The sequence below is a fragment of the Faecalibacterium sp. An192 genome, assembly GCF_002160175.1.
Taxonomy (GTDB): domain Bacteria; phylum Bacillota; class Clostridia; order Oscillospirales; family Ruminococcaceae; genus Faecalibacterium.
This window is the reverse complement of the sequence record NZ_NFKB01000017.1, coordinates 1-56441: the sequence shown is the minus strand read 5'-3', so window position 1 is coordinate 56441 and position 56441 is coordinate 1. Positions and strand designations below refer to the sequence as shown.

Annotated in this window: 44 protein-coding genes and 1 tRNA gene; 15 read left to right on the top strand and 30 right to left on the bottom strand. The window is 63.2% G+C overall.

Annotated elements, in window-relative coordinates; translation table 11 throughout:
- Window positions 1-90: 90 nt before the first annotated feature.
- The 23 genes from B5F27_RS07290 to ybaK form a co-directional block, all read right to left on the bottom strand.
- Window positions 91-579 carry an RNA polymerase sigma factor gene (locus B5F27_RS07290; protein WP_087247514.1) on the bottom strand — a complete coding sequence of 163 codons (489 nt, stop codon included), beginning with the start codon at window positions 577-579 and terminating at the stop codon, window positions 91-93.
- Between the two features lie 592 nt (window positions 580-1171).
- Entirely contained in the window at window positions 1172-2320 is a 1149-nt protein-coding gene (locus B5F27_RS07285) for a Gfo/Idh/MocA family oxidoreductase (RefSeq protein ID WP_087365885.1), read from the bottom strand.
- Window positions 2321-2338: 18 nt separating this feature from the next.
- On the bottom strand, window positions 2339-3442 hold the full coding sequence (locus tag B5F27_RS07280; protein WP_087365882.1) for a Gfo/Idh/MocA family oxidoreductase: 1104 nt from the start codon (window positions 3440-3442) through the stop codon (window positions 2339-2341).
- Between the two features lie 72 nt (window positions 3443-3514).
- Window positions 3515-3589, bottom strand: a tRNA-Thr gene (locus tag B5F27_RS07275).
- 54 nt (window positions 3590-3643) lie between these two features.
- Window positions 3644-4507, bottom strand: a complete 864-nt coding sequence (gene rsmA / locus B5F27_RS07270; RefSeq protein WP_087247520.1) for a 16S rRNA (adenine(1518)-N(6)/adenine(1519)-N(6))-dimethyltransferase RsmA — start codon at window positions 4505-4507, stop codon at window positions 3644-3646.
- Window positions 4508-4584: 77 nt separating this feature from the next.
- Window positions 4585-5970: a S41 family peptidase gene (locus B5F27_RS07265; protein ID WP_087365880.1), complete on the bottom strand. Its 1386-nt coding sequence runs from the start codon at window positions 5968-5970 to the stop codon at window positions 4585-4587.
- 155 nt (window positions 5971-6125) lie between these two features.
- Complete coding sequence (locus tag B5F27_RS07260; protein WP_242962119.1) at window positions 6126-7391, bottom strand: M23 family metallopeptidase; 1266 nt, start codon at window positions 7389-7391, stop codon at window positions 6126-6128.
- A gap of 44 nt (window positions 7392-7435) precedes the next feature.
- Entirely contained in the window at window positions 7436-8341 is a 906-nt protein-coding gene (locus B5F27_RS07255; protein WP_242962118.1) for a permease-like cell division protein FtsX, read from the bottom strand.
- Window positions 8338-9027: a cell division ATP-binding protein FtsE gene (gene ftsE, locus B5F27_RS07250; protein WP_087365874.1), complete on the bottom strand. Its 690-nt coding sequence runs from the start codon at window positions 9025-9027 to the stop codon at window positions 8338-8340. The genes B5F27_RS07255 and ftsE overlap by 4 nt, the downstream gene beginning before the upstream one ends.
- Before the next feature lie 250 nt (window positions 9028-9277).
- Window positions 9278-10363, bottom strand: a complete 1086-nt coding sequence (locus tag B5F27_RS07245; protein ID WP_087247528.1) for a helix-turn-helix domain-containing protein — start codon at window positions 10361-10363, stop codon at window positions 9278-9280.
- A 262-nt stretch (window positions 10364-10625) separates the two neighbouring features.
- The gene (locus B5F27_RS07240) at window positions 10626-11330 is read right to left on the bottom strand and encodes a pseudouridine synthase (RefSeq protein WP_087365870.1); all 705 of its coding nucleotides are present in this window, start codon (window positions 11328-11330) and stop codon (window positions 10626-10628) included.
- Window positions 11331-11516: 186 nt separating this feature from the next.
- A complete protein-coding gene (locus tag B5F27_RS07235) occupies window positions 11517-13058 on the bottom strand; it encodes a GLUG motif-containing protein (RefSeq protein ID WP_087365867.1) in 1542 nt (513 codons plus the stop codon).
- Between the two features lie 750 nt (window positions 13059-13808).
- Window positions 13809-15254: an adenylosuccinate lyase gene (gene purB, locus B5F27_RS07230; protein ID WP_087365865.1), complete on the bottom strand. Its 1446-nt coding sequence runs from the start codon at window positions 15252-15254 to the stop codon at window positions 13809-13811.
- A 56-nt stretch (window positions 15255-15310) separates the two neighbouring features.
- Window positions 15311-19003 (bottom strand): phosphoribosylformylglycinamidine synthase, encoded by a 3693-nt coding sequence (locus tag B5F27_RS07225; RefSeq protein WP_087365862.1) that lies wholly within the window; start codon window positions 19001-19003, stop codon window positions 15311-15313.
- Between the two features lie 125 nt (window positions 19004-19128).
- Window positions 19129-20424 carry a phosphoribosylamine--glycine ligase gene (gene purD, locus B5F27_RS07220; protein WP_087365859.1) on the bottom strand — a complete coding sequence of 432 codons (1296 nt, stop codon included), beginning with the start codon at window positions 20422-20424 and terminating at the stop codon, window positions 19129-19131.
- 24 nt (window positions 20425-20448) lie between these two features.
- Complete coding sequence (locus B5F27_RS07215) at window positions 20449-21630, bottom strand: phosphoribosylaminoimidazolecarboxamide formyltransferase (protein WP_087365856.1); 1182 nt, start codon at window positions 21628-21630, stop codon at window positions 20449-20451.
- A gap of 46 nt (window positions 21631-21676) precedes the next feature.
- Window positions 21677-22447 (bottom strand): IMP cyclohydrolase, encoded by a 771-nt coding sequence (locus tag B5F27_RS07210; protein ID WP_087365852.1) that lies wholly within the window; start codon window positions 22445-22447, stop codon window positions 21677-21679.
- Between the two features lie 19 nt (window positions 22448-22466).
- A complete protein-coding gene (purN, locus tag B5F27_RS07205; protein WP_087247545.1) occupies window positions 22467-23063 on the bottom strand; it encodes a phosphoribosylglycinamide formyltransferase in 597 nt (198 codons plus the stop codon).
- Complete coding sequence (gene purM, locus B5F27_RS07200) at window positions 23057-24103, bottom strand: phosphoribosylformylglycinamidine cyclo-ligase (RefSeq protein ID WP_087247547.1); 1047 nt, start codon at window positions 24101-24103, stop codon at window positions 23057-23059. Before purM ends, purN begins: the two co-directional genes overlap by 7 nt.
- Before the next feature lie 3 nt (window positions 24104-24106).
- Window positions 24107-25579 (bottom strand): amidophosphoribosyltransferase, encoded by a 1473-nt coding sequence (gene purF / locus B5F27_RS07195; protein WP_087365849.1) that lies wholly within the window; start codon window positions 25577-25579, stop codon window positions 24107-24109.
- Between the two features lie 45 nt (window positions 25580-25624).
- On the bottom strand, window positions 25625-26125 hold the full coding sequence (gene purE / locus B5F27_RS07190) for a 5-(carboxyamino)imidazole ribonucleotide mutase (RefSeq protein WP_087247551.1): 501 nt from the start codon (window positions 26123-26125) through the stop codon (window positions 25625-25627).
- Window positions 26126-26211: 86 nt separating this feature from the next.
- Window positions 26212-26355: a hypothetical protein gene (locus B5F27_RS16980; RefSeq protein WP_158098879.1), complete on the bottom strand. Its 144-nt coding sequence runs from the start codon at window positions 26353-26355 to the stop codon at window positions 26212-26214.
- 267 nt (window positions 26356-26622) lie between these two features.
- Window positions 26623-27117: a Cys-tRNA(Pro) deacylase gene (gene ybaK / locus B5F27_RS07185; protein WP_087247555.1), complete on the bottom strand. Its 495-nt coding sequence runs from the start codon at window positions 27115-27117 to the stop codon at window positions 26623-26625.
- Window positions 27118-27340: 223 nt separating this feature from the next.
- Between ybaK and aroF the strand changes: the two genes are divergently transcribed.
- The 3 genes from aroF (at window position 27341) to B5F27_RS07170 (ending at window position 30573) form a co-directional block, all read left to right on the top strand.
- Window positions 27341-28354 (top strand): 3-deoxy-7-phosphoheptulonate synthase, encoded by a 1014-nt coding sequence (gene aroF, locus B5F27_RS07180; protein ID WP_087365846.1) that lies wholly within the window; start codon window positions 27341-27343, stop codon window positions 28352-28354.
- 714 nt (window positions 28355-29068) lie between these two features.
- A complete protein-coding gene (locus B5F27_RS07175; protein WP_087365843.1) occupies window positions 29069-29473 on the top strand; it encodes a DUF3783 domain-containing protein in 405 nt (134 codons plus the stop codon).
- Window positions 29470-30573, top strand: a complete 1104-nt coding sequence (locus B5F27_RS07170; protein WP_087365839.1) for an FAD:protein FMN transferase — start codon at window positions 29470-29472, stop codon at window positions 30571-30573. The genes B5F27_RS07175 and B5F27_RS07170 overlap by 4 nt, the downstream gene beginning before the upstream one ends.
- A 106-nt stretch (window positions 30574-30679) precedes the next feature.
- Here B5F27_RS07170 and B5F27_RS07165 read toward each other — a convergent pair whose 3' ends face one another.
- Entirely contained in the window at window positions 30680-31555 is an 876-nt protein-coding gene (locus B5F27_RS07165) for an AraC family transcriptional regulator (RefSeq protein ID WP_343214632.1), read from the bottom strand.
- Between the two features lie 299 nt (window positions 31556-31854).
- On the opposite strand from B5F27_RS07165, the gene B5F27_RS07160 reads away from it, so the two are divergent.
- From B5F27_RS07160 to B5F27_RS07125, 8 genes are all read left to right on the top strand, one after another.
- Window positions 31855-33129 carry a sugar ABC transporter substrate-binding protein gene (locus B5F27_RS07160; protein ID WP_087365833.1) on the top strand — a complete coding sequence of 425 codons (1275 nt, stop codon included), beginning with the start codon at window positions 31855-31857 and terminating at the stop codon, window positions 33127-33129.
- 12 nt (window positions 33130-33141) lie between these two features.
- On the top strand, window positions 33142-34026 hold the full coding sequence (locus B5F27_RS07155) for a sugar ABC transporter permease (RefSeq protein WP_087247565.1): 885 nt from the start codon (window positions 33142-33144) through the stop codon (window positions 34024-34026).
- Between the two features lie 3 nt (window positions 34027-34029).
- Window positions 34030-34878 carry a carbohydrate ABC transporter permease gene (locus B5F27_RS07150; protein ID WP_087365830.1) on the top strand — a complete coding sequence of 283 codons (849 nt, stop codon included), beginning with the start codon at window positions 34030-34032 and terminating at the stop codon, window positions 34876-34878.
- Window positions 34879-35051: 173 nt separating this feature from the next.
- Entirely contained in the window at window positions 35052-37253 is a 2202-nt protein-coding gene (locus B5F27_RS07145) for an alpha-galactosidase (protein ID WP_087365828.1), read from the top strand.
- A complete protein-coding gene (locus B5F27_RS07140) occupies window positions 37250-39085 on the top strand; it encodes an amylosucrase (RefSeq protein WP_087247571.1) in 1836 nt (611 codons plus the stop codon). The genes B5F27_RS07145 and B5F27_RS07140 overlap by 4 nt, the downstream gene beginning before the upstream one ends.
- A 172-nt stretch (window positions 39086-39257) precedes the next feature.
- Complete coding sequence (locus tag B5F27_RS07135; RefSeq protein WP_087365824.1) at window positions 39258-40016, top strand: MerR family transcriptional regulator; 759 nt, start codon at window positions 39258-39260, stop codon at window positions 40014-40016.
- 547 nt (window positions 40017-40563) lie between these two features.
- A complete protein-coding gene (locus tag B5F27_RS07130) occupies window positions 40564-41382 on the top strand; it encodes an alpha/beta hydrolase (RefSeq protein WP_087365821.1) in 819 nt (272 codons plus the stop codon).
- A gap of 62 nt (window positions 41383-41444) precedes the next feature.
- Window positions 41445-42302: a DMT family transporter gene (locus tag B5F27_RS07125; protein ID WP_087365818.1), complete on the top strand. Its 858-nt coding sequence runs from the start codon at window positions 41445-41447 to the stop codon at window positions 42300-42302.
- A gap of 117 nt (window positions 42303-42419) precedes the next feature.
- Here B5F27_RS07125 and ilvD read toward each other — a convergent pair whose 3' ends face one another.
- The 4 genes from ilvD to ilvB all read right to left on the bottom strand — a co-directional run bounded on the left by ilvD (window position 42420) and on the right by ilvB (window position 47509).
- Window positions 42420-44078 (bottom strand): dihydroxy-acid dehydratase, encoded by a 1659-nt coding sequence (ilvD, locus tag B5F27_RS07120; protein WP_087247579.1) that lies wholly within the window; start codon window positions 44076-44078, stop codon window positions 42420-42422.
- Window positions 44079-44152: 74 nt separating this feature from the next.
- Window positions 44153-45172 (bottom strand): ketol-acid reductoisomerase, encoded by a 1020-nt coding sequence (ilvC, locus tag B5F27_RS07115; RefSeq protein ID WP_087365815.1) that lies wholly within the window; start codon window positions 45170-45172, stop codon window positions 44153-44155.
- Between the two features lie 89 nt (window positions 45173-45261).
- A complete protein-coding gene (gene ilvN, locus B5F27_RS07110; protein ID WP_087247583.1) occupies window positions 45262-45831 on the bottom strand; it encodes an acetolactate synthase small subunit in 570 nt (189 codons plus the stop codon).
- A gap of 13 nt (window positions 45832-45844) precedes the next feature.
- Window positions 45845-47509 (bottom strand): biosynthetic-type acetolactate synthase large subunit, encoded by a 1665-nt coding sequence (gene ilvB / locus B5F27_RS07105; RefSeq protein WP_087247586.1) that lies wholly within the window; start codon window positions 47507-47509, stop codon window positions 45845-45847.
- Window positions 47510-48137: 628 nt separating this feature from the next.
- Here ilvB and B5F27_RS07100 point away from each other — a divergent pair.
- Complete coding sequence (locus B5F27_RS07100; protein WP_087365812.1) at window positions 48138-49355, top strand: ATP-binding protein; 1218 nt, start codon at window positions 48138-48140, stop codon at window positions 49353-49355.
- A gap of 82 nt (window positions 49356-49437) precedes the next feature.
- Here B5F27_RS07100 and B5F27_RS07095 read toward each other — a convergent pair whose 3' ends face one another.
- Complete coding sequence (locus B5F27_RS07095; RefSeq protein WP_087365809.1) at window positions 49438-50967, bottom strand: GGDEF domain-containing protein; 1530 nt, start codon at window positions 50965-50967, stop codon at window positions 49438-49440.
- A gap of 472 nt (window positions 50968-51439) precedes the next feature.
- On the opposite strand from B5F27_RS07095, the gene B5F27_RS07090 reads away from it, so the two are divergent.
- The 3 genes from B5F27_RS07090 (at window position 51440) to B5F27_RS07080 (ending at window position 55682) form a co-directional block, all read left to right on the top strand.
- On the top strand, window positions 51440-51892 hold the full coding sequence (locus tag B5F27_RS07090) for a MarR family winged helix-turn-helix transcriptional regulator (protein ID WP_158098207.1): 453 nt from the start codon (window positions 51440-51442) through the stop codon (window positions 51890-51892).
- 120 nt (window positions 51893-52012) lie between these two features.
- On the top strand, window positions 52013-53776 hold the full coding sequence (locus B5F27_RS07085) for an ABC transporter ATP-binding protein (RefSeq protein ID WP_087248595.1): 1764 nt from the start codon (window positions 52013-52015) through the stop codon (window positions 53774-53776).
- The gene (locus tag B5F27_RS07080; protein ID WP_087365803.1) at window positions 53766-55682 is read left to right on the top strand and encodes an ABC transporter ATP-binding protein; all 1917 of its coding nucleotides are present in this window, start codon (window positions 53766-53768) and stop codon (window positions 55680-55682) included. The genes B5F27_RS07085 and B5F27_RS07080 overlap by 11 nt, the downstream gene beginning before the upstream one ends.
- Window positions 55683-55811: 129 nt before the next feature.
- On the opposite strand, the gene B5F27_RS07075 is transcribed toward B5F27_RS07080, so the two are convergent.
- Window positions 55812-56045, bottom strand: coding sequence for a hypothetical protein (locus tag B5F27_RS07075; RefSeq protein WP_087365800.1), 234 nt, complete (start codon window positions 56043-56045; stop codon window positions 55812-55814).
- Between the last annotated feature and the right edge of the window lie 396 nt (window positions 56046-56441).

Below are 56441 nucleotides of genomic sequence, written 5' to 3'. Positions count from 1 at the left end.
GTACTGGGGCGCTGGGGTTGGGTCTGCATGGCCAGCAGCCGGGCTTTCAGCTCATCGGGGGCCTTCAGCTCGTCCACCTCCATTTGATATTCAAACCATTTCATCCTCGATTTCCTCCTCCAGCATGGTATGTAGAAGGGCCCGCGCCCGGTGCAGCCAGCTGAGCACCGTATTGGTGGGTGCGCCCACCAGCCGCCCGATCTCCGCCGCCGTATACCCCTCGTAGTAGTGCAGATAAACGGCATTTCGGTAATGTTCGGGCAGGGCGCGCACCGCGTCCAGCACGCTGCCGTCGGCAGCCGCCGGCGCCGGCATGGTCTCATCCAGAGGGACATCCTTCTGGCTGGCCGCGCGGGTCAGATCATGGCAGCGGTTGATGGTTACCCGCAGAAGCCATGCTTTCAGGTGTTCTTCGCTGGAAAAGCCGCCGCGGTACCTCAACAGCTTCTCAAACACATCCTGAACCACGTCTTCTGCATCGGCGGTACTGCTGCAGTGATGCACTGCTGCACGGTACACCGTGTCACTGTATTTCTCCACCGCAAGGCGGAACAATTCTTCCTGACTGATACGCCACATAGTCGCTCCTTTACCGGCTTTGCAGGCCCTTTCACCTGAGATACGTTTTGCCCCTGGCAAATATTGCATCCAACCGCCGGTGTTTTTTATGGTGACCGCCCGGGCGGGTCCGGGCAGGCTGTTCGCTTGAATCCGGCTCTATTGTACCATCTCCTGTGGTACAGAGCAGGCGCTTTGCGCCGATTTTGCATCCATATCCTTTGGATATTATACCGTGTCCGCCAAAGCGGACAAAAACCAGTCCGCGCGGCGCGCGCACTACTGGGTCAAATAGCTGCTTTTGCAGCTATTATACCGTGTCCGCCAGAGCGGACAAAAACCAATCCGCGCAACGCGCGTACTTCTGGGTCAAATAGCTGCTTTTGCAGCTATTATACCGTGTCCGCCAGAGCGGACAAAAACCAATCCGCGCAGCGCGCGCACTTCTGGGTCAAATAGCTGCTTCTGCAGCTATCTTTTGCAGCTATTATACCATGGCCCGGCCCAAAACAAAAGGCCCCCGCTCCCTGAAAAGAACTGCCAGCCCAGCCAGCCCCTGCCTGCAAAAAAGCCAGGCCCGGGGGCCGGGTCTGGCTGTGCCGATGCAAAAGTATCAGAACTGGGACCGCCAGCCCGCCTCAAAGGCCTCCTCGAAGGCCCGTTCGGCGGGGGTGCCGGGGGCCGGAATCTCCACCGTCTCCCCCGTCCAGGAGGACAGGTAGATGGCATTGGAGAGGGTCAGGCTCTTGCGGCCCTCCTCCCAGGGGGCCAGCAGGTCCCCGCTGCGGCCGGTGCGGACGCAGTCTGCAAAGTTCCGCAGCACATCCGCGTAGGCGTCGGGGTCCTTCTCCATGGGATGGGTCTCCCAGTGGGCGGACGGCTTCTCAAAGCCGGTGCCGGGGGCGTTGCGGTACTCCAGCTCGGGGCGGTCCAGGCGGGCAATCTTGACCCCGTCGGGCTCGCAGACGATGAGGCCGTCGTCCAGGGCGATTTCCAGCCGGTTGACCCCCGGGGCCTCGCCGGTGGAGGCAGTGAACACGCCGGTGGCGCCGCCGGGCCATTCCAGATAGGCGGTGACCTCGTCCTCCACCGGGATGGGATGGTATTTGCCGTTGTGGCAGAAGGCCCGGGTCCGGGCCGGCATGCCGCAGATCCACTGAAGCATATCCAGGTTGTGGGGGCACTGGTTCAGCAGGGTGCCGCCGCCGTCCTTCTCCCAGCTGCCCCGCCAGCCGCTGCCGGCATAGTAAGCGTTGGACCGGTACCAGTCGGTCACCGTCCAGCTCACCCGCTTCACCTTGCCCAGCTGGCCGCTGTGCACCAGCTGATGAATCATACGGTAGGACGGGAAGGTCCGCTGCTGGAAAATATACCCGCACACCAGCCCCTCGGGGCGGGCCTGTTCCATCTGGCGGGCCTGGCTGCTGCGGATGCCGGCGGGCTTATCGCTCAGCACGCACAGTCCCCGCTGCATGGCGGCCTCCGCCTGCTCCTGATGGAGCCGGTGAGGGGTGGCGATGATGACCGCATCCAGCGCCAGCTGTCCGGCATCCACCGCCGCAAACAGGGCGTCCGCCGTGGGGTACACCGGCAGATCCTCCGGCAACGTCAGGCCCCGGGCCGCCAGCATCTCGGGCTTCACCCGGGTGACCGCCGCCAGGGCCATCCCCGGCACCTTCCCCGCCAGCAGCAGGCCCGCATACTGGCTGCCCATATTTCCCATGCCGATGACGGCGGCGCGAAGGATTTCTTGTTCTCTCATGGTGCAAACGCCTCCCTTTTACTTCCAGATGCGGGGGCCGCTCTGGCGCTGATACCAGCCGCCGGACAGCCCCTGCCCTGTGGTTTCCTGTTCCAGTCCCGTCCCGGGGGTCACCGCCGGGGACGTCATCAGCAAAGCCGTATAGGCGTCCTCCAGCGCGTCGGCCAGGGGGTAGATCTCCTCCCCTGTCTCCATGTACCGCTTCATCCCCACCAGCATCCGGGCGATGGCGGTTTCGTCCTCCGGCAGGCCGCACCGGCCGAAGGGCGGCGCATACAGTTCCCGGCCCCGGAAGGTGATGCCCAGCACCTCCCCGCCGGGGTCCTGGCGGATGTCCAGGGTATCCCATTCGGGCAGGTTGGCCTGGTTGAGCCAGAAGACCTCCCGGCCGTCCAGCTCGCCCCGGGTGCCCCGCAGGCGGAGGGTCCGGGGCCGGATGGGGCTGCGGTACTGGTCGGACATGAAGTCATAAGACCCGGTGCGGCCGCTCTCATACTCAAACAGGGCCTGGCGCTGTTCCTTCATCACCACCCGGCCCTCGGTGAGGACCTCGGTGCGGGTGCGGGTGTCGGTGACCGGCACCAGGAAGGTATTGCCGGTGACGCGGAACTCCTCCCGGCCCAGGCCCAGCAGGCCCCGCAGCATGCCGGCGGCGTGGTAGTCATGCATGGCCGACAGATACGCCGACACCGGCTCCCCCAGCAGGCCGCTGTCCATCAGCCGCAGCACTGCGGTATAGTAGGGGTAGAAGCGGTACTGCTCCGCCACCTGGACCCTGGCCCCCGCCTGCTGCATCCGCCACAGGGTGTCCAGCTCCTCCCGGGTGAGGGCGGCGGGGGTCTCGGACAGCACCCCGAACCCACGGTCCAGCCACTGGCGGACCACCGGGGCCATATTCTGCTTGCTCACCGCCGACACCACAAAGTCGGGGCGGCTGTCGGCCACGTCCGCCTCCCGGGAGGTGGCGGGCAGGCCGTATTCCTGCCGGAGACGGGCCGCCTTTTCCTCGGTGCGGCAATAAAGGGCGGTGAGCTCAAACTGCTGGGGCAGGGCCTGGGCGATCCGCCCGTAAAACAGGGACCGCCAGCCCGAGCCGATGACGGCATACCGGATTTTCTGCATGGTGCGCTACCTCCTGCTTGTTCTCTAAAACGCGAAAAGGCCCCACAACGTGCTCGTTGTGAGGCCTCCTCTTGGAGCTGGTGACAGGAGTTGAACCTGCAACCCACTGATTACAAATCAGTTGCGCTGCCATTGCGCCACACCAGCAGAAGTGAATACACAGATAGTATACCACTTTGCCGGCGTTTTGGCAAGGCAAACTTATTTCCCGGCTCCGGCCCGGAGGGCGGCGTCCACCGCCGCAAAGTCCTCCAGCGTCAGCTGTTCGGGGCGGACCCGGGGGTCCAGGCCGGCGGCTTCCAGGGCCGCGGTCACCTGGGGCCGGGGAATGCCCAGGCCGGCGGCGATGGAGTTGGCGGCGGTCTTGCGGCGCTGGCCAAAGGCCGCCCGCACCAGGGCAAAATAGGCTTTTTCGTCCGGCACCGACACGGCGGGGGTGGGGCGGATATCCATCCGCACCACCGCACTGGTGACCTTGGGGGCGGGATAGAAGCTGCCGGCCTGGACGCTGAACATCATCCGGGGCTGGGCAAAATACCGGACGGCGCAGCTGACCGCGCCGCTCTCCCGGGTTCCGGGCAGGGCCGCCAGCCGCTCGGCGGCCTCCTTCTGGACCATGACGGTGATGTTGTCGATGGGGAGCTTGTCCTCCAGCAGCTTCATGATGATGGGGCTGGTGATATAGTAGGGCAGGTTGGCGCAGACCACCACCTTCATCCCGGGGAATTCCTGGGCGGCCAGGGCCTTCAGGTCGGTCTTGAGGACGTCCTGCAGGACCACCTTCACGTTGTCAAAGCCGGCCAGGGTTTCCTCCAGCACCGGGGGCAGCCGCTTGTCCACCTCCACCGCCACCACCTTGCCGGCGCGGCGGGCCATCTCCTTGGTCAAAACGCCGATGCCGGGGCCGATCTCAATGACGCCGCAGCTGCGGTCGATGCCGGCGGCGTCCACAATCTTGGGCGGGACCCCCGGGTTGACGATGAAGTTCTGCCCAAAGCCCTTGGACAGGGCGAAGTCGTATTTCTCACACAGGGCGCGGATGGTGGCAAGGTCGGTCAGCTCCATAGGGGGTTCTCCTCTCTCTCAAACCCACAAAAGACCTCCGGCGCGGGCCGGGGGTCTTTTGCAAAAACAAATTCTTCTCAGGCGGCTTCATCGCCGGAGGCAGCTTCGCTGGAAGCAGCCTCACTGGATGCGGCCCCGGTGGAGGCGGCCGAATCGGCGCCGGCGTCCTCCGCAGGGGTCTCGGCCGCTGCGTCCTCGGGGACGGCCTCACTGGAGGCGGCCTCGCTGGCAGCGATCATGCCGCTGACGGTGGCGCTGCCGGTCATGGTCTGGGCGGTGCTGACCGCGCGCTGGACCTGGGGATCGGTGTCCAGGGTGAAGTCGTAGAAGGCGCCCTGTTCATCGCTGTTCAGAGCCCGCTCCACGTCCACCGTCAGGCCGGTGCCGTCAAAGCTCTCGCCGTTGGAGGCCACCAGCTTGGCCACCGTGACCACCACGGCGCTGCCGTCGCTCAGGCGCTGGGGGCTGCTCTGGATGGTGCCCTTGCCGTAGGTGGTGGTGCCCACCAGGCGGGCGCCGCTCATATCCCGCAGGCAGCTGGCGAACAGTTCCGCTGCGCTGGCGGTGTTGCCGTTCACCAGGCAGACCATGGGCAGCTCCACCACGCTGTCCCCGCTGCTGCTGCCCAGGGCCTCACGGGTGCCGTCCTTGGCCTCGGCCCAGGCCATGACCCCCTCGGGGCAGACCAGGTCGATGCAGTTGAGGGCAGCGTCCAGCAGACCGCCGGCATTGTCCCGCAGGTCAAAGATCAGGCTGGACGCGCCGGCGCTGCGCAGGCTGCGGATGGCGTAATCCAGCTCGCTGAGGGTGGTGGCGTCAAACTGGCGGATCTTGATATAGCCCACGTTGCCCGCCGTCATCTGATAGTCCACCGTGGTGGCGATATAGCCCGAACGGGTCAGGTCCACCGCCTGTTCGGTGGAGGTGGAGTCCAGCCAGGCGATATGCACCGTGGTGCCCGCCTCGCCCCGGAGCCGGGCCTGGATGGCGTCGGCGCTGCTGAAGGTCTTTACATCCTCGCCGTCAATGGAGATGATGTAGTTGCCGGCGGTGATACCGGCCTCCTGGGCCGGGGAACCGTCGTAGACCTTCAGGACCTTGGCGTAGCCGGTCTGGTCCTGGGCCAGCTCCACACCAATACCCATCAGGACGCCGTTCTGGATGTCCAGCAGCTCGGTGTAGGCCTCGGCGGTGTAGTACCGGGCGTAACGGTCGCCGGTGCCCACCAGGTAGCCCGCCGCGATGGTGTCATACAGCAGGGTCTCATCGATGGTGTAGTAGTCATTGCTGCGGACGTAGCGGTCCAGCTCAGCAATCTTGCTGTACATGTTCTCTTTTTCCTTCACGTTGCTGACGGTGCTGTCAAACAGCCGCATGGCCAGCAGCATGGTGACCGAGAAGGTCACGGTCATGGCCAGGATGACGATGGTCAGCATCATCCCCACCGAGATTTTCTTATTCATCGGCGCCTCCTATCAGCCCAGCAGCATCGCAACGGTGCTGCCCAGCAGCGACAGTGCCAGCAGCCCTGCCAGGATGATGCACGCGACGCGCTGAAAGCGCTTGTGTTTATCGGTTTTCATACTTTCATACCGCCTCTCTGCGTTTTGGGATCAACTTAAATGGGAATGTAACTGCGGGGGTTCACCCGTCCGGCGTTGGTCTTGCCCTGCCAGACCTCCAGGTGGAGGTGGTTGCCGGTGGAGTTGCCGGTGGAGCCCACATAGCCAATGACTTCGCCCTGGCTGACGTAGGTTCCCTGCTTGGCGGCAATCCGGCTCATATGGCCGTACAGGGTGGAATAGGCCTTGCCGTCGCTCATGGTGCCGTGGTAGATGACCACGTAGTTGCCGTAGCCGCCGGTGCTCCAGCCTGCCACCGACACATAGCCGCCGGCGGCCGCATAGATGGGCGTACCGCCCGGGGCGGCAAAGTCGATGCCGCCGTGGAGCTTATACACGCCGGTGACGGGGTTGGTGCGGTAGCCGTACTCACTGGAAATGCGGCTGTAGGTCTTGAGGGGGCAGATGAACCCGGTGAAGCTCAGCTGGCTCTGGCTGGCGGCCGCCGACGAAATGATGGACTGAATCTGCTGCTGCACAGCCTCATAGTCCATTTCATCCGACTCGATGGCCTCCTGGGCCTCCTTCTGGGCGGCCGCGGCCTCGTCCTGGGTCAGCTGGGCCTGGGAGATGCTGGCGTTCAGCTCGCTCTGCTTGGCCTGCATCTGGTAGTTTTTGGCGTCCAGGTTGGCCTTCTGGGTTTCCAGGGCGGCCTTTTCGGTCTCCAGCTGCTTATGGTCGTTCTCCAGATCCAGCTTGGCGGCCTCCAGGTCGTCCAGCATCTGGGTCTCCTTGACCGAGATATCCTGCATCATCTCGCTGAAGGTCAGCAGCTGATACAGGTCGGTGACCGCCGACAGCATGGCCACGCTGCCGCCTTCCCGCAGCTCCTGCATGGCACCCATAAAGGTCTTGAAGTCGGCCCACTGGTTGTCAATGTCGATTTCCTTCTGGTCGATCTCGGCCTGTTTGGCGATGATCTCCTGTTCCTTCTGGCCGATGGCGTTCTGGACCTGGGCAATCTCACCCTTCAGCACCGAAATCTGGCTCTGGATCACGGTGACCTGCTGGCGCAGCTCCTCCTCCAGAGCGGCAGCGGCACTCTCCCGCTTTTTGGCGTCGGCCAGCTCCTGACGGTGCTGGGCCATGCTGGACTGGATCTGTTCCAGCTGTTTCTGCAGGTCGGACACGCTGGTGGCCGAGGATGCCTGCGGCACGGCGCTGAGGGCCGTCATCAGGCAGAAGGCCGCCGTCAGCAGACTGACCGTCCGCAGCAGCCGCTCCTTCAGCCGGATTCTCTTTCCATGCTTCGCCGTCTTCACCAATGCCCCTCCTTTTGTTGTCAACACGTTGTCGCACCCGGTCATCAGACGTTCAGGTGCTTGCGGATCGAGAACAGGCTGCCCAGGCCGCCCACCAGGGCGCCGCCGGCCACGCTGCTGGTGAGCACGGTGGACCAGACATCGTCCACCGGCACCAGCGAGGTGCCCAGCAGGATCTCCCACACGCCGCTCAGGCCGCTGGCGGCGCTGATGAGGTAGTAGTACAGACCCAGCACGCTGCTGGCCGACACCACGCCGGCGATCAGGCCGATGGCCAGGCCCTCCATCAAAAAGGGCAGGGTCACCAGCCAGTTGGTGGCGCCCACGTACTTCATAATCTCGATCTCACGGCGGCGGGCAAAGACGCTCAGGCGGATGGTGCTGCCCACCGTGATGACGCTGACCACCATCAGCACCAGCACGAAGGCCCGGCCCATCCGGGTGACGCCCTCCTGGATCTGGACAAAGATGCTGCCCATCTCCACCGGGGCGGTGACTTTCACCACGCCGGGTATCGTCTCCATCTGGCTGCTGATCCGGTTCAGCTGGCTCAGGTCCGCCACCGTCACGCGGTAGTTGGCCTTGAAGGGGTTGTCGTTTTCAAACTCGTCCCAGAGGGCTGCATATTCCTCCATGTAGCTCTCGTAGGTGTTGAGGACGTCCTGTTTGGACATATAGCTGACGTTGGTCACGCCGCTGATGGCGGAAATCTGCTCCCCCACCGCCGCGGCGGTGGCGTCGTCGCAGGCGGGGTCCAGAAAGACCACCGTCTCGTTTTGGCGGCCCAGGTAGCCGATCATGCTGTCCACATTGACCTCCACCAGGCTGGCCATGGTGTTCAGGCTCATACAGACCGCCAGGGACGCCACACAGGCGATGGTCATGGCCCAGTGGGTCCCCAGGTTGCGCAGGCCGCGCCCGGTCAGAAATCCAAAAGTTGAAAGTTTCACAGGACTGCCTCCTCACGCGCAGCAGGCACATCCGAGACGATCCTGCCATGATTCAATGTAACAACACGCTGATGGAACCGGTGGACCAGCTCGTGCTCATGGGTGACCACCAGGACGGTGATGCCGGTTTTGCTCACCTGCTCCAGCAGCTCCATCATCTCGAGGCTCAGCTCGGGGTCGATGTTGCCGGTGGGCTCGTCCGCGATGACCAGCTTGGGCGCATGAACCAGGGCCCGGGCCACCGCCACGCGCTGCTGCTCGCCGCCCGACAGGTAGTCGGGGTAGCAGTTGGCCTTGTCCTCCAGGTGCACCAGCTCCAGCATATAGGGCACCCGCTCCTCGATCTCCTTTTGGGCGATGTTGGTGACGTGCATGGCGAAGGCCACGTTCTCATAGACCGTCATGCTGGGAATGAGGCGGAAGTCCTGGAAGATAATCCCCATCTGACGGCGTATGTAGGGGATCTTGTGGCGGCGCAGGGCGGCGATGTCGTTGCCGTTCACATACACCTTACCCTCGGTGGGGACAATCTCCCGCAGGATCAGCTTGAGCAGGGTGGATTTGCCCGCGCCCGAGTGACCCAGCAGAAAGACGAACTCACCCGGGTCGGCGCGGAAGTTGATGTCCTCCAGCGCCAGGCGGCCGCCCTTTTTGTATTCCATGGATACGTGTTCAAAATTCACCATTGGTATATCTGGCATGGGTATACGTCTCCGTTTTTCAGATTTTTTGCCCTGAGGCAGTCAAAAACAAGACCGGCCCCACGGTGGCCGCCGGCCGGTCCGCACCGGCGCGCCGGGCGCCGGGGTACGTCTTTGGTTGAGCTGGGTCCCCGCCGGCCTGCGGGCCGGGCAGGGGCCAGGCCGCAAAAGGCGGAAACCCCCTGCCCCGCACTCAGGGCATGAGGTCCCGCCCCCACGGGCGCCGCCGGGCGCCTTAATATTTGGCCGGGTTGTTGGACAGGTACTTCTTGACCATCAGCGCCACCTTGAAGACGATGGCGTCGTCAAATTCCCGCAGGTCCAGGCCGGTCAGCTTTTTGATTTTTTCCAGGCGGTAGACCAGGGTGTTGCGGTGGACAAACAGGCCGCGGCTGGTCTCGGACACGTTCAGGTTGTTCTCAAAGAAGCGCTGGATGGTGAACAGGGTCTCCTGGTCCAGGCTCTCGATGCTGCCCTGCTTGAAGACTTCCTTCAGGAACATCTCACACACGGTGGTGGGCAGCTGATAAATCAGGCGGGCAATGCCCAGGTTGTCGTAGCGGATGATCTGCTTCTCGGTATCAAAGACCTTGCTGACCTCCATGGCGATCTGGGCCTCCTTGAAGCTGGTGGCCAGATCCTTGACGTTGGAGATGGGGGTGCCGATGCCCACCACCGCCTTGATGTAGTGCTCACCCGACAGGGTGTCCACAATGCTGGCGGCCAGCTTCTCCATGTCGGAGCGGTCGATGCCCTTGCGGATCTCCTTGACCAGGACGGTGTCGGTCTCGCTGATGTTAAAGACGAAGTCCTTCTGCTTGTCCGGGAACAGGCTGCTCACCACGTCGTAGGCTGAGATGTCGCCGCCCGACACCACGCGCACGATGAACACCACCCGGGACACATCGGTGGCAAAGTGAAGCTCCCGCGCCTTGGCGTAGATATCGCCGGGCAGGATGTTGTCCAGGACTACATTCTTGATGAAATTGGCTTTGTCGAACTTTTCGTCGTGATACTGCTTGATGCTCTGCAGGCTGATGGCAAGCACCGCCGCAAACTGAGCCGCCACTTCATCGGCGCCCTCCACAAAGACCGCATAGTCATTGTGCTTGGCGCTGGAGAACTGCTGATAGCTGTAACCGCCCCGGGCAAAGCAGTCCTTACCGGACACACGCTCGGCCACAAAGTCCTCCTGCACCTCGCCGATCAAATTCAGCTCAGAGCAGGCGATCACGGCACCGGTCTCATCCACCACACCGACCACACGGTCGATCGCGTCCTTCATCTGGTAGATCACGCTCTGAAATACTCTGTTGGCCATAAACGCATACCCCTTTTCCTCGATTGTGCGGGCCCGGGAAGCTCCGATTGGCATATTTCCACAATTTCGCCGCACTACAATCTATATTTTACACAAAAGAATTTACTTTTGCAACATATTTCACCAAAAAAGATTGGTTTCTCTTGGTGAAATTATCTCCCAGGGCATTTTTCGGGCCAAAAACCCCTTGAAAGCGTGATTCTGACCTCTATTTTATCTTGAAAATGTGATGCTTGTTTGAAAGTCTGGTGAAAGCCGGCCCTCACCGGACGGCAATTTCCGCCACTTCGGCGGCGGTCAGCTCCCGCCACTGGCCGGGGGCCAGGGCGTCATCCAGCCAGACGCTGCCGATGGCCTCGCGGTGAAGGGCGTTCACGCCGGCCCCATAGACCCCGAACATCCGCTTGATCTGGTGGTACACCCCCTGGCGCAGCACCACCCGCACCGTCAGGCCGTCCGCCGACAGGGGCGTCACCTGGGCCGGGGACAGTTCCAGCCCGTCGGCCAGGGTGACCCCGGCGGCAAAGCCCTCGGCCATCTCCCGGGTAAGGGGGGTGTCCAGGGTGACCCGATAGGTCTTGGGCACATGGCGCCTGGGGGCCAGGATGTCGTGGGCAAAGGCCCCGTCGTCGGTAAGCAGGACAAAGCCTGTGCTGGTTTTGTCCAGGCGGCCGGCGGGGAACAGCTCCCGCCGGGGGTAGGCGCTGCGCACCAGGTCCACCACGGTGGTGTCCCGCCGGTCGCTGGAGGCGCTGACCACCCCCTCGGGCTTGTTCAGCATGATGTAGACAAAGTCCTGATGGGTGCGGCTCTGGCCGTCCAGGCCGATCTCGTCCACCTCGCTGACCTGCTGGTCGGGCCGCTTGCAGACGGCCCCGTTGACGCTGACCCGTCCGGCGCGAATCATCTCCCGGCTCTCGCTGCGGGTGCACTGGGCGGCCTCGGCAATGTACTTATCCAAACGCATGGGATCTGTTCCCCTCCTCTCCCGGGCGGCAGGCCCGGACCCGCCGGCGGTGCGGCGGGGTGTATTGTGCCTCTTATTGTATCATATTTTGGGGCGTTTGGGAATGAATACATTTTTCTTTCGGGCCAAAACCCCGCCGCCAGCCAAAACCCCCGCCTTCCCGGGTCGGGAGGGCGGGGGTGAGGGTTACGGGGTCTCCCAATTCAGTTTGGGCGGGGTTTTTTCATTTACAGGAGAAGTATACCAGCCGCCGGCGGCCTGGCTCAGACCAGTCAAGCTTTCATTGCCATCAAAGGCGGTCTTCCAGGTAACGGTGTTGCCGTCCACCTTGGTGGCATTGATATCGCTTTCAGAGTCTCCTATACCATGTGTCGGGCCTGTGCCGCTCCAGTAGCAGGCGGTGACGGTGCCGCCAAAGACGATGCCGCCAACGGAGTAGGTTAAGTTATACCCCACCACGCCGCCAGCTCTGTTGCCGGAGACGGAGCCGTTTGCATGGTAGCAGGCGGTGACGGTGCCGAAGTTGAAACCCACCACGCCGCCGGCTTCGTAGCCGCTCACAGAGCTGGTGGAGCAGCAGGCGGTGACGCTGCCGCCGTTGTTCTGGCCCACCACGCCGCCAGCGAAGGTATCACCAGAGCCAGTGGCTGTTACATTGCCGGTGGAGGAACAGCCGGTGACGCTGCCACCGTTCTCGCCCACCACGCCGCCGACGCAACTGGCGTCGGCGATGGCGCTGATGGTGCCGCCAGTGATATGGCAATTCTCAATGATGCCGCCGTTGTTGGTGCCCGCCACTGCACCAACGTAACCGATGCTGGTGGTGTCGCCGAAGTCCTCGCCGGTGGTAACGCTGGTGTAGGTGCTCTTGACATTGGGGTTGTCCAGGGTCAGGTTCTGCACTGTGCCGCCCTGGATGTAGCCGAACAGGCCGACGTAATCATCGCTGCTGCTGACGCTCAGCCCGGAGATGGTGTGTTTGCCGCCGTCAAAGGCGCCGGTGTAGGGGTTTTGTTCGGTACCGATAGGAATCCAAGTGTCATCGAGGGTGACATCACAGTTCAGGGTGATATTGACGGAAAGAATGGTATTTGCCTCGGGCCAGTTCAAATCTTCGACCAGCTTTTGCAGACCTTCCGAGGTATTGATGGTGTAGTTTCGATCGTCTACCTTGGTATAAGGATCTTTTGACGGAGCAGGCTCATCATCTTCGTCCTCGTCGTTGTCGTCGGGCTCATCCTTGTCGTGGCTGCCGGCCCGGAGCACCTCCACGTCCACCGCGATGTAATAGCCGCCCTCGGCCTCGATCATGGCCACCCGGGCGGTGTAGCTGCCGTCATCGGGCAGGGCGCCAAAGGCGCTGGCCCAGCCGTTGACGGCGCTGCGGGCTGCGGCGTCGGGGTCGGCGCCGGACTGGAACACCAGCTCCACCCCGCGGTCCCCCTGCCGGCCCTCCTGCAGCTGGCGCAGGGTCAGCCGGACGCCCGAGAGGTTCAGCTCCTCCACCAGGGCCGCCAATACCTCCTCCTGGGTGGAGCCGGCCGCGGCGGCTTTTTTCAGGGCGGCGGTGAGGCCGCTGTCCGTCTCCACGGTCACGTTGTCATACAGATTGCTGAGCAGGTCGGCGATCACCTGGGACAGGGCTTTGCTGCCGCCGCAGCCTGCCAGCAGGCTCAGCGCCAGCGCCGCCGACACCAGCAGCGCCGTCAGCTTTTTCATACAGGTCATGGGTTCCTCCTTTGGTTTGCGTCCGAAAAGGTGTACCTTTCCGAACAGGCCAAAGGGGGCCGGTTTATTGCTTTAAATGGATTGATATCAGGATCTTTTTCTGGTATAATTTTACATGACAGATGTCCAAACATCCCGTCCGGAAAAGTACACTTTTTTGAACGGACAGCCGGGCTGTGCAAAAACTGCTGAAACCAAAAAAAGTCCCAGCCGGACGACATGTGCGTACGGCTGGGACACCTACAGGGAAATTTGCCGCAGAACCGCGCACTCGGCCTTGCGGCCTCGCACACTCTCTGCGGCAAATTTTGTCCCCAGGGGCAAACACAGCGACCGCGTCCTGTGGACGAAACAGGGAGCTGTGTTTGGCTGCGCAGCCGAGGCGCTGCCTGCGGCAGAAACAGCCGAGGCGGAACAGGGGCCGCCGTCCAAATTTTCAAGCGGACTGCGTCCGGCGCAGAAAATTTGGGTAACGGCAACCCGGGGCAGCGCTCCAATTTTCGCAAGGGCGCACCTGCGGCCCGCCGGGAAAATTGGCCAAGCGCAAGAGGACAGCGGTCTGTCTTTTGCAAGGGCGCCGCGACGCCCGCCGCAAAAGCAGGGAACCGCAACCAAGGAATTTCTGCCACGCACATGCGTGCAGAAATGGGTTCCCCCTAAAGCGTGTCGTTTTTCGACACGCTCAAACACCCCCCGCCCCAATCCAGGGCAGAGGGTGTTTTTTATTTATACGGTTTCAGGCGGGCGGGCTCAGACGCTCAGGTCGGCGTTCTGGTCCAGGGCCTCGGGGTACCGGGCAAAGATGGGCTGCAGGATATTGGCCAGGAACTCCTCCACCTGCTGGGGAGCGCGGCCCACAAAGTTCTCGGGGATGAAGCCGGCCTCGATCTCCTCGCGGGTCAGGCCAAAGGCCGGATCTCCCGCAATCCGCTCCACCATGTCGTTGGGCAGGCCCTCTTCCTTGACCTGCTTGCCGGCGGCGATGGCGTGCTGGCGCAGGCGCTCGTGGAGCTCCTGACGGTTGCCGCCCTTCTCCACCGCCTGCATCATGATGTTCTCGCTGGCCATGAAGGGCAGCTCGGCCATCAGACGGCTGCGGACCACCTTGGGGTAGACCACCAGGCCGTCGGTGACGTTCAGCATGATGTTCAGGATGGCGTCGGTGGCCAGGAAGCCTTCCGCCATGGCGACGCGCTTGTTGGCGCTGTCGTCCAGGGTCCGCTCAAACCACTGGGTGCCGGCGGTGAAGCTGGGGTTCAGCACATCCGCCATCAGGTAGCGGGACAGGGCGCAGATGCGCTCGCAGCGCATGGGGTTGCGCTTATAGGGCATGGCCGAGGAACCGATCTGGTTCTTCTCGAAGGGCTCCTCCATCTCCTTGAAGTTGGCCAGCAGGCGCAGGTCGGTGGCAAACTTCATGCAGCTCTGGCCGATGCCGGCCAGGGCGTTGAGGATGAAGGCGTCCACCTTGCGGCTGTAGGTCTGGCCCGACACCGGGATGACGGCGCTGGGATCAAAGCCCATCTCTTTGGCGATCTCGGCGTCCACGGCGCGGATCTTGTCGGCGTCGCCCTTGAACAGCTCCATGAAGCTGGCCTGGGTGCCGGTGGTGCCCTTGACGCCCCGCAGCTGCAGGGTCTCCAGGCGATGCTCGATCTCGCCCAGGTCCATCACCAGCTCATTGGCCCACAGGGTGGCGCGCTTGCCCACGGTGGTGGGCTGGGCGGGCTGGCCGTGGGTGTAGGCCAGGCAGGGCATATCCTTGTATTCCCTGGCGAAGCGGGCCAGCTTGGCCAGCACGCCCACCAGCTTGGTGCGCACCAGTTCCAGGCCCTGGCGCATCACGATGATATCGGTGTTGTCGCCCACATAGCAGCTGGTGGCGCCCAGATGGATGATGCCGGCGGCCTGGGGGCACTGCTGGCCATAGGCGTAGACGTGGCTCATGACGTCGTGGCGGACCAGCTTCTCCCGGGCGGAGGCCACATCGTAGTTGATGTCGTCCAGGTGGGACTCCAGCTCGGCGATCATGGCGGGGGTGATGTTGTCCAGGCCCTGGTTCATCTCGGCCCGGGCCAGGGCCACCCACAGGCGGCGCCAGGTGCGGAACTTATTGTCGTCCGAGAAGATATACTGCATCTCGTCCGAGGCATAGCGGGTGGAAAAAGGACTGATATAGCGGTCATGCTGAGACATTGGTTTCTCTCCTATCTGGCCCGGCCGGCTGGGGCCGGGCCCTGCAACGTCGAACCTTACAGGCGGAAGTAATCCACGCCGCCCTCAAAGATGGGCTGGAACTTGTCGCCGGCGACGTTCTCACACAGACGGTCGCCGCGGCGCTCCGAATGACCCATCTTGCCCAGGATACGGCCGTCGGGGCTGGTGATGCCCTCGATGGCCAGCAGCGAGCCGTTGGGGTTGTAGCGCTGGTCCATGGTGGGCTGGCCGTCCAGGTCAATGTACTGGGTGGCCACCTGGCCGTTGGCCACCAGCTGATCCAGAACCGCCTGGGGCGCCACAAAGCGGCCCTCGCCGTGGCTGATGGGCACCAGGAACTCCTCGCCCAGCTGGCACCGGCTCAGCCAGGGGCTGCCGGTGGAGGCGATGCGGGTGCGCACCAGCATGCTCTGGTGGCGGCCGATGGTGTTGAAGGTCAGGGTGGGGTCCTCCGCCGTGATGGGCCGGATATCGCCGTAGGGCACCAGACCCAGCTTGATGAGGGCCTGGAAGCCGTTGCAGATGCCCAGCATCAGGCCGTCCCGCTGGAACAGCAGGCGGCGGACCGCCTCGGTGACGGCCGGAGACCGGAAGAAGGAGGCGATGAACTTGGCGCTGCCGTCCGGCTCGTCGCCGCCCGAGAAGCCGCCGGGCAGCATGACGATCTGGGAGGCGTCGATGGCCTTGACCAGGGCCTCGCAGCTGGCGGTGACGTCGGCGGGGGTCAGGTTGCGGATGACCAGGATCTCGGGGTCTGCGCCGGCGGCACGGAAGGCCTTGGCGGTGTCATACTCGCAGTTGGTGCCGGGGAACACCGGGATGATGACCTTGGGCTTGGCCACGCCGATCTTGGGCGCGGCGGGCGGGGTGATCCTGCCCGAGATGGGCTCCACGGCGGGGCCGGCCTTCCGGTAGGGGTAGACGGGCTCCAGCTTGGACTCCCAGACCTCCTGCAGGGCGGCCATATCCAGGGTCTCGCCGCAGGCGGTGAAGGTGTAGTCGTGGACGGTGACGCCCAGCAGCTTGCCGGCGGGGGCGCCGGTGGCAATCTCCAGCACCAGAGAACCATAGGCGGGCTCGAACAGCTCCTCCATGGACATGTCGGCGATCATCTCAAAGCCTACATGGTTGCCCAGGCCCATCTTGAACAGGGCCTCGGCGATGCCGCCGTAGCCCACGGCGGAGGCGGACAGGACAATGCCCTTCTCCATCATCTGGGCGGCGATGAAGTAGTTGGCCTTGAGGGATTCAAAGTTGGGGGTGATGCCGTCCTCCTTGTAGAAGGGGCGCAGCAGCACCACCGAGCTGTGGCTCTTCTTGAACTCGGTGGAGACCACATGGTTGGTCTTGCCGATGGCGGTGGCGAAGGACACCAGCGTGGGAGGCACATCCAGGTCCTCGAAGGAGCCGGACATGCTGTCCTTGCCGCCGATGGCGCCGATGCCCAGGCCGATCTGGGCGTCCAGAGCGCCCAGCAGGGCGGCCAGCGGCTTGCCCCAGCGCTCGGGCTTGTCGCCCAGGCGCTCAAAGTACTCCTGGAAGGTCAGGTAGGCGTCCTCATACCGGAAGCCGGCGGCCACCAGCTTGGTGACGCTGTCCACCACCGACAGCATGGCGCCCTTGTACTGGTCGGCGCTCATGAGGTAGGGGTTATAGCCCCAGGCCATGCCCGAGCAGGTGGTGGTCTCGCCATCCACCGGCAGCTTGGCCACCATGGCCATCTGGGGGGTCAGCTGGTACATGCCGCCGAAGGGCATCAGGACGGTAGCGGCGCCGATGGTGGAGTCAAACCGCTCGCTGAGGCCCTTCTTGCTGCAGACGTTCAGGTCGCCCACCATGGACTTCATCTTCTCGCCGAAGGTCTCGCCGGCCCACTGGGGCTGCCAGACGGTGCCGCGCTCCACATGGACCTTCTGGTGCTTTTCGGCGCCGTTGGAGTTCAGGAACTCGCGGCTGATGTCCACGATGGACACGCCGTTCCACACCATCTTGAGGCGCTTTTCCTCGGTGACGGTGGCCACCACGGTGGCCTCCAGGTTCTCCTCCGAGGCCAGGGCGATGAACTTATCCACGTCCTCGGGGGCCAGGGCCACGGCCATCCGCTCCTGGCTCTCGCTGATGGCCAGCTCGGTGCCGTCCAGGCCCTCATACTTCTTGGTGACCTTGTTCAGGTCGATGAACAGGCCGTCAGCCAGCTCGCCGATGGCCACCGACACGCCGCCGGCGCCGAAGTCGTTGCAGCGCTTGATCATCCGGCAGGCGTCCTCACGGCGGAACAGACGCTGGAGCTTGCGCTCGATGGGAGCGTTGCCCTTCTGGACCTCTGCACCGCAGCTCTCCAGGCTCTCATGGTTGTGGGCCTTGGAGGAACCGGTGGCGCCGCCGATGCCGTCGCGGCCGGTGCGGCCGCCCAGCAGGACGATCTTGTCGCCGGGGGCGGGGCACTCGCGGCGGACATGGCTGGCGGGGGTGGCGCCCACCACCGCGCCGATCTCCATCCTCTTGGCCACATAGCCGGGATGATAGATCTCATCCACCTGGCCGGTGGCCAGGCCGATCTGGTTGCCATAGGAGGAATAGCCGGCGGCTGCGGTGGTCACCAGCTTGCGCTGGGGCAGCTTGCCGGGCAGGGTCTCGCTGACCGGAACCAGGGGGTCCCCTGCGCCGGTGACGCGCATGGCCTGATAGACATAGCTGCGGCCGGACAGGGGGTCACGGATGGCGCCGCCGATGCAGGTGGCTGCGCCGCCGAAGGGCTCGATCTCGGTGGGGTGGTTATGGGTCTCGTTCTTGAACAGGAACAGCCAGTCCTGCTCCTCGCCGTCCACGTCGCACTTGATCTTGACGGTGCAGGCGTTGATCTCTTCGCTCTCGTCCAGGTTCTTCAGGATGCCGCGCTGTTTCAGGGTCTTGGCGCCGATGGTGGCCATATCCATCAGGCAGCGGGGCTTTTTGTCCCGGCCGGTCTCCTGGCGCAGGGCCATGTAGCGGTCAAAGGCGGCCTGGACCACTTCGTCGTCGATCTGGACGTCGTCCAGGATGGTGCCGAAGGTGGTGTGGCGGCAGTGATCCGACCAATAGGTGTCGATCATCTTGATCTCGGTGATGGTGGGGTCACGGTGCTCGCTGCGGAAATACTCCTGGCAGAACTTGATGTCGCCATAGTCCATGGCCAGGCCCTTTTCGGCGATGAAAGCCTTGAGGCCGGCCTCATCCAGCTCACCAAAGCCGGTGAGGGTGGCCACGGCCTGGGGCACGGCATAGGTCATCTTGAGGGTTTCCCGCACATCCAGAGAGGCCTCCCGGGCCTCCACCGGGTTGATGACGTACTTCTTGATCTCGGCCAGCTCGGCCTCGGTCAGGCTGCCTTCCAGCAGGTAGACCCGGGCCGACCGCACCAGCGGGCGCTCGCCCTGGCTGATGAGCTGGATGCACTCAGCGGCCGAATCGGCCCGCTGGTCAAACTGACCGGGCAGGTACTCCACCGCAAAGGCTGCGCCCTCGTGGGCGGGCAGGGTATCATAGGTATTGTCCACCGGGGGCTCGCTGAACACGGTGTTGGCGCACTGGCGGAACAGCTCCTCCGAAATATCCTCGACGTCGTAGCGGTTGAGCAGCCGCAGGCCGGTCAGGCTGCGGATGCCCAGCAGGGTGGTCAGCTCATTCTGGAGCTGACGGACCTCGCCGTCGAAGCCCGGCTTTTTTTCCACATAAATTCTGTAAACCATAGGCTCATCTCCTCTGTACTGGATACAGCTTTTTATCCGTCCGGCCCCCGACGGGGCAGCCCGGTTTCCAGGCCGGGCGGCCCGCAAGGGGTCCTTTTTGCTTTTTGTCTTCCCTGCCGCCGGGGTTACTTCTGGGCCTCCAGGGCCTGGAGGGCCCGCCGGCCGATGTCGCTGCGGCGGTGGAGCTTGTCAAAGTGAATCTGGTCGGCAGCCTGATAGGCCTTGGCCAGGGCGGCGGGCAGGTCCCCGCCGGTGGCGGTGACGCCCAGCACGCGGCCGCCGGAGGTGACCAGCTTGCCGTCCTTGACGGCGGTGCCGGCGTGGTAGACGGTGACGTCCTCTGCGCCGGGCAGCTGGCCTTCGGTCAGGCCGGTGATCTCCTTGCCCTTCTCATAGCTGACGGGGTAGCCGCCCGACGCCAGAATGACGCAGGCCGCCGCGCCGTCCCGGAACTTCACCTCGGTGTCGGCCAGAGTGCCGTTGGTGCAGGCGTTCATGACGGTCAGCAGGTCGCTGTCCAGCAGGGGCAGCACCACCTGGGCTTCGGGGTCGCCAAAGCGGCAGTTGTACTCGATGACCTTGGGGCCGTCGGGGGTCAGCATCAGGCCGAAGTACAGGCATCCCTTGAAGGGGCAGCCCTCGGCCTCCATGGCCCGGATGGTGGGCAGGAAGATCTCCTCCATGCACCGCTGGGCCACCGCCGGGGTGTAGTAGGGGTTGGGGGCGATGGTGCCCATGCCGCCGGTGTTCAGACCGGTGTCGTTGTCGCAGGCCCGCTTGTGGTCCATGGAGGACACCATGGGCTTGACCACCTTGCCGTCGGTGAAGCTGAGGACGCTGACCTCCGGGCCGGTGAGGAACTCCTCCACCACCACCCGGCTGCCCGATGCGCCGAACTTCTTGTCCAGCATGATCTCCTGGATGCCGGCCTCGGCGGCGGGCTCATCCTCGCAGATCAGCACGCCCTTGCCCAGGGCCAGGCCGTCGGCCTTGATGACCACCGGCCAGCGGTTCTGGGCCCGGATATACTCCATGGCCTTGGCGGGGTCGTCGAAGGTCTCATAGGCGGCGGTGGGGATGCCGTATTTCTTCATCAGGTTCTTGGAAAAGACCTTGGAGGCCTCGATCCGTGCGGCGGCCTTGTCGGGGCCAAAGGCGGGGATGCCCACCGCGGCCAGGGCATCCACCATGCCCAGGGCCAGGGGGTCGTCCTGAGCCACCACCACGTAGTCGAACTTTTCCTCCTGGGCGAAGGCCACCATGGCCTCCACGTCGGTGGCCTTGATGTCCCTGCACCTGGCGTCATAGCCGATGCCGCCGTTGCCGGGGGCGCACCAGATCTCACCGCAGTCCGGGCTCTTTTTCAGGGCGCGGATGATGGCATGTTCGCGGCCGCCGCCGCCCACTACCAGAATTTTCATCGCAGTATCCCTCCCCTTTCCGGCTCAGTGATGGAACAGCCGCAGGCCGCAGAAGGCCATGGCGATGCCGTACTTGTTGCAGGTGTCAATGACCTGCTGGTCGCGGATGGAGCCGCCGGGCTGGACAATGGCGGTGACGCCGCTGCGGCGGGCCCGCTCGATGTTGTCGCCGAAGGGGAAGAAGGCGTCCGAGCCCAGGCAGACGCCGGTGACGTGGCTGAGGTACTCTTTCTTTTCCTCGGCGGTCAGGGGCTCGGGCTGGCGGGTGAAGGTCTCGGCCCACACGTCATCGCCGATGACGTCCTCGGGGGTGTCGCCGATGTAGACGTCGATGGCGTTGTCACGGTTGGGCTTGGAGACGTCGTCCCGGAACGGCAGGTTCAGCACTTTGTCCATGTGGCGCAGCTGCCAGTTGTCGGCCTTCTGGCCGGCCAGGCGGGTGCAGTGGATGCGGCTCTGCTGGCCGGCGCCCACGCCGATGGTCTGGCCGCCCGAGACGTAGCAGACGCTGTTGGACTGGGTGTACTTCAGGGTGATGAGGCTGATGATCAGATCCCGCTTCTGCTCCTCGGTCACCTCTTTATTCTCGGTGACAAAGTTGTTCAGCATGGTGTCGGCGTTGATCTCCAGCTCGTTGCGGCCCTGCTCAAAGGTGATGCCGTAGACCTGCTTGCGCTCGATGGGGGCGGGACGGTAGGCCGGATCAATGGCCACCACGTTGTAGTTGCCCTTCTTCTTGCCGGCCAGGATGGCCAGGGCCTCGGGCTCATAGCCCGGGGCGATGATGCCGTCCGACACCTCATGCTGAATCAGCTTGGCGGTGGGCACGTCGCAGACGTCGCTCAGGGCGATCCAGTCGCCGAAGGAGGACATGCGGTCGGCGCCGCGGGCCCGGGCGTAGGCGCAGGCCAGGGGGGACAGCTCCATGGCGGGGTCAATGTGGTACATCTTCCGCTCCACCTCGGTCAGGGGCAGGCCCAGGGCCGCGCCCGCCGGGGAGACGTGCTTGAAGGAGGCAGCCGCCGGCATCCCCAGAGCCTTTTTCAGCTCAAACACCAGCTGGATCGAGTTGAGGGCGTCCAGGAAGTTGATGTAGCCCGGGCGGCCGTTCAGGACGGTGACGGGCAGGTCCCCGCCGTTCTCCATATAGATGCGGCTGGGCTTCTGGTTGGGGTTGCAGCCGTATTTCAGAGCAAGTTCGTTCATTGCAATACCTCCGCGTTCAAATAAGTCATCCGGTTGAAAGGACGGGTTATTCCATTTCCTCGGGCAGGAGGGCGGGCTCCTCGGGGTCGTCCATCGAGCTGTCCACGGCTTCGTACTTGTTGTAGATCAGATCGCCGCTCTCGCCGCTCTCCAGGTCGATGACCCGGGCGAACAGGCTGACCTTGTTGTCCGGGTTCAGGTTCTCCCACAGGCCCTTGGCAAAGTCGCCCACCGTGCGGGGGCAGGCAAACCGCAAAGGCTCGCCCTCAAAGCTGGGGATGGGGTTGCCGTTGCACTTGTAGGTGCTGATGAAGTGGCCCTCCCCTGCCACCGGCTGGGGATAATCGAAGAAATAGCGCTGGACGCTGTCCCCGTTGCCGTCGGCGGACTTGAGAATGCTCATCTGGTAGCTGCCGTCGGCGTAGACCACCGCCGAGATGCGGGGGGTCCAGTTGGGGCCGTCCGGCTCAAAGGTGCGGGTGCGCAAAGCATCCGCAAAGCTCTGGCCGCGGCACATGCCGTCGTAGATGGTGTCGGTCTGGTCGCCGTTGGTGACGATATGGGTGGAGCCCAGGGTCAGCACCGGGTTATAGATGATGAGGCTGGGGTCCTCCAGCTTGGCGGGGTCGGCGGCCATGGTGCAGATGCCGCCCCGCTCGGGCAGCGGATCAAAGACGCGGTTGCGGCTGTTGGCGCTGCGGCCCATGATGAAGTAGCCGATGAACATCTGGCGTCCGTCGGGGGCCATGGCCACGGCAATGCCCCGGCCGGGATATTCGTTGTTCGCCAGGTAGACGTTCAGGTCGATCTTTTCCATTTGCAGATTCCTCCTGTCATCACACGATCTCGCCGCTGCAGACCATGGCCACGGCCTGGGGCAGCAGCTTCCATTCGGCCTGCTCCATCACACGCTTCTGGAGCACCTCGGGGGTGTCCCCGGGCAGGATGTCCACCGCCTTCTGCAGCAGGATGGGCCCGCCGTCGCACTCCTCGTTGACAAAGTGGACGGTGGCGCCGGTGACCTTGCAGCCCCGGGCCAGGGCGGCCTCATGGGGCCGCAGGCCGTACATGCCCGGCCCGCAGAACGAGGGGATCAGGGCCGGGTGAACGTTGAGGATGCGGCGGGGATAGGCCTGGACCACGCTGGGGCCCAGCACCGACAGGAACCCTGCCAGCACCACCAGGCCGATGTCATGGCTCTTGAGCACATCCAGCAGCGCCGCGTCAAAATCGGCGGCGGTGGCGTAGTCCTTGCGGCGGACCACGCAGTGCTCCACCCCGGCCTTTTCGGCCCGCTCCAGGGCGTAGACCCCGGGCTTGGAGGCCACCACCAGGGTGATTTTGCCGTTGGGGTTTTCACCCCGGGCCTCGCTGTCCAGCAGCGCCTGCAGGTTGGTGCCGCCGCCCGAGACCAGAACCGCGATCTTTACCACAGTTCAACCCCCTCGCCCTCTGCGATGACGCCCAGGCGGTAGGCCTCCGGCTCACCGTTGGCGTGGAGGATCTCCAGGGCCTTGTCCGCCTGATCGGCGGGAACGGTGAGGATCATGCCCACGCCCATGTTGAAGGTGTTGAACATATCACGCTCGGGGATGTTGCCGGCCTTCTGCAGCAGGGCGAACAGGCCGGGGGTGCGCACGTCGGATTTCTTGATCTTGGCGCAGCAGCCCTTCTTCAGGCTGCGGGGGATATTCTCGTAGAAGCCGCCGCCGGTGATGTGGGAGATGCCGCGGACGGCCACCTGCTCCAGAACAGCCAGAACCGGCTTGACATAAATCTTGGTGGGGGCCAGCAGGGCCTCGCCCAGGGTGCGGCCCTCCAGCTCGGCGGGGGTCTCCTTCAGGACTTCGGGGTGGTTCTCCAGGTCAAAGACCTTGCGCACCAGGGAGAAGCCGTTGGAGTGGACGCCCGAGGAGGGCAGAGCCAGAATCACATCCCCCGGAACCATGGTGTTGTTGTCCAGGATCTTGCTCTTGTCCACCACGCCCACCGTGAAGCCGGCCAGGTCGTACTCGTCCTCGGGGTAGAAGCCGGGCATCTCGGCGGTCTCGCCGCCCACCAGGGCAGCGCCTGCCTGGACGCAGCCCTCGGCCACGCCCTTGACCAGGTCGGCGATCTTCTCGGGGACATTCTTGCCGCAGGCGATGTAGTCCAGGAACACCAGGGGTTTGGCGCCGGCGCAGATGACGTCGTTGACGCACATGGCCACGCAGTCAATGCCCACCGTGTCGTGCTTGTCCATCAGCATGGCGATGCGCAGCTTGGTGCCCACGCCGTCGGTGCCCGAGATCAGCACCGGGTGCTGGATGCCGGTGCAGTCCAGCTCGAACAGGCCGCCGAAGCCGCCCAGACCGCCGATGCAGTGTTCATTCATGGTGCGGCTGACGTACTGCTTCATCAGCTCGACCGAGCGATAGCCTGCGGTGATGTCAACGCCGGCTGCCTTATAGCTTTCCGAATAGCTCTTTTCCATGATTTACTCTCCTAACTTTTTCTCCCCCTTGGGCCGCTGGCGCAGGGGACGGTCGTGGATGTCGGTCGAGAGCACCACCTCGGGCTTGACGGCGTACTCGCCGGTGAAGCAGGCGGTGCAGAAGCCGCAGCCGGCCCCTTTGGCCAGCTGGACAACGTGTTCGGTGGACAGGTATCCCAGGGTGTCGGCGCCGATGATCTCATTGATCTCGTCGACGCTGCGGCCGGTGGCTACCAGCATCTTCTGGTCGGGGATATCGGTGCCGAAGTAGCAGGGGTACTTGAAGGGCGGGGCCGAAACCCGGAAGTGCACTTCCCTGGCGCCGGCATCCCGCAGCAGCTTGATGATGCGGGCGGAGGTGGTGCCGCGGACGATGGAGTCGTCGATCAGGACCACCCGCTTGTCCCGGACGGTGCTGGCGATGACGTTCAGCTTGATGCGGACGCTGTTCTCCCGCTGTTTCTGGTTGCCCTGGATGAAGGTACGGCCGATGTACTTGTTCTTGATGAAGCCGATGCCGTAGGGGATGCCGCTGGCCTCGGCGTAGCCCAGAGCGGCGTCCAGGCCCGAGTCGGGCACGCCGATGACCACGTCGGCCTCCACCGGGTGTTCCTGGGCCAGGAACCGGCCGGCCTGCATCCGGGCCTCGTGGACCGAGCAGCCCTCGATGACGCTGTCGGGCCGGGCAAAGTAAATATACTCAAAGACGCACATCTGGCGGGGCTGTTTGCCGCAGTGTTCCCGGTTGCTGCGCAGGCCGTCAGGGCCTGCCACCACGATCTCGCCCGGCTCGATGTCCCGCAGGTAGGCCGCGCCCACGGCGTCCAGGGCGCAGCTCTCGCTGGCAAAGACGTAGCCGCCCCCCGGCAGGGTGCCGATGCACAGGGGCCGGTAGCCCCGGGGGTCACGGACGGCGATCAGCTTGGTGGCCGACATGATCACCAGGCTGTAGGCGCCGTCCAGCTGGTCCATGGTGGCGGCCACGGCCTGCTCGATGCTCTGGTGCTTGAGGCGGTTGCGGGTGAGCAGGTAGCAGATGACCTCGGTGTCGGAGGAACCATGGAAGATGGCGCCGTCGTTCTCCAGGGCGTTGCGCAGCTGGACCGCATTGGTCAGGTTGCCGTTGTGGCACAGGGCCATGGTGCCGCGGCCATGGCGGACAATCATGGGCTGGGCGTTGGCCCGCACACGGCTGCCGGCGGTGGCGTAGCGGACATGGCCGGTGGCCATGTGGGCTTCGGGCTTGTGGAGGGAGGCCATCACCTGGGGGGTGAACACTTCGTTCACCAGGCCCAGGTCCCGGTGGCCGGTGATGACGCCGTCCTCGTTGACGGCCATGCCGCAGCTCTCCTGGCCGCGGTGCTGCAGAGCATACAGGGCGGAGTACACCGCCACCGACACGTCCTCGGTGCCGGCCTTATCGTAAATACCAAAAACACCGCACTCCTCGTGGAGGGGGTATGCAAAATCAGACATTCTGGCTCCTTTGCTGTTCCGTAATATTCCGGTCGGGGGCGGCGCTTACAGGGCGGCCAGCTCCTGCTGAAGCTTCTCTTCCTTGGCGGCGATCTCGCGGCCCATCTTGGCCCGCTCCTCCTCCAGCCGTGCGGCCAGGCCCTCGTCCGACAGAGCCAGGATCTGGGCTGCCAGCCAGGCGGCATTCTTGGCGCCGTTCAGGGCCACCGTGGCCACAGGGATGCCGCTGGGCATCTGGACGGTGGCCAGCAGGGCGTCCAGGCCGTCCATGGCGCCGCCCTTCATGGGGATGCCGATGACCGGCAGGGTGGTGTTGGCGGCAAAGGCGCCGGCCAGGTGGGCAGCCATGCCGGCTGCGCAGAGGATCACACCAAAGCCCGCCTCCCGCGCCTGCCGGGCAAAGGCTGCGGCCTCGGCCGGAGTGCGGTGGGCCGACAGGATGTGGGCCTCAAAGGGAATGCCCAGCGCCTTCAGCTGGCTGCAGGCACCCTTGACCACCGGCCAGTCACTGTCCGAACCCATGATAACGGCTACTTTACGAATCATACTCTTTATCCTCCATCCTTTTCCTGAAAAACGGGCCGAAGCCCCCAGCAAAACAAAAAAGGCTGTGATGCGGCTACACCACGGCCTTATTCTGCAACCAGGACGGTACGGCAAAGCACGGCGGGAGCATTCGGCGTCCGCCGGCTGAATCCCTTGAGCCAGAACAGCAGCGCCTGCGCGCCCTGCGGCTCAACCAAGCTCTTTGTCTGCAAGCCCATTGCACCGTCCATCCCCGGCGCCCCGCGGGACGCCTGTTTTTTGCTGTAGGGAGCGCCGGGCGGCGCCCCTTCTCATCTACAGTGTACGGCAAACCGACGCCTTTGCAAAGGGATTTTACACAAATTCTCCCTTGTGTTTTACCTGTTCGGAGCACATTCGGAAAGTTTTGTGCAATTTCCCCACGTAAACTTACAATAGTACGACTTCTTTTTTACAAAGGGTCAGGCGGGGTGCGGGCTTTCTTTTTTTAAACAAACTGCCGTCAAATAAAACCGCATTTATTCCGCCGCACGGTGGGTGATGGCAGCGGTTTTGGCCTGGGCCGCCCGGATCAGATCGGCCGGGGCGCAGCAAATCTGCAGGCCGATCCGTCCCGCCGACACATACACTTTCTCCTGGGTCAGGACGCTGTCGTCAAACACCGTGACGTATTGTTTTTTCATCCCCACCGGGCTGCATCCGCCCCGGATGTAGCCGGTGACCTTGTTGATGTCGGCCACGTGGATCATGGCCACGCTCTTCTCCCCTACGCTGCGGGCCGCAGCCTTCAGGTCCAGCTCGGCCTCCACCGGGATGACGAACACGAAATAATTCCGGCTGGCGCCCTGGGTCACCAGGGTCTTGAACACACAGGCCGGGTCTTGCCCCATGCTGCGGGCTACCGTTGCCCCGTCCACAGCTACCCCTTCTTCGTGGGGGTACTCATGGGCGGTATAGGCCACCTTGGCCTTTTCCAGCATCCGCATGGCGTTGGTTTTGGCTTCCTTTGCCATTGTTTGATACTTCCCTCTATCTGGTTTTTGCGCCGGACTTCGCCGGTTGATTTTATTTTACCACACTTTTCTTATAAAGAACACCCGGCGCGGGCCAACCGGGGGAAAATTTTTCCGTTTTCCCTCTTGACTTCACTGTCATGAAGTGCTATAGTATCCTCAACAATTCACTGTACTGAATCAAACGCATTTCACACACGGCCAAGCAAAGGAGAGGGAACCTATGATTATCATTCTCAAGCAGGACGCGCCGGAGGCGCAGGTCCGTGAATTCTGCCATGAACTGACCACCATGGGCTTCGAGATCAACGACTCGAAGGGCCGCGACACCCACATTCTGGGCCTGATCGGCGACACCAAGGCCATAGCCGAGAGCTGGGTGCTGGCCAACCCCGTCGTGGAGACGGTGCGCCGGGTGTCGGAGCCCTACAAGAAGGCCAACCGGAAGTTTCATCCCGACGACACGGTGGTGGACATTGAAGGGGTCAAGATCGGCGGCGGGAACTTTGCCATGATTGCGGGTCCCTGCAGCATCGAGAGCGAGGAGCAGATCACCTACTGTGCCCAGCGGGTGAAGGCGGCGGGGGCCAGCCTGCTGCGGGGCGGGGCATTCAAGCCCCGCACGTCTCCCTACTCGTTCCAGGGGATGCGCAGCGAGGGTCTGGACCTGCTCAAGCTGGCCCGCCGGGCCACCGGCAGCCCCATTGTCACCGAAATCATGAACACCGAGCACCTGCCCCTGTTTGAAAACGTGGACCTGATCCAGATCGGGGCCCGGAACATGCAGAATTTCGAGCTGCTGAAGGCGGTAGGACGCCAGAACAAGCCGGTGCTGCTCAAGCGGGGTCTGGCCAACACCCTGGAAGAGCTGGTGATGAGCGCCGAATACATCATGGCCGAGGGCAACGAAAATGTGATCCTCTGCGAGCGGGGCGTGCGGACCTTTGAGACCAGCATGCGCAACACCCTGGACCTGGCGGCGGTGGTGATGCTGCACAAGATGACCCACCTGCCGGTGATGGTGGACCCCAGCCATGCCTGCGGCCAGGCCTGGATGGTGCCCCAGCTGGCCAAAGCGGCGGTGGCGGCGGGGGCCGACGGACTGATGATCGAGGTGCACAACGACCCGGCCAAGGCCAAGTGCGACGGCGCCCAGAGCCTGACCCCCGACCAGTTCGACGAGCTGACCGCCTTCCTGAAAGAGGAAGTCACCTTCTTCGGCAAAACCTGGAACTAACCTACTTTTTCGGAGAAAAAGTAGGCAAAAAGCTTTTCACACGGTACCGTTGACTGCTGTGGGCTTCACAAGGCCCTGCCGGCGGCAAGCTTTCAGCCGCTTTATAAGGTTCCCGGCCTGCGGCCCGCTTTTTCGTGAAAAAGCTTGGCAAAAAGCTTTACCTGGTACCGCTGACTGCTGTGGGCTTCACGAAGTCCTGCCGGCGGCAAGCTTTCAGCCGCTTTATAAGCCTCCCGGCCTGCGGCCCGCTTTTTCGTGAAAAAGCTTGGCAAAAAGCTTTACCTGGTACCGCTGACTGCTGTGGGCTTCACAAGGCCCTGCCGGCGGCAGACTTTCAGCCGCTTTATAAGGTTCCCGGCCTGCGGCCCGCTTTTTCGTGAAAAAGCTTGGCAAAAAGCTTTACCTGGTACCGCTGACTGCTGTGGGCTTAACAAGGCCCTGCCGGCGGCAAGCTTTCAGCCGCTTTATGAGGCTCCCGGCCTGCGGCCCTGTGAGTCCAAGGTTTTATGCAGCCTGTTTTCACACGGTACCGCTGACCGCTGTCTGCTTCACAAAGTCCTGCCGGCGGGTTTGGTCTGCACATGTTTATATTCTTCCTGCAATCCTCCCCTGTGCCCCGGGTCCGCCCGGGGCTTTTTTGATGCGGCGGTGTTTTCTTTCGGCGGGGTTTGTGGTATACTCTGAACGATTCATCATCGGAAAGAGGTACACCCTATGAAAGCTCATATTGCCCGCAACCAGAACGCCGGGGTTCCCATGGTCCTGGCCTGGAATCTGGCCCCCGGGGACCGGGGCATCCTGGACGGGATGGCCGACGCCTTCGGGATGAAGGTACAGGTGGTCGCCCCGGCCCAGGCCGGCCAGACGGTGGCCCAGCTGCTGGGAGAGGTGCCGGTGAACGCCGGCCGCACTCTGGCTCTGGAGCCGGGAGCCTGTCCGCCGGCCATCGTGCTGGCCAACTTCCGCCCGCGGGACGCCGCCACCCTGTTTGACCTGCTGGACCAGGCCAAGGCCCAGATTCCCCTGCGGGCCACCGTGACGCCGGCCACCCGGCAGTGGGTCTTTGGGGACCTGCTGGCCCAGATGCTGGCCGAGAAAGGACAGGTAACCGCCCCGTGAAAACCATCCAGCGCCTTTTTGCCCTGGGGGTCTGTCTGGCCCTGACGATGGCCATGCTGGCGGGCTGCAGCCGCAGCCCCAAGACCACCGTCAGCGACAACGCCCAGCGGTTCAACGCCTACTATTTTGATGTCTTTGACACCATGACCCAGGTCATCGCCTACTGCGACAGCCAGGCCGAATTCGACAAGCAGATGGAGGCCCTCCACGCCGATCTGGTGGAGTATCACCAGCTCTATGACATTTATAATGATTACGAGGGCGTCAACAACATCAAGACCATCAACGACAACGCCGGCGTGGCCCCGGTGAAGGTGGATCAGAAAATCATCGACATGCTGGACGAGGCCCTGGAGCTGTACGACACCACCAACGGCCAGCTGAACGTAGCCATGGGCAGCGTGCTGGCCATCTGGCACGACTACCGCGAGGCCGCCGAGGCTGACCCCTCGGACGCCGACAACGCCCTGCCCACCCAGGAGGAACTGGAAGCCGCCGCCCAGCACTGCGACATCAACGACATCATCATCGACCATGAGGCCGGTACTGTCTATCTGGCCGACCCCGAGATGCGGCTGGACGTGGGCAGTGTGGGCAAGGGCTATGCCGTGGAGCAGGTCTGTCAGGCTGCCCAGGCCCGGGGCCTGGTCAGCGCCTCGGTGAGCGTGGGCGGAAACCTGCGGTCCATCGGCTCCAAGCCCAAGGGTCAGCCCTGGGAGAGCGGCGTGGTCAGCCCCTGGGATGACTCCATGCTGTACGACAGCTCCTCCTCCCTGATTGCGGTGGTCCAGTCCAACGACATGGCCCTGGTCACCAGCGGCGACTACCAGCGCTACTACACGGTGGACGGGGTACGGTATCACCACATCATCGACCCCGACACCCTCTGGCCCGCCGAGTACTTCACGGCGGTCACCATCCTCTGCCCTGACTCGGGCCTGGCCGACTGCCTGTCCACCGGCATCTTCTGCATGCCGCTGGAGGAAGGCATGGAGCTCATCGAGAGCCTGGACGGCGTCGAGGCCCTCTGGTGCACCAAGGACGGCCAGATCTACAAGTCCAGCGGCTTTGCCGCCTACGAGAGCCCGCGGGAGGAATAATCCCCCGCCAAAATCAAAAGTCCGCCCTTCCGGAGCGTCAGCTCCCGGCAGGGGCGGGCATTTTTATGCGCGCGGCGCAATACACTTTATACCAACAGGCAAACCGTCAGGGCTGGAGCTTCTGGGGCGGCTCCAGCAGGTGGGTGGAACGGTACTCCCGGGGGGAGATGCCGTGTACATTCTTAAAGGCGCGGGAAAAATGCAGCTGGTTGTCGTAGCTGACCTGGGCCGCAATTTCCCCGATGGACAGGCGGGTCTCCTTCAGCAGCTGGGCGGCCCGGGCCATCCGGTAGTGGAGCAGGTAGGCCTGGGGGCTTTCGCCCACGGCGTCCCGGAACACTTTGCCGAAATAGCTGCGGTTGAGGCCGCTGACCGCCGCGATTTCCTCCACCGAGATGTCACGCTGATAGTTCTGCTCGATGAAGGTCAGGGCCTCCTTGACGTAAAAGTCCCGGACCCGGCGCTCGCCGCTGCACCGGCGGCCCGCCGAGCACTGGACCAGGCTGTCCAGAAACAAAAAGCCGTGGGCGATCAGGTGCACCGGGCTGGCGTCGGCGTGGTTGACGATGTACAGCATCTGCTCCTGCACCTGGCGGCCAGCTTCGGCGGTGCGGGGGGTATAGACCGGCTGGCTGCCGCTGATTCCCGCCAGATGGAGGCTCTCGTGGGCGCGCAGGCCGTCAAATTCCAGCCAGGTGTATTCCCAGGGGTCCTCCGGGTCGGAACGGTAGGTGGTGATATGGCCCGGCACAATCAAAAAGCCGTGTCCCGCCGGGATTTCGTATTCGTTGCCGTTGACCAGCAGCACCCCCCGGCCCGCAATGGCGTAGTGAAACAGGTAATGGTTGCGGGCATAGGGCCCATAGGAATGGGTGGGACTGGTGCGCTTCCAGCCGAACTGATACAAGTTCAGATCAATGAAACGCTCGTCCTTGAATACATGAAACTTCAGTTTTTCGGAGTCTTTCATCTCTTGATTCACGACAAACACCTCCCGGGTTTATTATATACCATAATGCGTCCCCATTTCAACTAAAAAGCTACATTTCCTAGAAAATGGAATATAAAAAACTGCATTGTGGCATTCAAAATCCCCTCCATACAATGTATAATATTTCCACAAGAGTGGAGTAAAAATTATGCAACGTGCACAACGCATAATTTTCTGTTCATATTTTCGTCACAATGACGAAATAGGAACAGTCCTGTCTGACCAGCTGTCCGGACAAGCGCATTCCCATCCTTCAACCCCTTACCCAAGCAAATCAAAGGAGATGGCTTATGAAGAAGATTTCTCGCCGTTCGTTCCTTGCGGCTACCGCTGCGCTGGCGGCCATGGGTCTGGCCGGCTGCGGCGGTTCGGACGATGGCACCGTCAACCTGACCTTCCAGATCTGGGACGTCTTCCAGCGGGGCGGCATGCAGGCCATGTGCGATGCCTACACCGCCCAGCATCCCGAGGTCACCATCGAAGTGCAGGTCACCAGCTGGGACGAGTACTGGACCAAGCTGGAGGCGGCCACCATGGCCAAACAGGCCCCCGACATTTTCTGGATGCACACCAACGAGATCCTGAAATACGCCGACAACGACAAACTGGTGGACTGCTCCAGCATTGTGGAGACCGAGCACTTCTCCGACATTTCGCTGGCCAACGCCAGCGGCTCGGACGGCGTCCTCTACGCTGTGCCCAAGGACAAGGACACCGTGGGCCTGGTCTACAACAAAGAGATGTTTGACGCCGCCGGCGTCAGCTACCCCGACGAGACCTGGACCTGGGACACCCTGGTGGAGGCCTCCCAGAAGATCTACGACGCCACCGGCTACTACGGCTACATGGCCTACGGCGACGACCAGCTGGGCTACTGGAACTTCGTCTATCAGGCCGGCGGCAGCATCCTGACCGAGGACAAGACCCGCGCCAACTTCACCGATCCCGCCACCAAGATGGCCATGGATTTCTACATCGGCCTGCAGAAGTACGACTGGTGCCCCACCCAGACCTACTTCGCCGAGACCGCCCCCGGCACCGCCTTCTTCTCCGAGAAGGGCGCCATGTTCCTGGAGGGCGACTGGAACATCCTGCCTGAGCTGCAGAACTATCCCGACATGGTGGGCAAGTGGGACGTGGCCGTCCTGCCCAAGTGCCCCAACCCCATGAGCGGCGACGGCCGGGCCACCATTTCCAACGGCCTGTCCTACGCCACCACCAAGACCAACAAGCATCTGGATGTGGTCATGGACGTGCTCAAGTTCTTCGGCAGCGCCGAGGGCCAGCGCATCCAGGGCGAGAGCGGCGCCGCCATCCCGGCCTACATCGGCATGGAGGACAGCTGGGTCAGCTGCTTCGACCAGTACCCCATCAACATCACCTGCTTCATTGATATGCTCGACTACGGCATCCAGAGCGTCAACAACGCCGCCCGCCCCGAGTGGAAAACGCCGGTCAGCGACACCCTGCTGAAGATCTACACCGGCGCCCTCTCCCTGGACGACGGCCTGAACCAGATGCAGCAGATTGTGGACCAGGCCAGCGCCGAGTACTACGAAGAATAAAGGAGGCACATCATGGAAAAAACGTCCAAACTGGGCCGCGACGGAGCCGTCTGGGGTCTGATCATGGTGGCCCCCACCATCATCGGTCTGATCGTGCTGAACATCTGGCCCTTCATCGAGACCATTTACATGAGCTTTTCCAAGTCCCTGCCCTTCGGCGAGTTCGAGTTTGAGGGCATCGACAACTACATCGAGATGTTCCAGAACGCTGAGTTCTGGAAGGCCACCGGCAACACCATCTTCTTCTGCATTATGACGGTGCCCGTGGGCATCTTCCTGTCCCTGATCGTGGCCGTCCTGCTGAACAGCAAGATCCGCGGCCGCACCACCTTCCGCGCCATCTTCTTCCTGCCCATGGTCGTCGCTCCCGCCGCCGTGGCCATGGTTTGGAAGTGGATTTTTAACTCACAATATGGTATTATTAATACACTGCTGGGCCTTGACATCGGCTGGCTGACGGATTCCCACATCGTGCTGATTACCTGCTCCATCGTCCAGATCTGGAGCAACATCGGCTACGACGCGGTCCTGCTGCTGGCTGGCCTGCAGAACATCTCGGTCAGCCTGTACGAGGCAGCGGATCTGGACGGCGCTTCCAAGGTGCGCCAGTTCTTCAGCATAACCCTGCCCATGGTCTCCCCCACGTTGTTCGTCGTGCTGATTATGCGTCTGATGTCCTCCCTGAAGGTCTTCGATCTGATCTACATGATGGTGGACGACGCCAACCCCGCCCTGAACGATGCACAGAGCCTTATGTCCCTGTTCTACCGCGAGAGCTTCATCGCCGGTGACAAGGGCTATGCCTCCGCCATCGTCGTCTGGACCGTCCTGCTGATCGGCGCCGTGACCCTCATCCAGTTCATCGGCCAGAAGAAGTGGGTCAATTACGAGGTGTAAAAGATGGATACTACTGCAACCAAAAGCATGAAAAACTCCAAGCGGGTTACCAAGGCTCTCACTTATGCAGTCCTGATCCTGGGCAGCATCCTCATGATCTTCCCCTTTGTGTGGATGGTCCTGACCTGCTTCAAGACCCAGGCCGAGAGCATGGCCATTCCGCCCCAGATCCTGCCCTCCCAGTGGAACTTTGACAACTTCGTCACCGCCCTCGAAAGCCTGCCCTTCGTCAACCTGTACATCAACACCGCCCTGCTGATCTTCTTCCGCGTGGTGTGCGCTGTGCTCTTCAGCTCGATGGCCGGCTACGCTTTCGCCAAGCTCCACTTCCCCTTCAAGAACGCCCTGTTCGCCATCATCCTGGTTCAGATGATGCTGCCCAGCCAGATCTTCATCACTCCCCAGTACCTGATGCTGGCCAAGGTGGGCATGACCAACTCCATCTTCGCCCTGGTGTTCCCGGGCCTGGTCTCCGCCTTCGGCACCTTCTTCCTGCGGCAGGCGTATCTTGCCATCCCCAACGACATCGCTGAGGCCGCCTATCTGGACGGCTGCAACAAGTGGCAGGCTTTCTACAAAGTCATGCTGCCCCTGACCGGGCCCAGCATGGCCGCTCTGGCCATCTTCACCGCGGTGTTTGCTTACTCCGACCTGATGTGGCCTCTGATCTGCAACACCGACCTGAACATGATGACCCTGTCCGCCGGCCTGTCCACCCTGAACGGCCAGTTCACCACCAACTTCCCCGTCCTGATGGCAGGCAGCCTGCTGGCTATGGTCCCCATGGTCATCATCTACCTGCTGTTCCAGAAGCAGTTCATCCAGGGCATTGCCATGACCGGCGGCAAATAAGCCGACGCGTCACCCTCTGCACTGTTTGACCGGCAGCGTCCGGCCCGCCTGCCCTGCCCCCCGCGGGCGCAGGCGGCGGCCTGCCACCCTATTTGCCGCAATGGTGCCCGGCCCCCAGATTGGCTGGGCGCCATTTTTCAGGTTATAATGCTGAAAGAAGGAGGATACTGTCTATGAGTATCCGCAAAGACCCCGAAACCGGCCTGATCACCCTCCACACCGCCCATACCAGCTATCAGCTGTGGGCCGATGAGCTGGGCATTGTGCATCATCTGTACTACGGACCCTCCATCGGCGAGGCCGACCTGCGCGGTCTGGAGTTCCGCTCCGACTGCGGTTTTTCGCCCCAGCCCGCCGGGCTGGACGCCCAGCGCGACTACTCCCTGGACACCCTCTGCCAGGAATACACCGGCAGCGGGGTGGGCGACTACCGCATCGGCTGCCTGCGCCTCACCGCCGCCGACGGCAGCCGTGCCGCCGACCTGCGGTTTGCCGGGGCGGAGATCCTGCCCGGCAAGTACGAGCTGCCCGGCCTGCCCGCCGCTTTTGACAACGGCGGCGAGTGCGAGACCCTCCGCCTCACCCTGAAGGACCCGGTGACCGGCCTGACGGTGGTGCTGCTGTACGGCGTCTACCACGACGCCGACGTCATCACCCGGGCCGCCCTGGTGGAAAACGGCGGTTCCGCCGCCATCCAGCTGGACAAGGCCGCTTCGGCCTGTCTGGACCTGCCCTTCGGCGAGTGGGAGCTGATCCACTTCCACGGGCGCCACTGCATGGAGCGTCAGCCTGAGCGCACCCCGCTGGCCCACGCCATCCAGACCCTGCGGTCGGCCCGCGGCGCCAGCAGCCACCAGCACAATCCCTTCGCCATCCTGGCCGCCCCCCACACCACCGAGGACGCCGGCGAATGTCTGGGGGCCATGCTGGTCTACTCGGGCAACTTCAAGATCGAGTGCGAGGTCAGCCAGATGCACTCCACCCGTCTGGTGGCAGGCATCAGCGACGACGATTTCCGCTGGACCCTGGCCCCGGGCGAGCAGTTTGTGACGCCGGAAGTGCTGTTCAGCTACAGCGCAAAGGGTCTGAGCCAGCTGTCCTGGCAGTATCACCACTTCCTCCAGCACAACATCATCCGCAGCGTCTGGCGGGACCGTCCCCGCCCCATCCTCATCAACAACTGGGAAGCCACCTACATGGACTTTGACGCCCAGCGCATCTGGGACATCGCCCGCCAGGCCAAGGAGCTGGGCGTGGAGATGCTGGTGCTGGACGACGGATGGTTCGGCAGCCGGGTGGACGACCGCAGCGGCCTGGGCGACTGGCAGTTCAACGAGAAAAAGCTGGGCTGCACCTTCAACGAGCTGATCGGCAAGATCCGGGAGATGGGCCTGCTGTTCGGCCTGTGGATCGAGCCCGAAATGGTCAGCCCCAACGCCGAACTGTACAAGGCCCACCCCGAATGGGCACTGACCATTCCCGGCCGGGCCCCCACCACCGGCCGCAGCCAGCTGGTGCTGGACATGGGCCGTCCCGACGTGGTGGACTACCTGTACGGGCTGTTCCATCAGCTGCTGGCCGACCACGACATCTCCTACATCAAGTGGGACATGAACCGCAACATGACCGACGTGTTCAGCCGGCTGCTGCCCACCGAGCGCCAGGGCGAGGCCGCCCACCGCTATATGCTGGGCCTGTACGACCTGCTGGGCCGCCTGACCCGGGACTTCCCCGAGGTTCTGTTTGAGGGCTGCGCCGGCGGCGGCGGACGGTTTGACGCCGGCATGCTGGCCTACTGCCCTCAGATCTGGTGCAGCGACGACACCGACCCCATCCACCGCATCAAGATCCAGTACGGCACCTCCTTCGGCTATCCTCCCGCCGCCATGGGCAGCCATGTTTCGGCTTCCCCCAACCACCAGACCGGCCGCAGCACCCTGCTGTCCACCCGGTCCACCGTGGCCATGGCCGGCACCTTCGGCTACGAGCTGGACCTGCAGCGCCTGACCGAGGACGAAAAGGACGAGGTCCGCTGCCACATCCAGCAGTGCAAGGAGATTCAGCCCCTGGTGCTGAACGGCCGCTACGACCGCCTGACCGACGCCATGACCGACACCTGCTTCACCGCCTGGCAGTTCACCGCCCAGGACCAGAGCCGCGCCATGGTCAGCGTGGTGGTCATCGACCCCCAGGCCAACCCCTGGCCCATCCATGTCCGCCTCAAGGGCCTGGACCCCAGCGCCCTCTACCATGAGACCCTCACCGACCACACCTACACCGGCGCCGCCCTGTGCCATGCCGGGCTGACACTGCCCATCATGCAGGGAGACTACCCCGCCGTCCAGATCATGATTGAAAGGATCGATGCCGTATGACCGAACAGGAAAACGCACTCTTTCGGGCCCGTTTGGCCCGCCACCACGACGAGCTGCGGTGGCTGTACATGGAGCTGTACGACAATGGCTCCATGTTCGCCGAGCTGTGCAACCAGATGTACCGCTTTGCCGAGATGCGCAGCGCCGCCCTCAAGGCCCGGGACGCCGCCCGTGAGGCCGAGCCCGAGTGGTACAAGCACCGTGACCTGCTGGGCATGATGCTCTACATCGACAACTTCGCCGGCAACCTGAACGGCGTCCGCGGCAAGCTGGACTACCTGCAGGAGGCCGGGGTCAACTGCCTGCACCTGATGCCCTTCCTGAACACGGTGAAGGGCCGGGACGACGGCGGCTACGCCGTGGCGGACTTCCGCACGGTGCGGCCCGACCTGGGCACCATGGAGGACCTGGAAGCCCTCACCGCCGCCTGCCATGACAAGGGGATCAACGTCTGCATGGACTTTGTCATGAACCACACCAGCTGCGACCACGAGTGGGCCCAGCGGGCCCTGGCGGGGGACGGCGAGTACATGAGCCGGTATTTCTTCTTTGACAACCCCGAAATCCCCGCCGAGTACGAAAAAACGGTGCCCCAGGTGTTCCCCACCACCGCCCCCGGCAACTTCACCCGCCTGGAAGACGGTCGCTATGTGATGACCACCTTCTACCCCTACCAGTGGGATCTGAACTACCGCAATCCCCGGGTGTTCAACGAGATGATGTACAATTTCCTGTTCCTGGCCAACCAGGGCATGGACATCATCCGGATCGACGCGGTGCCCTACATCTGGAAGGAGCTGGGCACCAGCTGCCGCAACCTGCCCCGGGTCCACACCATCGTCCGGATGATGCGGATGATCGGCGAAATCGTCTGCCCCAGCGTCATCCTGCTGGGCGAAGTGGTGATGGAGCCGGTGAAGGTGGTTCCCTACTTCGGCACGGTGGACAAGCCCGAATGCCATCTGCTGTACAACGTCACCACCATGTGCACCACCTGGCACACGGTGGCCACCCGCGACACCCGCCTGCTGCGCAAGCAGCTGGACAGCGTCAGCACCCTGCCCAAGGAATATGTGTTCCTGAACTATCTGCGGTGCCACGACGACATTGGCTGGGGCCTGGACTACGACACCCTGAAGACCTGGGGCATGGACGAGGTGCCCCACAAGAAGTACCTGAACGACTTCTTCCAGGGCCGCACCGAGGGCAGCGTCAGCCGGGGCGAGCTGTACAACGACGACCCCACCACCGGCGACGCCCGGTTCTGCGGCACCACCGCCAGCATGTGCGGCCTGGAGTCGGCCCAGACTCCCGCCCAGGTGGACACCGCCATCGGCTTTGACCTGACCCTCCACGCCATGATGCTGTTCCAGTCGGGCATTCCCATGCTGTACAGCGGCGACGAGATCGGCCAGCTGAACGACTACACCTACAAGGACGACCCCGCCAAGGCCGCCGACAGCCGCTACGTCCATCGCGGCGCCCTGCCCTGGACCCGGGCAGCCCAGCGCACCGACAAGACCGCACCGGCCGGCCGGATCTTCCAGGGCCTCCATCAGCTGGAAACCCTCCGCCGCACCAACCCCGCCTTTGAGGCGTCGGCTCAGGTCCGCACCCTGGACACCGGGGACGTGGCCGTCCTGGGCCTGGTGCGCACCGGCGGAGACCAGACCCTGGTGGGCCTGTTCAACTTCGGCGGCGACACCCACGAGGTGGCCCTGCCCGCCGGCACCTACCGCGACATGACCGCCGCCGGACGCAAGAAAAAGACCTTCTCCGGCTCGGTGACCCTGCCGCCCTACGGCTTCTTCTGGCTGCAGCAGCAGGGCTGACACACGCAATTTCAGCTTTCTGCACAGGCAGCGTTTCCCCCATACACCGCCAGCCCCCCGCCGGGGCCGGCGGTTTTTGTTGTCCGGGGCACAGCCGGACTTTTTTCCCGCGGGGGGCTTGACATTGACGCGGCGTCAACGGCTATACTGGCCTCAAGGAGGGAACCACACCATGGAATACACCATTCAGGAACTGTCGCGCCTGTCGGGGGTGACCACCCGCACCCTGCGCTGGTACGACCAGATCGGCCTGCTGAAACCCAGCCGCATCGCGGCCAATGGCTACCGCTGTTACGGCCCGGCTCAGGTGGACCGGCTGCAGGACATTCTCTATTACCGGGCCCTCGGGGTGGAGCTGGCCCGGATCAAGGCGTATCTGGACGATCCCTCCTTTGACCGCCGGGCGGCCCTGAAAAGCCATCTGGCCGCCCTGGAAACCCGGCGCCGCCAGCTGGACCGGCTGATTGATTCGGTCCAGCGGACCATCGACGCCCAGGAAAGGAACGAGATCATGAACGACCACGAGAAATTTGAAGCCTTCAAAGAGGAAACCATCCGGCGCAACGAGGCCGACTACGGCCCGGAAGCCCGCCGCCGCTACGGGTCCGGCCCGGTGGACGCCGCCCACAAGGCCATCCGGGGGATGACCCCTGCGGCCTATCAGGAATGGACCAGCCTGGACCAGGAAATCCTCGCCCGGCTGGAAGATGCCGTCCGGTCCGGGGTCTCTCCCGACGGACCGGACGGCCAGGCCCTGACCCGGCTCCACCGCCGGTGGCTGACTTTTACCATTCCCACCTGCGACGCGGCCCAGCACCGGGGCATCGCCGCCCTCTATGTGGCGGACCCCCGCTTCACTGCCTACTACGACCGCAATCTCCCCGGCTGCGCCCGGTTTTTGTCCGAGGCCGTGGCCCGCTGGGCGGAGTGAGAGGGCCAACAGCTGATAAAGAGACCGGAGCACCCCACTCCTGCGGTGCCCTGCATGTTCGGCGCATCAAGGCGGGGGCGCGCAAAACCGAGGTACAGCTCCGGGCCGCCGCTGCCCAAATTTTCTGCGCCGGACATGGCCGCTGTGTTTATCGCAGGGCAAATATAGGGAGCTGTCCGGACGTGACGAAAAGCCAGGCCACGCAAAACCTTGCATCGCACCCGGGCGCAGGTCCGGATTGCCGCTGCCCGAATTCTCTGCGCCGGACATGGCCGTGGTGTTTATCGCAGGGCAAATATAGGGAGCTGTCCGGACGTGACGAAAAGCCAGGCCACGCAAAACCTTGCATCGTACCGCGCCGCAGGCGCAAACGCCGGGAGCGAGCCGGAGCGTACATGTTCCGCGGAACGGCCGGAGACCCGGAAAGTGTATGGTACCCAGTGAAAAGCTTTTTGCCTACTTTTTCTCGAAAAAGTAGGCAGGTTTGGATTGAAGCCGGATGCAAAACCTGATATAATCGGTCAAAAACATTCCAGGAGGCAGCTTCATGCAGGAGCACATCTTCTCTACCCTCAGCGGGGATATTCATTACTGGACCGATTTCAGCGCACCGGAGGCTATGACTTTGGTCTTTTTGCCCGGCCTCACCGCCGACCACCGTCTGTTCCAAAAACAAATCGAATCCTTTGAGGGCCGGTATCGCCTGCTGGTCTGGGACGCGCCCGGCCACGGGGCATCCCGGCCCTTCCATCTGGACTTCACCCTGCGGGACATGGCCGACTGGCTCCACGAAATCCTCCAGCAGGAACAGGTGGACACCTTCTGCCTGATCGGCCAGTCCATGGGCGGATATGTGGCCCAGAGCTTCCTCCAGACCTATCCCGACGAGGCCGCCGGCTTCATCTCCATTGATTCGGCCCCCCTCAAGCGGCCCTACACCACCAGCGCCGAAATCTGGATGCTGCGCCACTGCGAACCGGTATACCAGGCCATCCCCTGGGACCTGCTGCGGAGCGCCGGTCCCATCGGCTGCGCCGAGACCCCCTACGGCCAGGCCCTGATGCGCCAGATGATGGACTGCTACGGCCATGCGGAATACGCCGCCCTGTCCGGGCACGGCTTCCGCATTCTGGCCGACGCCATGGCCGCCAACCTCCCCTACCGGATCGACTGTCCCGCCCTGCTGCTGTGCGGCATCCGGGACCACGCCGCCTCCACCCAGCGCTATAACCGGGCCTGGGCCCAGGGCGAGGGCCTGCCGCTGGTATGGGTGCCCGCCGCCGGCCACAACTCCAACACCGACAACCCGGTCTTTGTCAACCGGCAGATCGACCTCTTTGTCCGCAAGCTCTCCCCGCTGCTGTGACGCCGGGCCCTGCTGCAACATGAAATCACCTTTTTGGGACGGAGAAACGGAGGCATCATCCCATGAACAAACACACCGGCACTTTGTGCGTCTTTCTGGCGGCGCTGCTGTACAGCATCGGCGGTCTGTGCATCAAGGTCATCCCCTGGAACGGCATGTCCATCAACGGCGCACGCACCCTCATCGCCCTGGTGGTCATCGGCATCTATCTGGCCATCATCCGCCACAAACCCCGGTTCAACCGGTGGATCTTCCTGGGCTCGCTGTGCATCTTCGGCACCAACGCCCTCTATTCCGTGGCCAACAAGCTGACCACCGCCGCCAACACCATCGTCCTCCAGTTCACCGCCCCCATCTTTGTCATTGTCTTTTCGGCCCTGTTCTGGAAGCGCCGGCCCCAGAAACTGGATATCGCCGCCTGCGTGGTGGTGTTCGGCGGGGTGCTGTTCTTCTTTGTGGACAGCCTGGAGGCCGGCGGCGCCCTGGGCAACGTGCTGGCCATCCTGTCCGGCGCGGCCTACGGCGGCGTCTTCCTGCTGAACGATTTCCCCGACAGCGACGCCATCTCGGCGGTCTTCTGGGGCGACGTGCTGTCGGCGGTGACCGGCCTGCCCTTCCTGCTGCAGGAACAACCTCTGGCCCCCACCGCCCTGTTCAGCCTGGTGATTCTGGGCGTCTTTCAGGTGGCGGTGGCCTACATCCTGCTGACCATCGGCCTGCGCACCACCCCCGCCGTCACCGCCAGCCTGGTTTCCGGCATTGAGCCGGTGCTCAATCCCCTGCTGGTGGCGCTGTTTTACGGCGAGACCATCGGCCGGTTCGCCTTCGTCGGCGCGGCGGTGGTCATCTGCGGCGTGGTGGGCTACAACGTCCTGAAAGGCATGCAGGACAAGACCGCCCAAAGCCAAAAGACGGCCTGATCCCCAAAACCACAAAAAAGACCCCGGTTCCTGGTGGAACCGGGGTCTTTTCTTATAAAAAATGTCCAGACCGGACGACATGTGCGTACGGTCTGGACAGATACAAAGAAGCAGCGCTTACTTCAGCACCGCGCCCAGGTTGGCGCTGGTGACCATCCGGGCATAGCGGCTCAGCCAGCCGGTGCGGATGTTGGGTTCGGGGGCCACATACCGGGCACGGCGGGCGGCCAGCTCCTCCTCCGACACTTCCAGGTTGATGCTGGCGTTGGGGATGTCGATGGTGATGGTATCCCCTTCCTCAATCAGGCCGATGGGGCCGCCCGATGCGGCCTCGGGGCTGACGTGGCCGATGGCCGCGCCGCGGGATGCGCCCGAGAACCGGCCGTCGGTGATGAGGGCCACGGTGGTGTCCAGCTTCATGCCGGCCAGGGCCGAGGTGGGATTCAGCATCTCACGCATGCCGGGGCCGCCGCGGGGGCCTTCGTACCGGATGACCACCACGTCGCCGGGAACGATCTTGCCGCCGTAGATGGCGGTGATGGCCTCCTCCTCGCTGTTAAAGACCCGGGCCGGGCCGCTGTGCTGCTGCATCTCGGGGGCCACGGCGCTGCGCTTGACCACGCAGCCGTCGGGGGCAATGTTGCCCCACAGGATCTGCAGGCCGCCGGTCTCACTGTAGGGATTGGTGATGGGCCGGATGGCGTTCTCATTCAGGATGCGGGCGCCCTGGATGTTCTCGCCCAGGGTCTTGCCGGTGACGGTGGGGACATCCAGGTCCAGCAGGCCCTTCTTGGCCAGCTCCGCCTGCACCGCCGGGATGCCGCCGGCGGCGTACAGGTCGGGCATATGGGTGGGGCCGGCGGGGGCCAGGTGGCACAGGTTGGGGGTGCGGGCCGAAATCTCATTGAACATCTTCAGGTCGATGGGCACGCCCGCCTCGTGGGCGATAGCCAGCAGGTGCAGCACCGTATTGGTGGAGCAGCCCAGGGCCATATCGCAGGTCAGGGCGTTGCGCAGGGACCGCTCGTTGATGATCTGGCGGGCGGTAATGTTCTTGCGCACCAGCTCCATCACCGCCATGCCGGCGTGCTTGGCCAGCTGCAGGCGCTTGGAGTACACCGCCGGAATGGTGCCGTTGCCGGGCAGGGCGATGCCCACCGCCTCACACAGGCAGTTCATGCTGTTGGCGGTATACATGCCCGAGCAGCTGCCGCAGCTGGGGCAGCAGTTGCAGGTGCAGTCCTCCAGCTGGTCGTCCGAGATCATGCCCGCCTTATAGGCGCCCACCGCCTCGAACATCTTGGACAGGCTGACCTCCTCGCCGCCGTAGCTGCCCGCCAGCATGGGGCCGCCCGAGCAGACCACCGCCGGCACGTCCAGGCGGACGGCGGCCATCACCATGCCGGGAACGATCTTGTCGCAGTTGGGCACCAGCACCAGGCCGTCCAGCTGGTGGGCCTGGCACATGGTCTCGACGCTGTCGCAGATCAGCTCACGGCTGGGCAGGCTGTACTTCATGCCCACGTGGCCCATGGCGATGCCGTCGCACACGCCGATGGCCGGCATCAGGATGGGGGTGCCGCCGGCCATCTGGACGCCGGCCTTGACCGCATCCGCGATCTTGTCCAGGTTCATATGGCCCGGCACAATCTCACTGTAGGCCGACACCACGCCGATCAGGGGGCGGTCCAGCTCTTCGGGGGTATAGCCCAGGGCATAAAACAGGCTGCGGTTGGGCGCCCGCTCCGAACCCTTCTTCACATTATCGCTTCTCATGGGGTGTATCTCCCTTCTGCCAAATCAAAAAACCGGTCCCGGCGTCGCCACCGGGGCCGGAAAGAAACAGTCTCTTACTTCTTCAGCCAGCTCATCATGCTGCGCAGCTCAGAGCCAACCTTCTCGATGGGGTGCTCGGCCTCCATGCGGCGCTGGGCCAGGAAGTGGACCTTGCGGCCGCCCTTGTCGCTCATCTCGGTGAGGAACTCGGAAGCAAAGGTGCCGTCCTGGATCTCGGTCAGGACCTTCTTCATCTCCTTGCGGGTCTCCTCGGTGATGAGGCGCTTGCCGGTGCGGTAATCGCCGTACTCGGCGGTGTTGGAGATGGAGTAGCGCATCTTGGAGAAGCCGCCCTCGTTGATCAGGTCGACGATCAGCTTCATCTCGTGGCAGGTCTCAAAGTAAGCCATCTCGGGGGCGTAGCCGGCCTCCACCAGGGTGTCGAAACCGGCGTGGATCAGCTCGCAGACGCCGCCGCACAGGACAGCCTGCTCACCGAACAGGTCGGTCTCGGTCTCCTCACGGAAGGTGGTCTCCAGGATGCCGGCGCGGCCTGCGCCGATGCCGGAAGCATAAGCCAGGGCGATCTCCTTGGCCTTGCCGGTGTAGTCCTGCTCCACGCAGATCAGAGAGGGGCAGCCCTCGCCCTCGGTGTACAGGCGGCGGACAATGTGGCCGGGGCCCTTGGGGGCGATCATGATGACGTCCACGTTCTTGGGAGGAGTGATGGTCTTGAAGTGGATGTTGAAGCCGTGGGCGAAGGCCAGGGCCTTGCCCTCGGTCATGTAGGGAGCCACCTGCTTATAGTAAATGTCGGCGCACAGCTCGTCGGGCACCAGCATCATGACCACGTCGCCGGCCTTGGCGGCGTCCTCAACCTCCATCACCTGGAAGTTGGGGTGGCTGGCGGCAAACTCGGATGCCTTGGCCCAGTGGCCCGAGCCCTTGCGCAGGCCCACCACCACGTTCACGCCGCTCTCGGCCAGGTTCTCGGAATGTGCATGGCCCTGGCTGCCGAAGCCGATGATGGCAACGGTCTTGCCGTCCAGAACACCCAGGTTGCAGTCGCTGTCGTAATACTTCTTGATTGCCATAATCGTTGTCTCCTTTTACTGTTTCTCGTTTCAGAATGCCAGAAGATCTATTTCTCTCCGTCCCCCTCTCGAGGAGCGAAAAACCAATGTTATTTGGGGCAGCTCTGGCCCGGCAGCGGGAACTGGACCGCCCGGATTTCCTGGGGCGGCTTCTGCATCCGCTGGTGCATCCCGCCCCGCTCCATGGCCGTCACGCCGGTGCGGCACTGCTCCAGAATGGTGTAGCCCTCGAACATCCGCAGGAAGGCGTCCACCTTGTCGGGCTTGCCGGTCAGCTCAAAGACCATGCTGTCGGGGGACAGGTCGATGATTTTCGCCTTGTAAATGCTGGCGATCTCCCGCAGCTCGGCCCGGTTGACCACGGTGGCCGCCACTTTCAGCAGCAGCAGCTCCCGCTGGAGGGCCTTGCGGTCGTCCAGCACAAACACCTGGCGGGTCACCTCCAGACGCTCGGTCTGGAGCAAAAGCTGATTGAGGCGGTTTTCATCGCCGTACACCGTGACGGTGATGCGGCTGATGGTGGGGTCGTTGGTGGCCGAGACGGTCAGGCTCTCGATATTGAAGCCGCGGCGGGTGAACAGGCTGGACACCCGTGCCAGAACGCCGGTCTGGTTATCCACCAGCAGGCTGACCACCTTGCGCTGTTCCGTATGTTCCATGCTGGTCCCTCCTTTATTCCATCATAATATCCCGGATGTCGCCGCCGCCCGGAATCATGGGCAGCACCTTTTCGTCCTTGCCGATCATGCATTCGATCCAGGTGGGGCCGTCGTTCTTGAGGGCCTCGGCGAATGCGGCCTGGAACTGGGCCAGGTTTTCGCAGTGGTAGCCCTTGAGGCCGAAGCCCTCGGCCAGCTTGACGAAATTGGTGTGGCGGTGGGGGTCGGTCTGGGAGTAGCGCTTGCCATAGAAGGCGGTCTGCCACTGGCGGACCATGCCCAGAACCTGGTTGTTGAAGATGACAGTGATGATGGGCAGGTTGTAGCTGACGGCGGTGCAGGCCTCGTTGAGGTTCATATGGAAGGAGCCGTCGCCGGTGAGCATCACCACCCGCTGGTCCCGGCCCAGAGCCATCTGGGCGCCGATGGCGGCGCCGTAGCCGAAGCCCATGGTGCCCAGGCCGCCGCTGGTGATGAAGCCGCGGCTCTTGGTGTGGCGCAGGTACTGGGCGGCCCACATCTGATGCTGGCCCACGTCGGTGACGTAGACGGCCTCGGGGCCGCACTGGCTGCAGATCTCGCCGATGACCTGATGGGGCATCAGGCGGCTGGGGTCGGACACCGGGTGGTAGTCGTGGGCCTGCCAGTCATGGATCTGGGCCATCCACTCGGGGTGCTGGGCCTCCTTGATCTTGGGGAGCATGGCCTGCAGGATATAGGCTGCGTCGCCCACCACCGACAGGTCCACCTGCACGTTCTTGTTGACCTCGCTGGGGTCGATGTCGATCTGGATGATGGTGGCCTTCTTGGCGAAGGTGCTGGGCTTGAGGGCCACCCGGTCGGAAAAGCGGGTGCCGATGGCCACCACCACGTCCGCCTCGCTGACCGCCCGGTTGGCGGTGTAGCAGCCGTGCATGCCGATCATGCCCAGGCTCAGAGGATCGCCGTAGGGCACCACGCCGGCGCCCATCAGGGTGTAGGTGGCGGGGATGCCGGCCTTATGGATCAGGTCCCGCAGGGGCTGGCAGCTGGCCGCGCTGCGGACGCCGCCGCCGAAGTAGACCAGGGGCCGCTCGGCGCCGTTGATCAGGTCCGCCGCCCAGGAGACTTCCTTTTCATCAAAGGTGGTGACGGTGCGGATGGGCTCGGACTGCTTGGGGGTGAACTCGCACTTGTTGGCGGTGACGTCCTTGGGGATATCCACCAGGACGGGGCCCTTGCGGCCGCTCTGGGCGATGCGGAAGGCCGCCCGCATGGTGTCGGCCAGGTCCTCCACGCGGCGGACGGTGAAGTTGTGCTTGGTGATGGGCATGGTGATGCCCTCGATGTAGGCCTCCTGGAAGCTGTCGCGGCCCAGCAGGTCGGTGGAGACGTTGCCGGTGAAGGCCACCATGGGGATACTGTCCATATAGGCGGTGGCGATGCCGGTGACCAGGTTGGTGGCGCCCGGACCGCTGGTGGCCAGCACCACGCCGGTGCGCCCGGTGGCCCGGGCGTAGCCGTCCGCCGCATGGGACGCGCCCTGCTCGTGGGCGGTCAGCACATGGGTGATCCGGTCTGCATTTTTATACAGTTCGTCGTACAGGTTCAGCACTGCGCCCCCAGGGTAGCCGAAAATGGTATCGACGCCCTGCTCGCAGAGGACCTCGACGAAAATTTGAGAACCGTTGAGCAGCATGTTTTTCCCTCCTCTTTACTCCTAACCAAAGCCAACGTCCAGGGGCCGGCCGCAATAAATAAAAAAGCCCTCGTCCCCTGTTGCCCAAGAGACAAAGACCTTAATACGTAAGTTCTCTGCGGTACCACTCTCGTTGACACGGCGTTGGCCGCGCCCTCTCACGGGCCTCACTTCCCCTCTGGTTCCGATAAGGCCCTGCACGATAACGGGTGCACCCGGCACTGCTTACGGGACCCGCGACGGGCCGCTCAGCAGGCTGCTCCGGGAGGACTTGGCGCGCGGGCCGCCGGCCGCCTTGCACCGTCCGGCGGCTCTCTGAACAGCAAATCTCCCGCGGGTTACTTGTTCCCATCCACGCATTTTTGTTGTTTGTGTTGAAACTTACTATACTAGAAAAAGGGCGTCTTGTCAATCAATATATTTTGCAATGCGATTCGTCTTTCACATGAAAATAATTCACTGCGCTAAATTCCCCCGCACCGCTCCAAAACCCAGTCCCCGGGCCGAAAAACCGTTTTTTCCCGCCTCTGTGGCCTCCGGCCGCCGGGCTAGACTTTTCCCCTGCCCTGCACTATACTTAGAAGGTATATATACCATTTCCACTGTTTGATGCGAGGGGGATATTCCAATGAAAATACAGGATCTCAGCGCGCGGCTGGGAGGGTTGGCAGTCTTTCGCGGGCTGCTGGAGGACCCTGTGATTGCGGCCTACGCGCATTTTATCCAGGCCCTGGCCGACGGGGCGGGCCGCGGTGCGGTATGCCAGGCGGCGGGGCAGTTTGAGGCGCTGCTGTTCGGGGCCGACACCGACGATTTCAGCGAGTACCTGACGGCAGCGGTGCTGGAATGCGAAAACATCTGCGCCCGCCGGGCGGCCCGGGGCGCTTTGTCCCCGGCCCTGGAAAAGGCCCTGGACAGCGAGCTGCACTTTCTGGAGGAGCTGTCGGGGCTGGGCCTGGACCAGCTGCTGCTGGCCGCCGGCCTGACCCCGGCCCAGCGGGAGAAACTGGCCTTCCTGCCCCGGTGGACCGCCCATCCCACCGGCCTGGCGTCCAGCTACGAGGCCCGTCTGTCCGAGATGGGCCGGCTGGGCTACGGCATGTTTGCCCGCCACCACGTCTTTACATTGAATGAGGAGGGCAGGCTGACCCCGGTGCGGCATCCCGATCCCCAGCGTCTGGCCGACCTGCCCGGCTATGAGCGGGAGCGGGAAAAAATCCTGGCCAACACCAAAGCCCTGCTGGCGGGCCTGCCGGCCAACAACGTCCTTCTGTACGGCGACGCCGGCACCGGCAAGTCCAGCGCAGTGAAAGCCATCGTCAACGAGTACGCCCCCGAGGGGCTGCGCCTGGTGGAGGTGAAGAAAAACCAGCTCTACCTGCTGCCCGACCTGATGGACCAGCTGGCGGCCAACCCGCTCAAGTTCATCCTGTTCATCGACGACCTGAGCTTTGCCTCCAACGACGACAATTTCGCCGCCCTCAAGGCCATCCTAGAGGGCAGCGCCGGAGGCCGGGCCGCCAACATTGCGGTGTACGCCACCTCCAACCGCCGCCATCTGGTGAAGGAAACCATGACCGACCGCACCGGCGACGACATCCACGAGGCCGACACACGCCAGGAAATGATGAGCCTGTCGGCCCGGTTTGGTCTGGTGGTCACCTTCCAGCGGCCCGACAAGGCCCTCTACAGCCAGATTCTGCTGGAACTGGCCCGTCAGTATCAGCTGACCATCCCGGAACAGCAGCTGGTCACCATGGGCGAGGCCTTCGCCATCCGGGCCGGCGGCCGCAGCCCCCGGGCCGCCAAGCAGTTCATCGAACAGTGCCGCGCCGGGGTGGTCTGAGCCGCCCGCTCCCAATCCATATAAAACAAAAATCCGCGCGCTCTCCGGTTTGCTCCGGGGAACGGCGGATTTTTTGTTTGGGTCAGGATTCTTCGGGGGTCTCGATGAGGGGGGCCACGGCGTAGCGGCCTTTGCCCGCCCGCTTGGCCTGATAGAGGGCCTTGTCGGCGGCGGCGTACAGGTCCGGATAGGAGGCGCCGCCGGTACAGACCGCAATGCCGATGCTGCAGGCCACCGGCAGGTCCTGGCTGCCCCACCGGATGTTGGTGACCTCCTGAATCAGCCGGGCGGCGTAATCCTCCGCCGCCTGGGCCTCATTGGACAGGTCCAGGATGGCCCCGAACTCATCCCCGCCCAGCCGGCCCACGCGGGTGCGGCCGGGGGCCAGGCTATTCATCAGCTCGCCCAGCTGCACCAGCACATAGTCCCCGCACAGGTGCCCATAGGTGTCGTTGATGTTCTTGAAGTCGTCCATGTCCAGCACCAGCATCCCCAGACGCTCGCCCGGGCCCATCTCATGGAGCCGGCGGGCCGCATAGCTCTCCAGGGCGGTCTTGTTGAGGGTCTTGGTGAAGTTGTCCATCAGCAGCTCTTTCTGCAGCTCGATGATCCGGCTTTTCTGGTCCATGATGTCGAACAGCAGGCCCACACCCAGCACCGGATTGCCGTCTCCGTCGCACTGGAGGGCCAGCTGCAGCTCGAACCACCGCTGTTCCCCGGTTTTCACCGGCAGGAACAGGTCTTTTTTCTGATAGGCCAGCCTGTGGCGGGCGTTTTTCATGCACTGGAAAATCTCGTCCTTCTGGCGCCGCTTGAGGGAGGGGGCGTTCTCGATGTATTCCTTGATGTTCTCGATCCGCTGGGGACCGTTGAAAATCTCCTTCCAGGCGTGGGTGAACCGCACCACGTCGGTGCGGATATCCCACTCAAAGGCGATGAGCCGCCCTTTCTGGAGCAGCAGCTCATACTGTTCGTTGGTCAGGAGGAATTTTTCCTCGTTTTCCTCCAGGGTCCGGTTCATGCTCTCGATCTCGCTCTGCTGCAGCAGCTCCACCCGGATATGCTCGATCCGGGCAAAGTAAATCACAAAGCTCACCAGGGCCACCAGCGCATAATTGAACACCGCCTCGGCATCCCCCAGGGTGGACAAAAACAGCATCAGGGTCCCATAGCTCAGAGCCAGGTTGACCACCGCGTACAGCGGCTCCACCATGGGCAGGGCCGCAAAGGCCACCAGGGCGGTCACCGTCCCGATTTTGCCGATGGAAATGGAGCGGCTGATGTCGTAGATCCCGAACAGGGTCTGCCACACCACCAGCAGGCTGGCCAGCACCATCTGCATCCGGTAGTTCTCCTCCACCGGCTGGTCCTTCATCAGCCAGCCCCCCGCCAGGAACACCGCCGACAGCGCCAGCAGCGCCGCATAAAATCCAAAGTAAATCCGATTGTTCAGGGTGCCCAGGCCCACATGGTTCCACAGCAGCACCCGCGCTATATTGACGATCTGGGTCACAATCCCGTAAATCCCCAGCAAACGCATCAGGTTCCAGTTGAACCGGACCGCTTTGTTCACAAACCGGGTCCGAATCCGGGGTTCCAGATAGCGGCTCATCCCGTTTCCTCCTGTTCTGTCGTATGGGCGGCAGCCCCTCCCTGCCCCCTGCTATGTAGTTACAGTTACCATTCCTATTATAACAAACCCCAAAACCGTTTGTCGAGAGTCATTCTTTTTTTATGGATAAAAATACATCACTTTTCCCGGGGGCAAAGACCTGTCCCCTTCACCTGTTTCCTCCCAGCGTATGCAGCCCGCCGCCCGGGGGTGCATACGGCGCCTTTTCGCTGGGGCAAAAACGGGGCGGAAGGGGGCTTTTCCGGCGCGGGGACGCGGCTTTTGTTGCAGAGCGAACGGCTCCGTCATTTGTCACAAATTTAACAGAGAATTTTTGTGCAAGAGTATATGTGAAAAAAGAGTGAAAGTTCCATGGACCATTCTTGACAATCCTAAGAAAAGCCGCTAATCTATTGTTCGTAAGCGAACTATAAAACAGGGCTTTTCCGGCCCGAAAGGGGGTGGGATCAAATTGGAAAAAGACTGCGGTGCTCTGGTCAACCTGGTGTCGCGCAAGGTCAAACGGAGGCTGAACGTCACCCTCCAGGGTCTTGGCATCACCGCCATCCAAAGCCGGGTCATCTACTATATCCTGGTCCACTGCCAGCAGGGGCCGGTGTTCCAGCGGGACATCGAACAGGTGTTCGGCATGAGCCGCTCCACCGCCACCGGCATCCTGCAGCAGCTGGAAAAGAAGGATATCATCCGGCGGGAGAGCGTTTCCACCGATGCCAGGCTGAAAAGCCTGGTGCCCACCGAGCGGGCCGCCGAGCTGGACGCTCAGGTCCGCGCCTGCCTGCGGCAGACCGATGAGGTTTTGACCCGCGGGCTGTCGGAGGGGCAGGTGCAGCTGTTCAAGGAGATTGCGGCCGCCATGGCCCAGAACCTGGAACAGGCCGAGGACGTCCCGCCCGCCGAGCCGTGACCGGTGTTGATCCGGCTTGCAACAATCCGGCTCTGAACAGTTCGTACAGGAACAAAGGGATGGCGCTGCGGCGCCGTCCCCCACACTATTTTAAGGAGGAATCCACGAGGAATGACTCACATCATCAAGACCTTGTCTCACTCGATCCGTGAGTACAAGAAAACCTCGATCCTGACCCCTCTGCTGGTCACGGTGGAGGTGATTCTGGAGTGTGCGATCCCCTTTGTGATCGCCAACCTGGTCAACCAGATGCAGGCCGGCTGCTCCATGGACGTCATCGTGCGGTACGGTGTGTCCCTGCTGGTCATGGCGGTGGTGTCCCTGATCTTCGGCGCCGCCGCCGGCGCCACCTGCGCCAACGCCTCCGCCGGCTTTGGCCGCAACCTGCGCAAGGATATGTTCTACAAGATCCAGGACTATTCCTTTGAAAACATCGACAAGTTCTCGGTGTCCAGCCTGGTCACCCGTCTGACCACCGACATCACCAACGTCCAGATGGCCTACATGCTGATCATCCGCGTGGCCATCCGCTGCCCCCTGATGCTGGTGTTCTCCTTCGTCATGGGCTTTGTGATGGGCGGCCGTCTGGCCATGCTCTTCCTGTTCACCATTCCGGTGCTGCTGATCGCCCTGCTGCTGGTCATCCGGGCCGCCACCCCCCTGTTCCGCCGGGTGTTCCGCAAGTACGACGCCCTGAACGACTCGGTGCAGGAAAACGTCCAGGCCATGCGGGTGGTCAAGAGCTACGTCCGTGAGGACTACGAGAAGAAAAAGTTCGCCGCTGCCGCTGAGGACGTCCAGAAGGACTTCACCAAGGCCGAGCGGATCATGGCCCTGAACGGCCCCATGATGCAGTTCTGCATCTACGTGGGCATGGTGTTCGTCATGTCCTACGGCTCCTACACCGTCATCACCACCCAGGGCCTGGACCTGAACGTGGGCCAGATGTCCTCCATGCTGACCTACAGCTTCCAGATCCTGATGAGCCTGATGATGCTGTCCATGGTGTTCGCCATGATCACCATGTCCCAGGAGTCGGCCGAGCGTATCGTGGAGGTGCTGGACGAGGAGAGCACCCTCCACAGCCCCGAAAACGCCCTGACCGAGGTGAAGGACGGCTCCATCGACTTTGACCACGTCAGCTTCAAGTATTCCAAGAAGGCCGAGCGCTTCGCCCTGTCCGACATCGACCTGCACATCAAGTCGGGCGAGGTGATCGGCATTCTGGGCGGCACCGGTTCGTCCAAGTCCAGCCTGATCCAGCTGATCCCCCGTCTGTACGACGTCACCGAGGGCAGCGTCAAGGTGGGCGGCGTGGACGTCCGCAAGTACGACCTGGAAACCCTGCGCAACCAGGTGGCCGTGGTGCTGCAGAAGAACGTCCTGTTCTCGGGCACCATCAAGGACAACCTGCGCTGGGGCAACCCCAACGCCACCGACGCCGAGATGGAGGAGGCCTGCCGCCTGGCCCAGGCCGACGAATTCATCCAGCTGTTCCCCGACAAGTACGACACCTGGATTGAGCAGGGCGGCTCCAACGTGTCGGGCGGCCAGAAGCAGCGCCTGTGCATCGCCCGTGCCCTGCTGAAGAAGCCCAAGATCCTGATTCTGGACGACTCCACCTCCGCCGTGGATACCCGCACCGACGCGCTGATCCGCCAGGGCTTCCGGGAGTTCATCCCCGAGACCACCAAGATCATCATTGCCCAGCGTGTGGCCAGCGTCCAGGACGCCGACCGCATCATCATGATGGAGGGCGGCCGCATCACCGCCATCGGCTCCCACGAGGAACTGATGCAGACCAATGCGGTCTACCGCGATATCTATACATCCCAGAACCGTGCATCGCAGAATCCGGCAGGAGGTGACAAGGATGCCGAATAACACCACCAGCACCGGGCGCGGCAAGCGCGCCCCCAAGGGCGTCGCCGCCCGCCTGATCCGCACCATCTTTTCGTTCTATCCGGTCCTGCTGCCCATCACCCTGTGCTGCATCCTGGTCAACGCCATCGTCAGCTCGCTGCCCTCGGTGTTCATGCAGAACGCCATCGCCGTGGTGGAGGCTACCTACCGCACCGGCGACTGGGCCTCGGCTTCGGGCACCATCTTCCGCCTGCTGACCATCCTGGTGTCCATGTATGTGGTCAGCCTGGCCGCCAGCTTCGCCTTCAACCAGCTGATGGCCATCATCACCCAGGGCACCCTGGCCAAACTCCGCGAAAAGATGTTTGACCACATGCAGGACCTGCCCATCCGCTATTTCGACACCCACAGCCATGGCGATATCATGAGTTTCTACACCAACGATATCGACACCCTGCGCCAGCTCATCAGCCAGAGCCTGCCCCAGCTGATGATTTCGGGCGTCACCCTGCTGAGCGTCTTCTGCATCATGATCTACTACAGCATCTGGCTGGCCCTGGTGGTGCTGTTCGGCGTCATCATCATGTTCTTCACCGCCCGCTACGTCAGCGGCCACTCCTCCAGCTACTTCCTCCAGCAGCAGATCACCATCGCCAAGACCGAGGGCTTCATGGAGGAGATGATGAGCGGCCAGAAGGTCATCAAGGTCTTCTGCCACGAGGACGGCGCCAAGGCCGACTTCGACAAGGTCAACGACGAGCTGTTCGGGAACAGCGAAAAGGCCAACCGCTACGCCAACATCCTGATGCCCCTGCTGGCCAACATGGGCAACGTGACCTACGTTCTGGTGGCCCTGGTGGGCGGCAGCCTGCTGCTGTGGGGCACCCCCAACCTGAGTCTGTCGGGCATGGCCCTGAGCATCAGCATCGTGGTGCCCTTCCTGAACATGACCAAGCAGTTCGCCGGCGCCATCGGCCAGGTGTCCAACCAGGTGAACATGGTGGTCATGGGCCTGGCCGGCGCCCACCGGATCTTTGCCCTGCTGGACGAGGAGCCCGAGGTGGACGAGGGCTACGTCACCCTGGTGAACGCCCGCGAGAAAGAGGACGGCACCCTGGAGGAATACCCCGAGCGGACCAACGTCTGGGCCTGGAAGCATCCCCACCACGACGGCACCATCACCTACACCCGCCTGCAGGGCGATGTGCGGTTCTATGACGTGGACTTCGGCTATGTGCCCGAAAAGACCGTCCTGCACGACATCTCCCTGTACGCCAAGCCGGGCCAGAAGGTGGCCTTTGTGGGCTCCACCGGCGCCGGCAAGACCACCATCACCAACCTGATCAACCGGTTCTACGACATCCAGGACGGCAAGATCCGTTACGACGGCATCAACATCCGCAAGATCAAGAAGGCCGACCTGCGCCACTCCCTGGGCATCGTGCTGCAGGACACCAACCTGTTCACCGGCACCGTCATGGAGAACATCCGCTACGGCAACCTGGACGCCCACGACGAGGAATGCATCGCCGCCGCCAAGCTGGCGGGTGCGGATGACTTCATCCGCCGCCTGCCCGACGGCTACAACACCATGCTGACCGGCAACGGCGCCAACCTGTCCCAGGGCCAGCGCCAGCTGCTGGCCATTGCCCGGGCCGCCGTGGCGGACCCCCCGGTCATGATCATGGACGAGGCCACCAGCTCCATCGACACCCACACCGAGGCCATTGTCCAGCGCGGCATGGACGCCCTGATGAGCGGCCGTACCACCTTCGTCATCGCCCACCGTCTGTCCACCGTCCAGAACGCCGACGCCATCATGGTTCTGGACCATGGCCGGATCATCGAGCGCGGCACCCACGAACAGCTGATCGCCCTCAAGGGCACCTACTACCAGCTGTACACCGGCGCTCTGGAACTGGACTAATTCTCCTGTACAGGCATCCATATTCCCAAAGTCAAAGCGGCGTTTCCCGCAGCCTCACCGGCCGGGAAGCGCCGCTTTCCGTTTGTGTGCGGGCCCGACTGGCCTGTGCTCTGCCCCGGGGCGGCGCCGTCACCCCAGCAGCGCCCCCAGCCCATCCAGCAGCCAGGCAAACCCCGCCAGCCCTGCCGCAGCCAGAACCACCCCCAGCCCGCACAGCAGGCATCCCAGGCCGCCCCCCGGTCCGCCGGGATGCGGCCCGCCGGTCTGAGGCTTGCCGGGTTTCTGCGTCCGGTCAAACGCCTGCTTGTAGTGGGCGTAGCCCCGGGCGCCCTTGCCGTAAAACCCGAAATCCCAGTCCTTCATCCTGCCTTCCTCCTCCGCATGGGCGGCGCTCCGCCCCGTTCTATCGGTCTGATTGTACCACAGGCCCGGTCCCTTTGGCAGGACTTTTCCCGCCCCTGCGGCTGCCGCCTCTGCCCGTTTTCCGCCGCCGGGCCTCTCTCCTGTCCGCCCGGACGCCCCCCGGTAAGGCTGCCCGCCCCCCTGCCGGTCAAGCAAATGCTTCATTTGCCAGGCAAACGCAAGCAAATCAAGCAAATGCTACTTTTGCTAAGCAAACGGTAGCAAATCAAGCTGTAACTGTAACTGTCCCTGTAACTGTCCCTGTAACTGTCCCTGTAACTGTCCCTGTAACTGTACATGTTCCTGTCTCTCTCAATAGAGAGAGTTAAAGAGAGAGGCAAAAGACGCTGTGCGCCG

What these genes read in the sequence shown, in the direction of transcription:
- B5F27_RS07290 (WP_087247514.1), bottom strand. Translation starts at nt 579, where the DNA reads ATGTGGCGTATCAGTCAGGAAGAATTGTTCCGCCTTGCGGTGGAGAAA.
- B5F27_RS07285 (WP_087365885.1), bottom strand. Translation starts at nt 2,320, where the DNA reads ATGAGAGAACAAGAAATCCTTCGCGCCGCCGTCATCGGCATGGGAAAT.
- B5F27_RS07280 (WP_087365882.1), bottom strand. Translation starts at nt 3,442, where the DNA reads ATGCAGAAAATCCGGTATGCCGTCATCGGCTCGGGCTGGCGGTCCCTG.
- rsmA (WP_087247520.1), bottom strand. Translation starts at nt 4,507, where the DNA reads ATGGAGCTGACCGACCTTGCCACCATCCGCGCCCTGTGTGAGAAATAC.
- B5F27_RS07265 (WP_087365880.1), bottom strand. Translation starts at nt 5,970, where the DNA reads ATGAATAAGAAAATCTCGGTGGGGATGATGCTGACCATCGTCATCCTG.
- ftsE (WP_087365874.1), bottom strand. Translation starts at nt 9,027, where the DNA reads ATGGTGAATTTTGAACACGTATCCATGGAATACAAAAAGGGCGGCCGC.
- B5F27_RS07245 (WP_087247528.1), bottom strand. Translation starts at nt 10,363, where the DNA reads ATGGCCAACAGAGTATTTCAGAGCGTGATCTACCAGATGAAGGACGCG.
- B5F27_RS07240 (WP_087365870.1), bottom strand. Translation starts at nt 11,330, where the DNA reads ATGCGTTTGGATAAGTACATTGCCGAGGCCGCCCAGTGCACCCGCAGC.
- B5F27_RS07235 (WP_087365867.1), bottom strand. Translation starts at nt 13,058, where the DNA reads ATGACCTGTATGAAAAAGCTGACGGCGCTGCTGGTGTCGGCGGCGCTG.
- purB (WP_087365865.1), bottom strand. Translation starts at nt 15,254, where the DNA reads ATGTCTCAGCATGACCGCTATATCAGTCCTTTTTCCACCCGCTATGCC.
- B5F27_RS07225 (WP_087365862.1), bottom strand. Translation starts at nt 19,003, where the DNA reads ATGGTTTACAGAATTTATGTGGAAAAAAAGCCGGGCTTCGACGGCGAG.
- purD (WP_087365859.1), bottom strand. Translation starts at nt 20,424, where the DNA reads ATGAAAATTCTGGTAGTGGGCGGCGGCGGCCGCGAACATGCCATCATC.
- B5F27_RS07215 (WP_087365856.1), bottom strand. Translation starts at nt 21,630, where the DNA reads ATGAACGAACTTGCTCTGAAATACGGCTGCAACCCCAACCAGAAGCCC.
- B5F27_RS07210 (WP_087365852.1), bottom strand. Translation starts at nt 22,447, where the DNA reads ATGGAAAAGATCGACCTGAACGTCTACCTGGCGAACAACGAATATCCC.
- purM (WP_087247547.1), bottom strand. Translation starts at nt 24,103, where the DNA reads ATGGAAAAGAGCTATTCGGAAAGCTATAAGGCAGCCGGCGTTGACATC.
- purF (WP_087365849.1), bottom strand. Translation starts at nt 25,579, where the DNA reads ATGTCTGATTTTGCATACCCCCTCCACGAGGAGTGCGGTGTTTTTGGT.
- purE (WP_087247551.1), bottom strand. Translation starts at nt 26,125, where the DNA reads ATGATTCGTAAAGTAGCCGTTATCATGGGTTCGGACAGTGACTGGCCG.
- B5F27_RS16980 (WP_158098879.1), bottom strand. Translation starts at nt 26,355, where the DNA reads ATGGACGGTGCAATGGGCTTGCAGACAAAGAGCTTGGTTGAGCCGCAG.
- ybaK (WP_087247555.1), bottom strand. Translation starts at nt 27,117, where the DNA reads ATGGCAAAGGAAGCCAAAACCAACGCCATGCGGATGCTGGAAAAGGCC.
- aroF (WP_087365846.1), top strand. Translation starts at nt 27,341, where the DNA reads ATGATTATCATTCTCAAGCAGGACGCGCCGGAGGCGCAGGTCCGTGAA.
- B5F27_RS07175 (WP_087365843.1), top strand. Translation starts at nt 29,069, where the DNA reads ATGAAAGCTCATATTGCCCGCAACCAGAACGCCGGGGTTCCCATGGTC.
- B5F27_RS07160 (WP_087365833.1), top strand. Translation starts at nt 31,855, where the DNA reads ATGAAGAAGATTTCTCGCCGTTCGTTCCTTGCGGCTACCGCTGCGCTG.
- B5F27_RS07155 (WP_087247565.1), top strand. Translation starts at nt 33,142, where the DNA reads ATGGAAAAAACGTCCAAACTGGGCCGCGACGGAGCCGTCTGGGGTCTG.
- B5F27_RS07150 (WP_087365830.1), top strand. Translation starts at nt 34,030, where the DNA reads ATGGATACTACTGCAACCAAAAGCATGAAAAACTCCAAGCGGGTTACC.
- B5F27_RS07145 (WP_087365828.1), top strand. Translation starts at nt 35,052, where the DNA reads ATGAGTATCCGCAAAGACCCCGAAACCGGCCTGATCACCCTCCACACC.
- B5F27_RS07140 (WP_087247571.1), top strand. Translation starts at nt 37,250, where the DNA reads ATGACCGAACAGGAAAACGCACTCTTTCGGGCCCGTTTGGCCCGCCAC.
- B5F27_RS07135 (WP_087365824.1), top strand. Translation starts at nt 39,258, where the DNA reads ATGGAATACACCATTCAGGAACTGTCGCGCCTGTCGGGGGTGACCACC.
- B5F27_RS07130 (WP_087365821.1), top strand. Translation starts at nt 40,564, where the DNA reads ATGCAGGAGCACATCTTCTCTACCCTCAGCGGGGATATTCATTACTGG.
- B5F27_RS07125 (WP_087365818.1), top strand. Translation starts at nt 41,445, where the DNA reads ATGAACAAACACACCGGCACTTTGTGCGTCTTTCTGGCGGCGCTGCTG.
- ilvD (WP_087247579.1), bottom strand. Translation starts at nt 44,078, where the DNA reads ATGAGAAGCGATAATGTGAAGAAGGGTTCGGAGCGGGCGCCCAACCGC.
- ilvC (WP_087365815.1), bottom strand. Translation starts at nt 45,172, where the DNA reads ATGGCAATCAAGAAGTATTACGACAGCGACTGCAACCTGGGTGTTCTG.
- ilvN (WP_087247583.1), bottom strand. Translation starts at nt 45,831, where the DNA reads ATGGAACATACGGAACAGCGCAAGGTGGTCAGCCTGCTGGTGGATAAC.
- ilvB (WP_087247586.1), bottom strand. Translation starts at nt 47,509, where the DNA reads ATGCTGCTCAACGGTTCTCAAATTTTCGTCGAGGTCCTCTGCGAGCAG.
- B5F27_RS07100 (WP_087365812.1), top strand. Translation starts at nt 48,138, where the DNA reads ATGAAAATACAGGATCTCAGCGCGCGGCTGGGAGGGTTGGCAGTCTTT.
- B5F27_RS07095 (WP_087365809.1), bottom strand. Translation starts at nt 50,967, where the DNA reads ATGAGCCGCTATCTGGAACCCCGGATTCGGACCCGGTTTGTGAACAAA.
- B5F27_RS07080 (WP_087365803.1), top strand. Translation starts at nt 53,766, where the DNA reads ATGCCGAATAACACCACCAGCACCGGGCGCGGCAAGCGCGCCCCCAAG.
- B5F27_RS07075 (WP_087365800.1), bottom strand. Translation starts at nt 56,045, where the DNA reads ATGAAGGACTGGGATTTCGGGTTTTACGGCAAGGGCGCCCGGGGCTAC.